Raw genomic sequence first — 56427 nt, 5'->3', positions numbered from 1 at the left:
GCGCCCAGGACGGCCAAGGCCGACACCGGCCGCGGGCTGCGGCGGGCCCCCGCGCTCGACGCGGGCGAGCGCGGGCGGCTGCTGGTCGGGGAGCACCACGACCCGCACGCGCTGCTCGGGGCGCGCCCGGTGCGCGGCGGGGTGCTGTTCCGGGTGCTGCGGCCGTTCGCGCGGCAGGTGACGCTGGTGACCAAGGGTCGCCGGATCGAGCTGTACGACGAGGGCGACGGCCTGTTCGCGGGCGTGCTGCCGCTGCTGCGGAAGGTGCCCGCGTACGAGCTCCGGGTCCGCTACGACGGCGAGGAGGTCGCGTTCGACGACCCGTACCGCTTCCTGCCGGCGCTCGGCGAGTTCGATCTGCATCTGATCGGCGAGGGCCGGCACGAGCAGCTGTGGACGGCGCTCGGCGCGCGCACGATGACGCACGAGGGGGTGACCGGCACCCGGTTCACGGTCTGGGCTCCGAACGCCCGGGGCGTGCGGCTCGCCACCGACTTCACCTACTGGGACGGCACCGGGTTCCCGATGCGCTCGCTGGGCTCGACCGGCGTGTGGGAGCTGTTCGTGCCCGGCGTCGGCGAGGGCACGCTGTACAAGTTCGACATCACCCGCCCCGACGGCAGCCACACCCTGCGCGCCGACCCGATGGCCCGGCGCACCGAGTGCCCGCCGAACACGGCCTCCGTGGTGACCGACTCGCACCATGTGTGGAGCGACGAGGCGTGGATGGCCCGGCGCGGGGCGCGCCCGCACCACGAGGCCCCGCTGTCCGTGTACGAGATCCATCTGGCCTCCTGGCGGCCCGGGTTGACCTACCGTCAGCTGGCGGAGGAACTGCCCGCCTACGTGGCCGACCTCGGCTTCACGCACGTCGAGTTCATGCCCGTCTCCGAGCACCCCTTCGGCGGCTCCTGGGGCTACCAGGTCACCGGCTTCTACGCGCCGACCGCGCGCATGGGCACCCCCGACGACTTCAAGTACCTGGTCGACGCGCTGCACCGGGCCGGGATCGGTGTCCTCATGGACTGGGTGCCGGCGCACTTCCCGCGCGACGACTGGGCGCTGGCCGAGTTCGACGGCCGCCCGCTGTACGAGCACGAGGACCCGCGCCGTTCGGCCCATCCGGACTGGGGCACCCTGGAGTTCGACTACGGCCGGACCGAGGTGCGGAACTTCCTCGTCGCCAACGCGGTGTACTGGTGCGAGGAGTTCCACATCGACGGACTGCGCGTGGACGCGGTCGCCTCGATGCTGTACCTCGACTACTCCCGCGAGTACGGCGAGTGGGTGCCCAACGAGCACGGCGGCCGGGAGAACCCGGACGCGGTGCGGTTCCTGCAGGAGATGAACGCCACCGTCTACCGCCGTTGCCCCGGCATCGTCACCTTCGCCGAGGAGTCCACCGCCTGGGACGGCGTGACCCGGGCGACCGACCACGTCGGGCCGGGCGGATTCGGCGGGCTCGGCTTCGGCATGAAGTGGAACATGGGCTGGATGCACGACTCCCTCGGCTACATGTCCAAGGAGCCGGTGCACCGCAAGTACCACCACAACGAGATGACGTTCTCGATGGTGTACGCGTACAGCGAGAACTACATCCTGCCGATCTCGCACGACGAGGTCGTGCACGGCAAGCAGGCCCTGGTGTCGAAGATGCCCGGCGACTGGTGGCAGCAGCGCGCCAACCACCGCGCCTACCTGGGCTTCATGTGGGCCCACCCTGGCAAGCAACTCCTCTACATGGGACAGGAGTTCGCACAGGGCTCGGAGTGGTCGGCGGAGACCGGCCCGGACTGGTGGCTGCTCGACCCGGCGTACGGGGCGGAGCCCGATCACCGGGGCGTGCGGGACCTGGTCCGCGACCTGAACACGGTGTACGCGGCGACGCCGGCGCTGTGGGAGCGGGACACCGTCCCGGAGGGCTTCTCCTGGGTGGCGGGCGACGCGGCCGAGGACAACGTCCTCGCGTTCCTGCGGTACGACGCGGAGGGCTCGCCGCTGCTCGCGGTCTGCAACTTCTCGCCGGTCGTCCGGCACGACTACCGGCTCGGGGTCCCGGACCAGGTCGCGGCCTGGGCGGAGGTCCTGAACACGGACGCGGCGCGGTACGGCGGCGGGGACGTGGTGGGCACGGACCCGGTGAAGACCGAGTCCGTGCCGTGGCACGGCCGCCCGGCGAGCGTCCGGATGACGCTGCCGCCGCTGGCGACGGTGTGGCTGAGGCCCGCGTAGGGCTCCGGGCCAGGCCTCCGGCCCGGAGTACGGCTCAGGCCCGCCTGATGACGCCGAGCCGCTGAGTGGCCCGGGTCAGCGCCACGTACAGGTCGTTGATCCCGTGCGTGGCGCCGGCCCGGATCGCGTCCGGGTCGACGACGAGGACCGTGTCGAACTCCAGGCCCTTGGCCTGGAGGGGGTCGAGCAGCACGACCGGGCACGTCAGGTCGGGCGCCGGCCCGTGGGCGGCGTCCGGGAGCGCGGCGATCAGCTCCGGGTGCAGGGCGAGCGGCGCGATCACGGCGAGCCGGCCCTCGGCGGGCAGCTCGGCGGCCACCGCGTCGGCGGCCTCCTTCACCGGGTCCTCCACCGTCCGGTCCCACGGCTCCACCCCGGTCGAGCGCACCGAGTGCGGCGGCTCGAACCCCGGGTCGGCGGCGCGCCGCACCTCCGCGGCGACGGCCATGATCTCCGCCGGGGTGCGGTAGTTGACGCCCAGCCGGACGTGCTCCCAGCGGTCCTCGACGTACGGGCCGAGGATGTCCTGCCAGGACCCGACGCCCGCCGGATCGCCGGTCTGGGCGGGGTCGCCGACGAGGGTCATCGAGCGGGTGGGGCTGCGGCGCATCAGCAGCCGCCACATCATCGCGGACAGCTCCTGTGCCTCGTCGACGATGATGTGCCCGAACGCCCAGGTGCGGTCGGCGGCGGCACGTTCGGCGGCGCTGCGGTGGTCGGCCTCCTCGTGGCGCTCCGCGAAGCGTTCGGCGTCGATGATGTCGTGGGCGGAGAGCACCTCGGAGGCGTCCTTGTCGAGCTCCTCCTTGTCCTCGAACTCGTAGGTCCGGGAGGCGTACGAGACGTCGAGGACGCCCTGCGCGTACTGGATCGCCCGCAGCCGCTCCGCCTGCTCGGCGCGGCGGGCTGCGGAGTCGTCCTCGCCGAGCAGCTCGGCGGCCTCGTCGAGGAGCGGGACGTCGGCGGGGGTCCAGGGGGCGCCGGGCGGCCGCCGGATCGCGTCGAGGTCGGCCTCGTCGTCGAGATGGACCGGCTCGGCGAGGTACGCGTCCAGGAAGCCCTGCGGGGTGAGCGGCGGCCAGAGGGTGTCGATGGCCGTGTGCACGTCGGGGTTGGCGGCGATGCCCTTGGCGAGCAGGGCGAGGTCGTCGGGGCCGAGGAAGTTGGGGCCGCCGTAGGGGTCGGCGCCGATCCGGTCGGCGAGCTGCTCGGCGAGCGCGTCGAGGATCCGGAACACGAAGTACGGGCGGGCGAGGTTGTGCGGCAGCAGCGTCTCGCGGGCCTTGTGACGGGCCTCCAGGGCCATGTCCCAGTCGATGACCAGGTCACCGTCCTCGTGCGGCACGATCAGCGGCTCACCGCGCTCGGGGACCTGCTGGCGGTCACGCAGCGCGAGGGCCAGGGCGTCGGCCATGGCGGCGGAGCCCTTCACGGCGGCGGCGCGGGGGGTGTCCGTACCGGTGGCCCGGACGCCGGGGAACAGCTCGCCGGGGGTGGCGAGGAGCACGCCGGTCTCACCGAGGGAGGGGAGCACGTTGCCGATGTAGCCGAGGAAGGCGGGGTTGGGGCCGACGATGAGCACGGCGCGCTTGGCGAGCTGCTCGCGGTGGGCGTAGAGCAGGTACGCGGCGCGGTGCAGGGCGACGGCGGTCTTGCCGGTGCCGGGGCCGCCCTCGACGACGAGGACGCCGCGGTGCGGGGAGCGGATGATGTGGTCCTGCTCGGCCTGGATCGTCTGCACGATGTCGTGCATCCGGCCGGTGCGGGCGGCGTCGAGCGCGGCGAGCAGCACCTCGTCGGCGTCGCGGCTCTCGTGACCGGTGCGGGTGCGGTCGGCGAGGTCCAGCACCTCGTCGTGCAGGGAGACAACCTCGCGGCCCTGGGTGGTGAGGTGCCGGCGGCGGCTGAGGCCCATCGGCTCGTAGCCGGTGGCCAGGTAGAACGGCCGCGCCACGTCGGCGCGCCAGTCGACGACGAGCGGGGTGCGCTGCGGGTCGTCGGCGCGCAGGCCGAGGCGGCCGATGTGGTGGTCGCGGCCGTCGCGGAAGACGAGCCGGCCGAAACAGAGCCCGGTCTCCCCGGCGTTGTACGCGGCCAGCAGCCCGGACTGCTCGGCGACCAGCACGTCCCGCTCCCGGCGCGCCTGCATGGTGCCGCCGGGCGCCGACCTGAGGGCGTCGGAGACGGCGCGTTCGGCCCGGTCACGCAGGTCGTCGAGGCGTGCGTAGAGACCGGTGATGAATTGCTGCTCGTTCCGGAATTCCTCGGTTGACAATTCGACTCCCGCCGCGATACAGTGCGTTTATTGAATGGCGCTTGCGCTTTCTGCTGCACAAGCATCAAGCCGGTCAATATACCCGCCGAATTACCTCGACTGTCAATTCTAGGTCGGGGTATTTTTGTGCGCCATGGGGAGACATTCAGCAGCGCGCGAGCTGCTCCGGTCCTGCGGCGCGGAGACGATCGACCACCCGGGCGGCACGCTCCTGGCCCACCTCGAACGCGTCGAGTCCCGTTTGGCGTCCTGGGACGCCCGCGAAGACCTCCGCCTCGCCGGCCTCTGCCACGCCTTCTACGGCACGGACGGCTTCGCGGAGTCCCTGCTCCCGCAGGAGCGCCGCTCGGTCCTGCGGGAGGCGATCGGCGCGGAGGCGGAGGAGCTGGTCCACTTCTACGCGAGCTGCGACCGGGAGTTCTCGTACGACGGTCTCGCGGACCCGGCCGGCCTCTTCCGCGACCGCTTCACGGGCGAGGAGTACGCGCCGACGGCCCGGCAGCGCGAGGATTTCGCCGAACTGACGGCGGCGAACGAGCTGGACCTGGCGGCGGTCAACGCGGAATTCCACGCGCAGTGGGGCGGCCCTCTGATGCGTCTCTTCACCCGCTGGCGGACCCACCTGACCGAGCCGGCGTTCAAGGCGGCGCGGGACCTGCTGACCCTGGACGGCCCGGAACGCAGGGCGTTCCTGCGCGGCCTGGAGCGCGGCGAGGTCCGGACCGGCGTCGTCTCGTCCATCGAGAACTTCGGCGTCTTCGTCGACCTCGGCGGCGTCGACGGCATGATCAACGTCGCGGAGCTGTCCTGGTACCACATCGACGCCCTGACGGACGTGGTGCGGGTCGGCGAGGAACTCCGGGTCGAGGTCCTCGACATCGACCTGGACCGCGAGCGCATCGCCCTCTCCCGCAAGGCCCTGCTGCCCGACCCGTACCTCGAACTCGCCCGCACGATCGAGGGCCGCGTGGTGACCGGGCCGGTCACCAAGGTCGTCCCCTTCGGCGTCTTCGTACGCGTCGCCGACGCCGGCATCGCGGGGCTCCTGCACCACGACCACCTCGACGGCCGCCGGCCCTCCGAAGGGGAGGAACTGCGGGTCGAGGTGGTCGAGGTGGACCTCGTGCGACGGCGGATCTCGCTGGGGCCGGCCTAGGTCCGGGTCAGTCCCACTGGACGTCCGCGAGGGACTCGACGGGCTGCGGCTTGCCGATGAGAGCGAGGGCGGAGAAGAAGCCGATCTGGCCGATCGCGACCGTCAGGGTCGCCAGGGCCTTCTCGTCGTAGTGCTTCGCCGCCTCCGCGTAGATCTCGTCCGTGACCCGCTCCCGCCCGTGCGGCGCCGGCTGGAAGGTCGCCTCGACCAGGGCCAGCGCCGCGCGCTCCGCGTCGGTGTAGTACGGGGCGTCCTGCCAGGAGGCGACCGCGGTGATGCGCGCCTCCGACTCGCCGGCCTTCCGCAGGAACGCCGTGTTGAGCATCGTCAGGTACGTGTTGTGGACGATCTGGCCGGCGCGCAGATGGATCAGGTTGATCGTGGTGCGCGGCACGGACTGGTTGCCCGTGGCCCGGAAGAGTGCCGCGCTGACGTCTTTCAGCTCGGGGATGTACCGGCCGGGGTCGGACATCCGGGAGATCGAGGGCGTGGTGGTCATGACGGGCTCCTTCGTTGCGTCCTGTTCGGCGTCTTCACTGCACCGACGGATGCGGGGAGCCGGATGTGACCGGTTCGCCGAAGTTTTTTCCGGCGGCCTCCGGTCAGCCGTCCAGGACGTCCCGGAGCTCCTCCAGGAGCTTGCGCTTCGGGCGGGCGCCGACCATCGAGCGGACCGGCTCACCGTCCCGGAAGACCATCAGGGTCGGGGTGGCCATCACCCCGTACGTCACGGACACGTCCGGGCTCCGGTCCACGTCGAGCTCGACGACCTTCAGGCGGTCCGCCTCCTCCTGCGCGACGGCCGCGAGGACCGGGGTGAGCTGGCGGCACGGGCCGCACCAGTCCGCGGTGAACTTCACCAGGACCGGCCGGTCCGCGCCCAGCACCTCCGCCGCGAAGTCCGCGCTCGTCACCTCGGTCACGCCGTACGTCCGTGTCGTCATCCCTCAGCCTCCTCGTTCGGTCCCAGTTCGCATGCCGGCTCCGGGCCGCCCGGCAACTCCGCCTCGGCCCGCAGCAGTTGTGCCGCCACCTGCTCCCGCACCGCCTGAAGCCGGTCGATCATCCCGTCGAGCTCGGCGAGCTTGCGCCGGTACACCTCGATCGAGGCCGGGCAGGAGTCCCCCGCCGGATGCCCCGCCTGCAGGCACTCCACGAACGGCCGGGTCTCCTCCAGCTCGAACCCGACGTCCTGCAGGGCCCGGATCTCCCGGAGCAGCCGCAGGTCGTCCTCGTCGTACTCGCGGTACCCGTTCTCCGTCCGCCGGGCGGGCAGCAGCCCCCGGGACTCGTAGTACCGCAAGGCCCGCGTGGTGGTTCCGGCCCGTTCGGCCAGCTCGCCGATGCGCATGCGTACGAACGTATGCCTTGACCCCGACGTCAAGGCAAGCGCTCCCCGGCGGCCGGGCCGCAGCGTGGTAGGCAGGGCCCATGAAGCACGCCGAACTGCTGGAGTTCCTCCGCAGCCACAAGCTCGCCGTCGAGGCGTCCGTCACCACGGACGGCACTCCGCAGGCGGCGGTCGTGGGCTACGCGGTCACCGACGACCTGGAGCTCGTCTTCGACACGCTCGAGTCGACGCGCAAGTTCCACAACCTGAGCACCGACCCCCGGATCGCCCTGGTCGTCGGCTGGGGCGACGTGACCGTGCAGATCGAGGGACTCGCGGACTTCCCGCTCGGCCCGGAGCTGGACCGGCTGCAGGGGGTGTACTTCGCCGCCTACCCGGACGGCCGCGAGCGCCTCGCCTGGCCGGGCCTCACGTACGCGCGCGTCCGGCCGCGCTGGGTGCGGTACAGCGACTACGGGCAGGAGCCGCCGGTGATCGAGGAAATGACGTTGTAGAGCCGCCCGGACGGGTCGCAGACTCGTCCGTATGACGGACACGGAGCTCACGACGGGCATGGACGCGTTCCGGGAGGCGGTCGCCGCATGGGCGGCCGGCGGGTCGGGCGAGGCGGCGCGGGATCTGGCCGGGCGGCTGGGCGTACGGACGGTGGTCCTGCTGGAAGGGCTCAGCGATGCCGCCGCGGTGGACGCGCTGGCCGCGGGCCGGGGCCGGGACCTGGCGGCCGAGGGGGTGTGCGTGCTCGCCATGGGCGGGGCGATGAGCGTGGGGCGGTTCGCGCCGCTGGTCGGGCCGGCCGGTCTGGGGCTCCGCCTCGCCGGACTGTGCGACGAGGCGGAGCGCGGGTACTACGCCCGCGGCTGGGAGCGGGCCGGTGCGGCGGAGCAGGGGTACTTCGTCTGCTCCGCCGACCTGGAGGACGAGCTGATCCGCGCGCTGGGCGCCCCCGCCGTGGCGGAGCTGGTCCGACGGGAGGGCGATCTGCGGGCGCTGCAGACGTTCCGGCGGCAGCCGGCCCAGCAGGGCCGGGCTCCGGAGCGGCAGTTGCGGCGCTTCCTCGGGACGAAGAAGGGCCGCAAGATCCGGTACGGCACGGTGCTGGTCGAGGCCGCCCTGGCGGAGGGCCGCGTCCCCGCCCCGCTGGACGAGCTGCTGGCCGCCCTCTGAGGGCTACGCCGGCGCGAGCCCCCGCAGCAGCGGGACGACCTGCTCCTCCTCGTACGCGAAGTGGGCGTCCAGCTCCGCCCGCAGCGCGTCGAACTCGGCGTGCAACGAACCGGGTTCGGCGTCGTCGAGGCGGGCGAGCAGGACCTGGAGCGCGTCGAGGATGCGGGAGACGGTGCCGTGCTCCGCCTGGAGCCGCCCGAAGACCTCCGCCTTCTCGGGGAACTCCCTCGCCAGGTAAGGGAAGAGGCCCGCGTCCTCGCCTCCGTGGTGCACGGCCATGGCCGAGCAGAAGGTGAGGCAGTGCCGGCGCAGCTCGACGGTGAGCCCGGGGACGGTGCGCGCCCCGAGTCCTTCGCCGATCGCGGTCAGTTCGGACCGCAGCCAGTCGTGGATCCGGACCAGTTCGTCGGCGAGGGCGTCGAGCCGGTTCGGCGGCGTGTAGTCGTCCTCGGGGATCCGGTAGAGCGCGACGACCGGCAGGATCCGGTCGGTCTTCTTCTGGTACTCGGCGTAGCCGGGCTCGGCGGCGACGACCTTCGCGAACAGTTCGTCGCGCTCGTCCCCGGTCGCGGCCACGGCCGTGGCCTGCCAGGTCTCGGTGCCGGTCTCGACCGTCACGGTGGGATTGACCAGCAGGTTCCGGTACCAGTCGGGGTGCCGGTCCGAGCCGCCCGCCGAGCCGACGACGAGCAGTCGCCCGCCGTCCTCGACGAAGCCGAGCGGGGCGGTGTGGGGTGTGCCGGACCTGGCGCCGGTGGTGGTGAGGAGAAGGAGCACCCAGCCTTCGAAGGGGCCGGAGAGCCGGCCGTCACGGGTGCGGAATTCGTCGATGATCCGGGAGTTGAAGTGGAGAGGCAAAGCCGTCCCTACTGTCCTCTTGCCTCCATGCCTCCGCTTTCCAGCGCGGACCGACACGCGACGCGAGTTCCTCCATCTGAACCGCCCCGCCGCGTCGTTGTCAAGGGCGATCCGAAGCGGCGGCCGGGTCCGCGGGAGGCAGGAGGGGCTTCCGGTCGACCGGGGTGGAGAGAACGATCGACGTCGTGGTGCGGCCGAGGGCCGAGGTCTGTTCCAGGATCTCCTCGAGGTGGATCGTGTCGGTGACGGCGACCTTGAGGATCCAGCAGTCCTCGCCCACGACGTGGTGGGCCTCCAGGATCTCCGGGCGATCGGTGAGGTCCTGGGTGCGGGGGTGCCTCAGCGTGTAGCCGCCGTGCGGGTCGACCCGGATGAACGCCTGGATGCCGTAGCCGAGGCGGGCGGGGGCGACGTGGGCGCCGTAGCCGGTGATCGCGCCGCTCGCCTCCAGACGGCGGACGCGTTCGGTGACCGCGGCCGGGCTGAGGCGGACCCGGCGGCCGAGCTCGCTGAGTTTGATGCGGCCGTCGGTCTGGAGGAGTTCCAGGATCTGCCGGTCCACGGGGTCGAAACCGGACTTTCCGGGACTCGCCGAGGTTTCGACGGTGGCGGCGCGCAGATGCCGTGGTTCCTTCGGTGCGGTGGCCTCGACTCCCATGTTTCCCCCTTCAGTCGGCGCCGGCACAACGTAACACTGGAGCCATGGACATTCTGATCATCGGGGGAAACCGCTATGTGGGGCGGCGGTTGACCGAGCGGTTGATCCGCGGCGGGCATTCCGTGAGCGTGCTCAATCGGGGTTCCTCACCCACGGCCGAGGGCGCCGTTCGGATCGTGGCCGACCGGAACGACGAGCGCGCGCTGGAGAAGGCCCTCGGGGAGCGGACGTTCGACGTGGTCGTGGACCAGGTCTGCTACACGCCGCGGCAGGCCCTGATCGCGCGGCGCGTTCTCGGGCCGCGCACGCGGCGGTACGTGATGACGTCGACGGTCGAGGTGTACGCGTACGAGGACTCCCCCGTGCCGCTGACGGAGGACGTGCTCGACCTCGGCTCGGTGCACGTCGACGCCGGACTCCCCTGGCACGACCCCGCGTACCTCGACGCGCACTACGGCGAGGGCAAGCGGCAGGCCGAGGCGGTGTTCGCGGACGCGCCGGAGTTCGCGTACACGGCGGTGCGGGTGGCTCATGTCCTGGGCGGGGCCGACGACTTCACCGGGCGGGTCGCGCATTACGCCGAGCGGATCCGGGCCGGTGCGCCGATCGCCGTTCCGGTGGTGAATCGTCCGGCGACGTACGTGTACGTGGAGGAGATCGCGGACTTCCTGGAGTGGGCGGCGTTCCGGGAATTCACCGGGCCCGTCAACGCGCATTCCCACGGCCCGCTCACCACCGCGGACATCTGCGCGGAGATCGAGCGGCGGGTGGGCGGACGGACGGTGTTCCGGGAGGTGGAGGTCGGCGAGGTGTCGCCGTTCTCGTTCACCCGCTCGTACGGCATGGACAACGCGCGGGCGAGCGCGCTGGGTTACCGCTTCTCGCACACGGCGGAGTGGCTGGGCAGGGCGATCGGGGAGACGCTGGGATGAGGTACAGGACGGTCGGGGACGTGCGGGTGAGCGCGATCGGGCTCGGCGCGATGCCACTGTCGATCGAGGGCGCCCCGGACGAGCGGCGCGCGCTGGCGACGGTGCACGCCTCGCTGGACGCGGGCGTGACGCTGCTGGACACCGCGGACTCGTACCACCCGCCGGGCGGCGAGCCGGGCGCGGGGGAACTGCTCGTGGCGCGGGCGCTGAAGGCGTACGGCGCCGGGGCGGACGGCGTCCTGGTGGCGACAAAGGGCGGCCGCGGCCGCACCGCCGACGGCGGCTGGACGGTCGACGGGCGGCCCGCGCATCTGCGGCGGGCGGCGGAGGGCTCGCTGCGGCGGCTCGGCACGGAGGCGATCGGACTGTACCAGCTGCACAAGCCCGATCCGGAGGTGCCGTACGCCGAATCGCTCGGCGCGGTGCGGGAGTTGCTGGACGCGGGGGTCGTCCGGCTGGCCGGGATCTCCAATGTGGACACGGCGCAGATCCGGCTCGCCCGGGAGATCCTCGGCGACCGGCTGGTGTCGGTGCAGAACCGGTACTCGCCGGAGGTGCGGGACTCCGAGGCGGAGCTGGGTCTCTGCGCGGAGCTGGGTCTCGCGTTCCTGCCGTGGAGCCCGCTGGGCGGGATCTCGCGCAGCTCGCTGGACGGCGCCTCGGAACGGGAGGAGGACCCCCGCTTCGGCGCGTTCCACCGCATCGCCCGCCGGCGCGGCGCGAGCCCGCAGCAGGTGGCCCTGGCCTGGCTCCTCAGCCGCTCCGGGACCGTGATCCCGATCCCCGGCGCCAGCCGCCCGGAGACGGCCCGCGCCTCGGCCGAGGCGGCGGAACTCGTGCTGGATGAGGCGGAGTCGGCCGAGCTGAACGCCCGGTAACGGCCGTCCCCCTCGCACGGAACGGCCCCGGTCGCTCGGTGCGACCGGGGCGTCCCTGCCCGGGGCCCGGACCCGGCTCAAGGCCCGGGACCCGGGAGCTGTCAGACGGCGGCCGGGGTCTTCTCGCCGCCGTCGTCGGCCCGCTGGTCCGGCAGTTCGCCGGCCGCCGGGGCGGGGGCGTGGTCGTCGACGAGCGTCGTCTCGTCGAAGGGGACCTTGCCCGCCAGGACCTCCGTCACCCGTGCCCGGTCGATTTCCTTCGTCCAGGTACCGACGAGAACCGTCGCGACCGCGTTGCCGGCGAAGTTCGTCAGCGCGCGGGCCTCGCTCATGAAGCGGTCGATGCCGACGATCAGGCCGACGCCGTCGACCAGCTCCGGGCGGTGCGACTGCAGGCCGCCGGCGAGCGTGGCCAGGCCCGCGCCGGTGACACCGGCCGCCCCCTTCGAGGCGATGATCATGAAGACCAGCAGGGAGATCTGCTCGCCGAGCGACAGCGGGTCGCCCATCGCCTCGGCGACGAAGAGGGAGGCCATCGTCAGGTAGATCGCGGTGCCGTCGAGGTTGAAGGAGTAGCCGGTCGGCACGGTGATGCCGACGACCGGCTTCGAGACGCCCAGGTGTTCCATCTTCGCGATCAGCCGCGGCAGCGCCGACTCGGACGACGAGGTGGACAGGATCAGCAGGAACTCCCGGCCCAGGTACTTCAGCAGGCTCAGGATGTTCACCCCGGCAACCAGCCGCAGCAGCGCTCCCAGGACGAGGAAGACGAAGACCGCGCAGGTGAGGTAGAAGCCGATCATGATGACGGCGAGCGACTTGAGCGCGTCGAGACCGGTCGCGCCGACCACCGCGGCGATCGCGCCGAACGCGCCGACCGGGGCGGCCCACATGATCATGGCGAGAATCCGGAAGACCAGGCGCTGGATGTGGCCGATCCCCCGCAGAATCGGTTCGCCGGCGCTGCCCATGGCCTGCAGCGCGAAGCCCGCGAGCAGCGCGACCAGGAGGGTCTGCAGGACCTCGCCCTCGGTGAAGGCGGAGACGATCGTCGTCGGGATGATCCCGAGCAGGAAGTCCACGGTGGACGTGGCTGCACCGGCCGCCTGCTGCGAGCCGGCATCCGCGACCTCCTTGGTGAGGTGCAGCCCGGAGCCCGGCTCCAGGAGGTTGCCGACGACCAGGCCGATCGCCAGGGCCACGGTCGACATGACCAGGAAGTAGCCGAGGGCCAGCCCGCCGACCGCGCCGACCTTCGCGGCCTTGCGGACGGAGCCGACGCCCAGCACGATCGTGCAGAAGATGATCGGCGAGATCATCATCTTGATCAGGTTCACGAAGCCGGTCCCCAGCGGCTTCAGCTCGACGGCGACCCCCGGCGCCACGAAGCCGACGACGATGCCGAGCAGTACGGCGCCGATGACGGCGAGATAGAGATAGTGGGTACGGTCCCGTCGTGCGGCCACGGGGTCCTCCTCTGCTGAAACGGGCGTCCACGTCCCGGTGGATCCAGGCGACTATCCATCACCCTGTGACCCAGGTCACCGTTGCGTTCCTTTCGTTCACGCATTCCGTTCGCGCATTTCCCGCGCGGTTTCCGGCCAGGCACACTGAAGCGCATGCGCATACCCGTCCCCCGGCCCCGGAGCCTCGCCGGCCAGCTCTTCGCGATGCAGGTCGTGCTGGTCGCCGCGGTCGTCGCGGGCTGCGCGGTGTTCGCGTACCTGACCGACCGGGCGCAGGCCGAGGAGACGGCGCGACGGCAGGCGACGGCCACGGCGTCCGCGGTCGCGAAGTCGCCGTCGGTGGTCGCGGCGGCGCGGTCCGCCGACCCGACGGGGCGGCTCCAGCCGTACACGGAGGCGCTGCGGAAGGACGCCGGGATCGACTTCCTGGTGGTCATGACGCCGCGGGGCACCCGCTGGACCCACCCCGAGCCGGCCGAGATCGGCCGCCGGTACCTCGGCCACATCGAGCCCGCCGTGCAGGGCCGGATGTTCTCCGAGACGTACCGGGGCACGCTCGGGCCCTCCGTGCGCACGGTCGCGCCGGTGAAGGACGCCGACGGCCGGGTCGTCGCGCTGGTCAGCGCGGGCATCACCATCGAGAAGATCACCGCGCAGGTGCAGGAGCAGGTGACGGCGCTGCTGGTGACGGCCGGCGCGGCGCTGGTGCTCGGCGGGGCCGGCACGTACGTGATCAACGCACGGCTGCGGCGGCACACGCACGGGATGAACGCGACCGAGCTGAGCCGGATGCACGACTACCACGAGGCCGCGCTGCACGCGGTGAGCGAGGGCCTGGTGATGCTGGACGGGCAGCGCAGGATCGCCCTGATCAACGACGGCGCCCGGGAGCTCCTGGGCCTGACGGACATCGACGTGGTCGGCCGCTCGGCCGCCGAGCTGGGCCTGCCCGCCTCCCTGACCGGGGCGCTGCTGTCGTCCGGGCCGCGGGTGGACGAGCTGCATCTGACGGCGGACCGGGCGCTGGTGGTCAACACCCGGCCGGTGGTGGGCGGTGAGCGCCGCGGCACGATGGCGACCCTCCGGGACCGTACGGAACTCCAGTCGCTGGCGGGCGAGTTGGACTCGGAGCGGGGCTTCACGCAGGCGCTGCGCTCCCAGGCGCACGAGGCGGCGAACCGGCTGCACACGGTGGTCTCGCTGATCGAACTGGGCCGGGCGGACGAGGCGGTGGAGTTCGCGACGGCGGAGCTGGAACTGGCGCAGGCGCTGACGGACCGGGTGGTCGACGCGGTCGCCGAGCCGGTCCTGGCAGCGCTGCTCCTCGGCAAGGCGGCGCAGGCGAACGAGTCCGGCGTGGAGCTGGTCCTCACCGCGGACAGCCGGATCGACGACGGCCTGCTGCCGGGCACGCTCCCGGCGCGGGACCTGGTGACGATCCTGGGCAACCTGATCGACAACGCGGTGGAGGCGGCGAGCGCGGAGGCCCTGGAGACCCGGGCCCGCGTCACGGTCACCGCGGCGGCCCGCGCCGGCGAGCTCCTGGTCCGGGTCGCCGACTCGGGCCCCGGCGTCCCGCCCGACCTCCACGAGGCGGTCTTCGACCGCGGCTGGTCCACCCACGGCTCGGGCCGCGGCCTCGGCCTGGCCCTGGTCCGCCAGACGGCCCACCGCCACCGCGGCACCGTCGACCTCGCCCGCGGCGAGGACGGCGGCGCGGCATTCACGGTCCGCATCCCCCTGCCGGGCACCCCGAGCACCCCGAGCACCCCGAGCACCCCGAGCACCCCGAGCACCCCGAGCACCCCGACGGAAACGGCACCCCGGCCGCCGGGGATGCGTGCGGCAGCGTTCGGGACGGCTGCGGGCCTGGCCGGGGCGCCCGCGGACCCGACGGCGGGACCGGTGCGGCGTGGCGAGGCCCCGCCGGCCCCGGCCCGGAACGCGTCCGCCGAGGGCGAGGGCGATCGGCCGGAAGGCGAGCCGCGCACCGGGGCCGGCGCCCAGGCCCGGAACGCGTCCGCCGAGGGCGCAGGCGCTCGGCCTGCGGCCGACGCTCTCGGCCGTGCCGGCGTGGCGGTCGCGCCGGGGGCGGCCCCTGCCGGGGACGTTCCCTCCTCGCGGACGGAGGGCTCGGCGTGAGTACGGCTCAGAACCGGATTCGGGTGCTGGTCGTCGAGGACGACCCCGTGGCCGCCGACGCGCATGCGCTGTATGCCGGGCGCGTGCCCGGGTTCACCGTCGTCGGGGTGGCGCATTCGCGGGCCGCGGCCGTGCGGGCGCTGGAGCGGACCGCGGTCGATCTGATCCTGCTCGACCTCTACCTGCCCGACGGGCACGGGCTGCAGCTGCTGCGGGCGCTGCGGGCCGCGGGGCACTCCGCGGACGTCATCGCCGTGACCTCCGCGCGCGACCTCGCCATCGTCCGCGAGGGCGTCTCGCTCGGCGTCGTCCAGTACGTGCTGAAGCCCTTCACCTTCGCCACCCTGCGCGACCGCCTCGCCCGGTACGCCGAGTTCCGCGCCGCCGCCGGCGAGGCGTCCGGGCAGGACGAGGTCGACCGGGCCCTCGCCACCCTCCGCACCCCGCAGCCCGCCGCCCTCCCCAAGGGCCTGAGCGCGCCGACCCTCGAAGCCGTCACCCGCAGTCTGCGCGACGCGCCCGACGGGCTGACCGCGGCCGAGGCCGGCGCCGCCGTCGGGATCTCCCGGATCACCGCCCGGCGCTACCTGGAGCACCTGGTCACCGAGGGCCGGGCCGACCGCGCCCCGCAGTACGGGCAGATCGGCCGCCCCGAGCTCCAGTACCGCTGGCTCACCGGCCGCCGCCCCTGACCGCCCGCGTCCACGCGGTTACCCGCCGGTTCCCACGTTCCTACAGCGCATGACGTTGGGTGAACACACGGTAGCCACAGGTCACCCCCCGCACCTACGGTGGCGGCGTGCAACCCCCTGTACCGTCCTCCCCGCCGTTCAACGCCCCCGCCGCCCGCCGGCTGCGCGAGGGCCTGGGCATGGCGCCGGGCCACGTCGCGTACGGCCTGCGGGCGCAGTACGGCATGGCCGTCACCCCCGAGATCGTCGTCGCCTGGGAGCGCGGGCAGCTCGCCCCCACCTCCCGCGAGCTGTCCGCGCTCGCCGGCGTGCTCTGGTGCGCCCCCGCCGACCTGCTCGCCACCGCGACCACGCTGCGCGAGCACCGGATGACGCGCGCCCTCCCGCTGGAGGACCTGGCGCGCCGGGTCGGCATGGAGCCGCACGTGTACCGGCGGATGGAGGAGTCCGGCCGCTGGCGCGGCAACGACCGCCAGACCGCGGCCCTCGCCGAGACCCTGCAGCTCGACCCGCGCGCCCTGCTCACCGCCACCGGCCGCGACGAGGAGCTGGGCCGGATGCTGCGGGACGCGGCGACGACGCGCTGGCAGGCGTACGTGAAGCCCGCCGCCAAGCTGCTGCCGCTGCCCCGCCCCGCGCTGGAGGGCGCGCTGCAGCGGCTGCACAGCGAGTACCACGCCCGGATGGCCACGACCAGCAGCTGGGGCGCGTCCGCGGGCAGCGGCGACGAGGGCCGGGCGTACCTGGAGGAGATCGTCGACCACTTCTGGGACGCGGTCGGCTGACGGGCGGCCGCCGCTACGGCCTGCGGTCGAAGCTGAACAGCTGACCCCGCCGGCCCCGCGCGTCCTCCGCGCAGGCGGCCGTCTCCAGGCGGGACCACGGCGCGCGCAGGTCCCCGGCGACCGTGACGCACAGCGCGGAGTCCCCGGGCCGGATCCGGTACCCCTGGACCGGGCTGCCGTACGGCTCCAGGCGGAAGGTCTCGGTACGGCCCGCCTCGCCGCACTCCGAGTCGTGCAGCGGGGCGGCGGCCCTGACCGTGCTCCCGGGCACCCCGGAGCAGCCGGGGCCGAACTCGGGGTGGTCGGTGACCAGCCGCCAGCGTCCGCTGTCCGCGCCGGAGAGCGGCAGCAGCTCGTACCGGGGGACGTCCGCGCCGGCGCACTCGCGCTGGTGCACCTGGCCGCTGCGCTCGCCCGTCTTCTCGCCGAGGCAGAGCCCGGACTCCATGGATCGGATCAGGACCGGCCCGGCGGCGGGCGCCACCGGCTGCTCCACCATCCGGTGCACACCGTCCCGGACGAGGGTGACCACACTGACGACGGCCAGCACGAGCCCCGCCACGGCGACGCCCCCGACGAGCAGCCGGGGTATGCGCGAGCGGTCGGGTGCGAGGGCGGGGGACGTGGGCCGGTCCGGGAGCGGGGGTTCGCCGGAAGCCGGGAGGTCGGCCCGATCGGAGGCCGAAGGCTCGGCAGAGGCCGGCAGTCCGCCGCCCGGGCGCGCGACGTCCGGACCGTCGCCATCCGGGCCCGCGCCGACCAGACCGTCGCCCACCGCCCCGTCCGCGTCCGGCGCGTCCGCATCCGCCCCGTCCGCGTCCGGCGCGTCCGCATCCGGGCCGCCCACGCGCCGCGCGCCGGCGTCGGCCGGCCCGTGCGGGCGGCCCTCGCCCGGCGCCCCGCTCGCCCGGACCTCCCGCACACCCCCCGCCGCCAGCTCCTTCCGTACCCGCAGCCACGCGTCGCGCTCGCCCGGCGGCACGCCGCAGGCGCGGACGAAGGCCGTCAGGAGTTCCTCGCGGGGCAGGCCCGCGACCCGGGCGAGCATGTTGGCGACCGTCGATCGCGGCAGGACCTCGCCGACCGCCGCCGCGCGGGCCGACAGTTCGCGGTACGTCAGGCCGGACCGGTCCTTGAGCTCGCCGAGCAGCGCCAGGAACTCGCCCGGGGTCCGCGCCCCCTGCGGATCGGGCCCCCTCACCCCCGCGGTCATCCGCCCCTCCCCTTTCCTCGTGCCTGTCCGGGACATGTCCCGGACAGGCGTAAGCCTTGTTGATGGAGCTGTTCGGCTCAAGAGTGGAAATCCGACGCAGCGGCCCCGCTCTCCACGGGGGTGACGAGCGGGGCCGCGGCGCCTGGACCGGCCGGCGTCAGAAGACGGACTCCGCCTCCTCCATCCGGTCCTCCGGCACCGTCTTCAGCTGCGTGACCGCCTCTGCGAGCGGCACCATCCGCACGTCCGTGCCGCGCAGCGCCGTCATCCGCCCGAAGTCACCGCGGTGCACCGCCTCCACCGCGTGCCAGCCGAACCGGGTGGCGAGCACCCGGTCGTACGCGGTGGGCGTGCCGCCGCGTTGGACGTGGCCGAGAATGACCGGCCGGGCCTCCTTGCCGAGGCGCTTCTCCAGTTCGACCGCGAGCCGGTTGCCGATGCCCTGGAAGCGCTCGTGCCCGTACTGGTCGATCTCCCCCTTCTTGTAGTCCATGGTGCCGTCGGCCGGGTGCGCGCCCTCGGCGACGCAGATCACCGCGAACTTCTTGCCGCGTGAGAAGCGCTCCTCGACCATCTTGACCAGGTCCGCCGGGTCGAACGGCCGCTCGGGCAGGCAGATGCCGTGCGCGCCGCCCGCCATGCCGGACTCCAGGGCGATCCATCCGGCGTGGCGGCCCATCACCTCGACGACCATCACCCGCTGGTGGGACTCGGCGGTGGTCTTGAGCCGGTCCATCGCCTCGGTGGCGACGGTGACGGCGGTGTCGAAGCCGAAGGTGCGGTCGGTGGACGAGATGTCGTTGTCGATGGTCTTGGGCACGCCGACGACCGGCATTCCCGCGTCGGAGAGCATCCGGGCCGCGGTCAGCGTGCCCTCGCCGCCGATCGGGACGAGCGCGTCGAGCCCGTACTCGCGCTGCAGCGCGACACAGTTCTCGGCGGCCTCGCTGAGCCGGGCGCGCTCCATGCGGGCGGAGCCGAGGATGGTGCCGCCGCGGGCGAGGATGCCGCTGACCGCGTTGAGGTCGAGCGGGCGGTAGTGGCCGTCGAGGAGGCCCTTGAACCCGTCCTCGAAGCCGATGACTTCGTCGTCGTATCCGGTGGTCGCCCGGTGCACGACCGAGCGGATCACGGCGTTCAGCCCGGGGCAGTCGCCGCCTGCGGTGAGAACTCCGATGCGCATCGTGCGTCGTCTCCTGCTCCGTTCGGGGCCTGACGGACCCGCGTTCTGTCCGATTGATCCGCTTCCGATTCTCACATGGTCGGACCGCGCGTCGCGTCTCCTGCTACTCCGCGCCTCTATCCACGGCCGGGGGTATTGTCAAGAGGGCATTGCCACTCTTACGTGTGTTTCTGGACCGTACGAGGACGAGGACGAGGAGACGACGGCGTGACGCGCAGCGTGTACGTGACCGGAATCGACCGGGGGGACGGCCGGCAGGTCGTCGAGCTGGGCGTCATGGAGCTGCTGACCCGGCAGGTGGACCGGGTGGGGGTGTTCCGTCCGCTGGTGCACCACCGTCCCGACCGGCTCTTCGACCTGCTGCGCGCCCGCTACCGGCTGACCCAGGACCCGGGGTCGGTGTACGGCATGGACTACCACGAGGCGTCGGCGCTGCAGGCCGAGCGGGGCACCGACGAACTGGTGTCGACGCTCGTGGACAAGTACCTCGCGGTGGCCCGGGAGTACGAGGTCGTGCTCGTCCTCGGCACCGACTTCGCCGACACCCAACTCCCGGACGAGCTGGCCCTGAACGCCCGGCTCGCCAACGAGTTCGGCGCGTCGGTGATCCCGGTGGTCGGCGGCAAGGGGCAGCCCGCCGAGTCGGTGCGGGCCGAGGCGCGCAACGCCTTCCGCGCGTACGACGGACTGGGCTGCGACGTGCTGGCGATGGTGGTCAACCGGGTCGCCGCGGAGGACCGCGAGCCGATCGCCGAGCGGCTGGCCGCCCGGCTGCCCGTCCCCTGCTACGTGCTGCCCGACGAGCCCGCCCTGTCCGCGCCGACGGTGGCGCAGATCCGGCAGGCGCTCGGCGCGGAGACGGTGCTCGGCGACGAGGCGGGCATGGCCCGCGACGCCCTGGACTTCGTGTTCGGCGGCGCGATGCTGCCGAAGTTCCTGCCCGCCCTGAAGCCCGGCTCACTGGTCGTCACCCCCGGCGACCGGGCCGACCTGGTGGTCGGCGCGCTGGCCGCGCACTCGGCCGGCACCCCGCCGATCGCGGGCGTGCTGCTGACCCTGGGCGAGCGCCCCAGCGACGAGGTACTGACGCTCGCCGCCCGGCTGGCGCCCGGCACCCCGGTCCTCTCGGTGGCCCACACCAGCTTCCCCACCGCGGCCGAACTCTTCGCCCTCGAAGGCAAGTTGAGCGCCGCGACGCCCCGCAAGGCGGAGACCGCGCTCGGCCTGTTCGAGCGGCACGTGGCCACCGCCGATCTGCTGAAGCGGCTCTCGGTGGCCCGCAGCGGCCGGGTCACGCCGATGATGTTCGAGCACGATCTGCTCGAACAGGCGCGCGCCGACCGCCGCCGGGTCGTCCTGCCGGAGGGCACGGAGGAGCGGGTGCTGCGCGCCGCGGACGTGCTGATCCGGCGCGACGTGTGCGATCTGACGCTGCTCGGCGACGTGGAGATCATCCGGAAGAAGGCCGCGGACCTGGGCGTCGACCTGTCCGTGCCGTCGGTGCAGCTGATCGACCCGCAGACCTCGGTGCTGCGCGACGCGTTCGCGGAGAAGTACGCGGCGCTGCGCGCCCACAAGGGCGTCACGGTGGAGCTGGCGTACGACGTGGTCTCGGACGTCAACTACTTCGGCACGCTGATGGTCGAGGAGGGGTTGGCCGACGGCATGGTGTCCGGCTCGGTGCACTCCACCGCCGCCACCATCCGCCCGGCCTTCGAGATCATCAAAACGAAGCCGGACGCCTCGATCGTCTCCTCCGTCTTCTTCATGTGCCTGTCCGACCGGGTGCTGGTGTACGGCGACTGCGCGGTCAACCCTGACCCGGACGCCGAGCAACTCGCGGACATCGCCGTGCAGTCGGCGGCCACCGCGGCCCGGTTCGGCGTCGAGCCGCGGATCGCGATGCTGTCGTACTCGACCGGCACCTCCGGCTCCGGCGCCGACGTCGACAAGGTGCGCGAGGCGACGAAGCTGGTCCGGGCGTCCCACCCGGAGCTGCGGATCGAGGGCCCGATCCAGTACGACGCGGCGGTCGAGCCGTCCGTCGCCGCCACCAAGCTGCCCGACTCGGAGGTGGCCGGCCGGGCGACCGTGCTGATCTTCCCGGACCTCAACACCGGCAACAACACGTACAAGGCCGTGCAGCGTTCGGCCGGGGCCGTGGCCGTCGGCCCGGTCCTGCAGGGTCTGCGCAAGCCGGTCAACGACCTGTCGCGCGGCGCGCTCGTCAGCGACATCGTCAACACCGTCGCCATCACCGCCATCCAGTCCCAGGCTCAGGAGCTCCCCGCATGACGTCCCCCACGCCGACGCGTGTCCTCGTCCTCAACTCCGGCTCGTCGTCGGTGAAGTACCAGCTGCTCGACATGGGCGACGGCGCGCGGCTCGCCGTCGGCCTGGTGGAGCGGATCGGCGAGGAGACCTCGCGGCTCGTGCACACGCCCCTGCAGGGCGGCGGCGGGGAGAAGCGCGAGCGGAACGGCCCGATCGCCGATCACGCGGCGGCGCTGAAGGCGGTCGCCGGGGAGCTGGCCGCGGACGGACTGGGCCTGGACTCCCCCGAACTGGCCGCGATCGGCCACCGGGTGGTGCACGGCGGGCTGCGGTTCACCGCGCCCACGGTGATCGACGACGAGGTGCTCGCCGAGATCGAACGGCTCGTCCCCGTGGCGCCGCTGCACAACCCGGCGAACCTGCTGGGCATCCGTACGGCGATGGCACTGCGCCCGGACCTGCCGCAGGTGGCGGTCTTCGACACGGCGTTCCACACGACGATGCCGGAGTACGCGGCGCGGTACGCGATCGACGTGGAGACGGCGGACGCGTACCGGATCCGCCGGTACGGCTTCCACGGCACCTCGCACGCGTACGTCTCGCGGACGGCGGCCGAACTGCTCGGCAGGGCGCCGGAGGAGGTCAACGTCATCGTGCTGCACCTGGGCAACGGGGCGTCGGCCTCGGCGGTGGCGGGCGGACGCTGCGTGGACACCTCGATGGGGCTGACGCCGCTGGAGGGCCTGGTGATGGGGACCAGGTCCGGTGACGTGGACCCGGCGGTGACGTTCCATCTGGAGCGGGTGGCGGGGATGTCGACGGACGAGATCGACACGCTGCTGAACAAGAAGAGCGGTCTGGTCGGGCTGTGCGGCGACAACGACATGCGGGAGATCCGGCGGCGGATCGAGGAGGGCGACGAGCGGGCGCGGCTGGCCTTCGAGATCTATGTGCACCGGCTGAAGAAGTACATCGGGGCGTACTACGCGGTACTCGGCCGGGTGGACGCGGTCGTGTTCACGGCCGGAGTGGGTGAGAACGCGGCCCCGGTGCGGGAAGCTGCGATCGCGGGTCTGGAGGAGCTGGGCCTCGCGGTGGACGACGGACTGAACGCGGTGCGGTCGGACGAGCCGCGGCTGATCTCGCCGGACTACGCGCGGGTGGCGGTGGCCGTGGTGCCGACGGACGAGGAGCTGGAGATCGCGCGACAGACCTACGCACTGGTAGTCGACTGAGCGGACCCCCGCCCATTTGTACATTCCACCAGACGGAATATTCCGCGATGAAACAAACCGATAGGATCCGCTCATGCGCCGTTCCAAAATCGTCTGTACGCTGGGCCCCGCCGTCGACTCCTACGAGCAGCTGAAAGCGCTGATCGAGGCCGGCATGAACGTGGCCCGTTTCAACATGAGCCACGGGACCCAGGCAGAGCACCAGGAGCGGTACGACCGTCTCCGCAGGGCGGCCGCGGACACCGGCCGCGCCGTGGGTGTGCTCGCCGACCTCCAGGGCCCCAAGATCCGTCTGGAGACCTTCGCCGAGGGACCGGTCGAACTGGTCCGCGGTGACGAGTTCACCATCACCACCGAGGACGTCCCCGGCGACAAGTCCATCTGCGGCACCACGTACAAGGGGCTGCCGGGCGACGTCTCCAAGGGCGACCAGGTCCTGATCAACGACGGCAACGTCGAACTGCGGGTCGTCGAGGTCGACGGGCCCCGGGTGAAGACCGTCGTCATCGAGGGCGGGGTCATCTCCGACCACAAGGGCATCAACCTGCCCGGCGCGGCGGTCAACGTCCCGGCCCTGTCCGAGAAGGACGTCGAGGACCTCCGCTTCGCGCTCCGCATGGGCTGCGACATGGTCGCGCTCTCCTTCGTCCGGGACGCCGAGGACGTCAAGGACGTCCACAAGGTGATGGACGACGAGGGCCGCCGGGTCCCGGTCATCGCCAAGGTGGAGAAGCCGCAGGCCGTCGAGAACATGGCGGACGTCGTCGCCGCCTTCGACGCGGTCATGGTCGCCCGCGGCGACCTGGCGGTGGAGTACCCGCTGGAGAAGGTCCCGATGGTGCAGAAGCGCCTCGTCGAGATGTGCCGCCGCAACGCCAAGCCGGTCATCGTCGCCACCCAGATGATGGAGTCGATGATCACCAACTCCCGTCCGACCCGCGCCGAGGCGAGCGACGTCGCCAACGCGATCCTGGACGGGGCGGACGCGGTCATGCTGTCCGCCGAGTCCTCGGTGGGCGCCTACCCGATCGAGACCGTGAAGACGATGTCGAAGATCGTCGCCGCGGCCGAGGAGGAGCTGCTCTCCAAGGGCCTGCAGCCGCTCGTGCCGGGCAAGAAGCCGCGTACCCAGGGCGGCTCCGTCGCCCGCGCGGCCTGCGAGATCGCCGACTTCCTCGACGGCAAGGCCCTGATCGCCTTCACCAAGTCCGGCGACACCGCCCGCCGGCTGTCCCGCTATCGCACCGTCCAGCCGATCCTGGCCTTCACCACGGACGAGTCCACCCGCAACCAGCTCACCCTGAGCTGGGGCGTGGAGTCCTTCCTCGCGCCGTTCGTGGAGACCACCGACGCCATGGTCGAGCTCGTCGACGCCGCGCTGCTGAAGCTGCAGCGGTACAACGAGGGCGACACCATGGTCATCACCGCCGGCTCGCCCCCCGGCGTCCCCGGCACCACCAACATGGTCCGGGTGCACCACCTGGGCGGCGGTCAGCGCGACTGACGCCGTTCGAGGAGATGACGAAGGCCCCGTCCGGATCGGACGGGGCCTTCGTTGAATTGGAGGTGCCGGCGCGAAGCGCCGTCGTTGAGGGGCGGTGGTCGGGTGGCGGGCGGGATCCCGGATGGGTCTGTGCGGCCGCCTGTCGGGTCAGCTCGGCTCGATGGTGTTGCGCAGGCCGGGCACGGTGAGCGTGCCGCCGAACTGGCCCGCCTGGATGACCTCCACGTTCGTGAACATCGCGAACGGGACGTCCAGCGGCGGCGGGGTCTGCGGGTTGAACGTGATCGGGATCAGACCGAAGAGGTTGCCCTTCAGCTGCTCCGTGTACATCGTCACGGTGCCGTTCCGCATGGTCGACGTCGAGCCCTTGTCGGAGCGGACGTGACCGGTCAGGCCGTCGGAGTGGACGGTCTTCTGGTGCAGGTCCTTGATGTCCACGCCGTCGCTGGCGGTGAACTTCAGCACCTTCTTGATCTTGCCGCTGCCGGTCTTCACCTCGACGATGCCGTGGTACTTCAGGCCCTTGAGCGTGAGCATCGAGCTGTTGAGGATCCACGGCTCGTCCGGCAGGAGCGCCATGCCCTCCTCCAGGTCCGCCGCCGCGAGCGCCTCGGGATCGGGCGTCGGGCAGGGGAACCGGGGCTTGGCATCGTCCGGTATGTCCGTGTCCTTCGTGGCGTCCAGGCCCTTGGCGTCGTCGCCGAGCTCCTTGACGGTGGCGCCGGCCTTGTCGGCGGCGTCCCTGATGGCGTCCTTGGTGCGGTCGCTCGGGTCGTCCGGGGTCGGCTCGGCGGTCGGCTTCGCCGTGGGCTCCGCGGTCGGCTCCTTGGTCGGCTCCGCGGTGGGCTTCGTGGTCGGCTCCGTGGACGCGGTCGGCGTCGGGGTGGCCGTGGGCTCGTCCGGCCCGTCGAAGAGGTCCTTGATCGCATCGCCGACACCCAGCGGGTCCAGCGGGTTGACCGTCTTCGTCGGGGTCGGCGTCGGGGTCGGCGTGGGCGTGGCGGACGGCTTCGCGGCGTCCGTGGTGGCCTTCTGCGCGGTGTCGGCGCTCGCGGACGGGCTGGCGCCCGGTGCGGGCTCCTCGGCCTCGCCGCCGCCGGTCCCGCCGTCCTTGTCGGGCGAGGTACTCGCGCCCGGCTCCGGCGACTTCGTGGCCTCGGGGCTCTTGGACTCCTCCTCGACCGGCTCGTCCGAGCGGGTCACGCACGGGCCGGGAGCGAAGGGGATGTCCTTCTCGTCGGCCAGCGCCAGCTTGGGCGTCAGGCCCATGCCCACGAGGACCGCGGTCGGCATGGCGGCCAGGGCCATCGCCTTGCCGGCGGGCACCTGGAGCTTGGTCAGCAGCGACTTCCGCGGAGCCGCGTGACGCGGCCCCTTTCTTGCCAGAGTGGCGTCGCCTCCAGCCGTCGCCGACTGTGATTCGTCACCCCGCACTGTTCCTCCCGCCGTTGGCGTCGATCGTGGTCTCGGTCGCGTGCTCGTTCGGGGCCTGCTCCTGGCCTGCGCGCTGCTCGGGCACTCCGAGCGGCTTGATCATGGTGACCTCGGCCACCGGGGCCGGCTCGGCCGCCGGCACGGGGTCGGCGTCCTTGCCCGCCTCGTCCGCCGGGGCGCCGGGGGCCCAGGCGGCGGACAGGCCGCCGCCGACCAGAGCGCAGATCAGTCCGATACCGAAGCCGCCGAGGTTGGCGACCGGGATGGACACGAGCGCCAGCACGATGGCGGCGATGCCCGCGAACACCCGGACGGCGGACTGGAACCACATCGTCAGGCCGAGGGTGATCAGCAGGACGCCGATGATCAGCGAGCCGGCGCCGGCCGTGGTGGCCATGGCGATCGTCATGTTGCCGAGTCGCATGTCCGCGTACGGCAGGTAGGCGATCGGCAGACCGCCGATCATGGTGAACAGACCGCCCCAGAAAGGCCGGTTGCCTCGCCACGCCCGGAAGCGCAGCCGCCAGTAGGTGAATCCGCGGGAACCAATGGACTCGGCGCTCATGGAAAACAGCTCCCTGGAAGCGGTGTTGCTGAGAAGAGTGGAGACGTGCCGCGCGAGGGCGGCGGATCCGGCAGCGGGCGGGGTCGTCTGCACAACCCCGCCCGCGCCGGCCGAGTACTACTCGGTGAAGCACTCCTTGGTGCCCTTGTGCAGCTTCAGGCTGAGGTCCGGGAGCTTGAAGGTGCCGGCGGTGGTCGCCCACGCCTTCTGCTCCACGTTCGACAGCTTGGCCGTCTTGGCGCGCTGCGAGAAGCCGTACGGGTTGGCCTGGGTGCCCGGCTGAATGCCCGGGTCCTTCAGCTGGCCCGCGGCCACGCCGATGTCGATGTTGCCGAACTCGGCGTCCGCCTTCAGCGAGGAGACATCGAGGTAGATGTCCTTCGCGTAGACCGGCTTGTCCTTGTTCGTACCGGCGCGCAGCTCCAGCGAGACGTTGCCGATGAACGGAACGTTCGGGGTCACCACGGACTGGCACATGTTGGAGATATACGCCTCGGAGAAGCCCGAGACGCCGACCGGCTCCGCGAAGGCCTTGCCCTCGAGGTCCTTGCCGCTGGCGACGCTGCCGTACTGGACGAAGTCCTTACCGACAAGGCTGTCGGCCTTAACCTTGAACTCCTGGCCGGAGATGCTGAAGGACGCGGCGAGCGCGCCCTGGGCCAGGCCGACACCGATCGCGGCCGTCGCAGCCACACTCGGCACCATGACAACGGCGAACCGCTTCCATCTGGTCCCGCCACGAACCTGGGACTTCATGAGAATTCCTCCTTCTCGGACGTACATCTCCGGATGGGCCCCGGGCCCGTCCTGGGATGGGAGAAGTGCTACGTCCTCGGGAAGGAGAGCGCCGTAACTTCAGGCGCGACGCGCGTCCGAATCACCGGCGATCACCCCCGAGCGACAACCACTGGCCACGCCTTGCGCGCAACCTGCTGGACAGGCCCTGCCGGCAAGAGCAGGAACCCCCCTGTCCAGGACCGGCGGCACGGCCGTCGGCCCGCTCGGTGGGGACCCTCGCCGCGCTCCCGGTTGGGTGCCGGGCTGTGTGGAGAGGACCGAGCGTGGCCGATCGTGGTCCATTACGGCGCGGGGCACAAGGGGGTTCGTTACTCGCTAGTAACGGCTGGATAACCACGCCACGACAGGACGCCGTCGAGCGGGTACACAGGGTGCAGTCAAGTCACCCGACAAAGGAGGGGAACTGCGGAACAATCCGGACAGAAATCGGGGTTCGATTTACTACGAGTAACAGCGGCCGCGATTACCAAGTTTTGGTAAAGCGCGGCCGCATCAGGTCACTCTGTCGCCAAATCGACGGGGCCCGAAGGCCCCGATCGACGGTGCACTTCGGCTCAGAACAGCACCCGGGCGAGCGCCTGCCGGGCCGCCGTCACCCGCGGATCCTCGGCGCCGATGACCTCGAAGAGTTCGAGCAGGCGCAGCCGGGCCGCCTCCCGGTCCTCGCCGGCGGTGACGCGCACGGCGTCCACCAGACGCCCGAAGGCGTCCTGCACATGACCGCCCACCAGATCGAGGTCGGCGGCGGCGATCTGCGCGGTCACGTCCTGGGGGTTGTCCGCGGCGTTCTTGCGGACCTGCTGAGGGTCCATCCCCTGCACCCGGGCGAGCAGTTCGGCCTGCGCGAGGCCCAGCTTGGCCTCCGGGTTGCCCGGGTCGTCGGCCAGCACGTTCTTGTACGCCTGGATCGCCCCGCCCAGGTCGCCGGAGTCCAGCGCGGAGACGGCGGCCGAGAGCAGCGCGTCGTACGGACCGGCCGGAACCGCGGCGAAGTCGCCCTCGTCGTCACCGGCCTCCGCGCCCACGACGAGCCCGGTCAGACCGAAGCGCTCCTCGCCGACCTGGATCAACTGGTCGAGGGTGGCGCGGATCTGCGCCTCGGGGGCGGCGCCCTGGAAGAGCGGCAGCGCCTGACCGGCGACCACCGCGAAAACGGCCGGAATTCCCTGGATGCCGAACTGCTGCATCAGCATCTGGTTGGCGTCGACGTCCACCTTGGCGAGGACGAAGCGCCCGTTGTATTCGATCGCGAGGCGCTCGAGCAGAGGGCCGAGCTGCTTGCAGGGCTCGCACCACTCGGCCCAGAAGTCGATGACGACCGGGACCTCGGCGGAGCGCTGCAGGACGTCACGCTCGAAGCCCGCCTCGTCGACGTCGATCACCAGCGCGGAGGGGGCGACGGCTCCACCGCCGCCGCTGCGGGCCGCCTCGGCCCGCGCCTGCTCCGCCTTGGCCTTGGCCTCCCCGGCCGCCTTCACCGCGGCGAGGTCGACGACGCCGTTCATGGACATGTTCCTAGGCTGCATGGGTACATCCTCCCCCTTCCGCGCGCGTAACCGGAAAGCCATGGCCGAACCGTGCCGCCCGCAAGCCCCCCGCCGGTTGCGGGGCGTACGGACGTGCCCGGTTCGGTATGCCGTTCAGTTGTGCCGTTCCATCGTGCTCACCGGGTCCCCACCCGGTGTCGTGGTTGTCGCGGAGGCCGCTCAGACCTTTCGCTACGGGTCGTAGCGTAACTGCATCGGGAGGCTCGTGGACAGGAGTTCCGCGTGAACTGCCTCACGTGCGTCCACGTGAACCGGCTCACGTGGCACGACAGGCGCCGGTGAACCTACTGGCGGGTATGGTCGCCTCCATGTGTCGCCGCACCACCCCACGCAGCCGTACCGGACGCCCCCGCTCCGCCGAGGCCGATCTCGCGATCCTCGACGCCACCCGGGCGGCGCTGGTCGAGCTGGGCTGGTCCAAGCTCACCATGGGCGACGTGGCGACCCGGGCCGGCGTCGCCAAGACCACCCTGTACCGGCGCTGGGCCAACAAGAACGAACTCGTCGTCGACGCCGTCGCCGTCCTCTTCGATGAACTCGAACTGCCCGACCTGGGTTCCCTGCAGGCCGATATCGAGAACGTGGTGTTCCAGTTCGCCGCCCTCCTGGAGCGGCCGGAGACCAAGACCGCGCTGATGGCGGTGGTCGCCGAGTCCACCCGCGACGAGCCGCTGCGCGAGCGCATCCGCACCTCGATCGTGGACCGCCAGAAGCGGCTGGTCCTGGAGGGCCGCCAGCGCGCCCAGCAGCGCGGCGAGCTGCCCGCCGACCGCGAGCCGGCCGCGGTCGAGGCCACCGACGCGCTGATCTTCGACGTGGTGGCGGGCGCGGTGGTGCACCGGGCGCTGGTGAGTGCGGAGCCGGTGGACGGGGACTGGGTGAAGCGGCTCTCGGCCCTGCTGCTCGGCGGACTGAGCGCGGCGGCGGAGCGGTGACTCCGGCACGGACGAAGACGGAAGGGGCGGTACGGGCCGGTGGCCCGTACCGCCCCTTCGCGCATTCCCGGTTCTAGAAGCCCGGGGGCTCGGTGTAGACGCCCCACTCGTCTCGCAGCACGCCGCAGATCTCGCCGAGCGTGGCCTCGGCGCGGACCGCGTCCAGCATCGGGGCGATCATGTTGGAGCCGTCGCGCGCGGCCGCCAGCATCGCGTCGAGCGCGGCGCGCACCTTGGCGTCGTCACGGCGCTCCTTGCGCTCGCCGAGGACGCGGACCTGCTCCCACTCGACCTCGTGGCTGACCCGCAGGATCTCCAGGTCGCCGGTGACCGAGCCGTGATGCACGTTGACGCCGACGACGCGCTTGTCGCCCTTCTCCAGGGACTGCTGGTACTGGAAGGCGGACTCGGCGATCTCGCCGGTGAACCAGCCGTCCTCGATGCCGCGCAGGATGCCGGAGGTGATCGGACCGATCGGGTGCCGGCCGTCCGGGTGCGCCCGGCGGCCTCGCTCCTTGATCTGGTCGAAGATCTTCTCGGCGTCGGCCTCGATGCGGTCGGTGAGCTGCTCCACGTACCAGGAACCGCCCAGCGGGTCCGCGACGTTGGCGACGCCGGTCTCCTCCATCAGCACCTGCTGGGTGCGCAGGGCGATCTCGGCGGCCTGCTCGCTGGGCAGCGCCAGGGTCTCGTCGAGGGCGTTGGTGTGGAGGGAGTTGGTCCCGCCGAGGACGGCGGACAGGGCCTCCACGGCCGTGCGCACGACGTTGTTGTACGGCTGCTGGGCGGTGAGCGAGACACCGGCGGTCTGGGTGTGGAAGCGCAGCCACTGGGCCTTGTCGGTCTTCGCCCCGTACACGTCGCGCATCCAGCGCGCCCAGATGCGGCGGGCGGCGCGGAACTTGGCGATCTCCTCGAAGAAGTCGAGGTGCGCGTCGAAGAAGAACGACAGACCCGGCGCGAACACGTCGACGTCGAGCCCGCGGGACAGGCCCAGCTCCACGTACCCGAAGCCGTCGGCGAGGGTGTACGCGAGCTCCTGCGCGGCCGTGGCTCCGGCCTCGCGGATGTGGTACCCGGACACGGAGAGCGGCTTGTAGGCGGGGATGCCGGCGGCGCAGTGCTCCATCAGGTCGCCGATGAGGCGCAGGTGCGGCTCGGGCTGGAAGAGCCACTCCTTCTGCGCGATGTACTCCTTGAAGATGTCCGTCTGCAGGGTGCCGTTGAGCACGGCGGGATCGACGCCCTGCCGCTCGGCGGCGACGAGGTACATGCAGAAGGCGGGGACGGCGGGCCCGGAGATCGTCATGGAGGTGGTGACGTCCCCGAGCGGGATGTCCTTGAAGAGCACCTCCATGTCGGCCGCGGAGTCGATGGCGACACCGCAGTGGCCGACCTCGCCGAGGGAGCGCGGGTCGTCGGAGTCGCGGCCCATGAGGGTGGGCATGTCGAAGGCGACCGAGAGCCCGCCGCCGCCGGCGGCCAGGATCATCTTGTACCGCTCGTTGGTCTGCTCGGCGTTGCCGAAGCCGGCGAACTGGCGGATGGTCCAGGTGCGGCCGCGGTAGCCGGTGGGGTGCAGACCGCGGGTGAACGGGTACTCGCCCGGCCAGCCGATCCGCTCGAACCCCTCGTACGTGTCGCCGGGCCGGGGCCCGTAGACCGGCTCGACCGGGTCCCCGGAGAGCGTGGTGAAGTCCGCGTCTCGCTTGCGGGCCTTGTCATAACGGGCCTGCCAGCGTCGGCGGCCTTCCTCGATGGCGTCAGCGTCCATGCTTCGAATTTACTAGGACGTCCTAGTAAATGTCGATGGCAAACCCCCGCGCGGATCCGCACGGGGGTTCGAGCCGAGGGGTCTCAGGCCTTGGCGGGAGCCGGCTCCACGCCGCTGACCAGCGGAAGCGTGTCCCGGACGACCTTGCGCTCGACGAAGAAGGCGGCGAACGGAATGGTTCCGGACAGCAGCACCCACAGGAGCCGGCCGAAGGACCACTTGGCCTTGGACCCCAGATCGAACGCGAAGATCAGGTAGATGATGTACAGCACACCGTGGGCCTGGGAGACCATGAAGGTCACGTCCTCGCCCGTGTCGAAGCCGTACTTGAAAATCATGCAGGTGCACAGCACAAGCAGCATGACCGCGGTCACATACGCCATGACGCGGTAGCGGGTCAGCACGCTGGATTTCATGGTCCGAGGGTAACGGCACGTACCGGACGATCTTCGCGCGGGTCAGCTTTCGTCGAAGTCGTGCGCCGCGACGCGCAGCGGCCGGAGCAGGGCGAAGATCTCCCCGCACTCCTCGGAGTCGTAGGCGCCGAGCCCGAAGTCCATCGCCATGAGGTCCCGCGTCGCCGCCTCCACGACCTCGCGCCCCTTCTCGGTGATGGAGGCGAGGGTCCCGCGCCCGTCGTTGGGATTGGGCCGCTTGGCGACGAGCCCGGACCTCACCAGCCGGTCGACGGTGTTGGTCACGGAGGTCGGATGCACCATGAGCCGCTCCCCGATCTTCGACATCGGCAGCTCACCGGCCTTCGAGAACGTGAGCAGCACCAGCGCCTCGTACCGCGCGAAGGTCAGCCCGTACGGCTTCACCACGGCGTCGACCTCGGCGAGCAGGATCTGGTGGGCACGCATGATCGACGTGATCGCGGCCATCGAGGGAACCGGCCCCCAGCGCTTCTGCCAGAGCTCGTCGGCACGGGCGATGGGGTCGAAGGGGAGACTGAGCGGCTTCGGCACGGGGATGACCTTACCGACTGGTCATATGGCGGTCAGTACCGTCTCGGCCCTCGGTACGAAGCTGGTACGTCACGATCTCCGGACACGAGGACCGGCGTGGCGGCGCGGAGGAGTCCGTGTGGTGGAGATGCGCGAGGCGCTGGAAGTGGGTGTCCTTCCCCGGCCTCATCGGGTACCACGAGACCGCCACGCTCAAGGGCGAGCGCGGGTTCCACCTGGCACGCGTGACCAGAGCCGATGACTACCCCGCCCGGCTCTGACCTGACCAGGCCCTCGGTCCACACGGACCGGGGGCTTTTTCGTGCCCGGCGTCGCGCCCGGTGTCGCAGCCGGGTGCCGGGTGGGGGGTATGTGACGATAGCCCGGTTCGACCCGATCTTGACTCGACCCGTCTCTGGGGGCCGGATGCCCAGACGTACCGCCGTCACCGCCCTGACCCTGGCCGCCGTGCTGTTGCTCGGGGGTGCCGGTTGTGGTGAGCCCGAGGAAACGGAGGGGCGGGGGCCGGTCGGGCCGCCGCGGGCCAAGACCGGTTCGGCCGCGCAGCCGGCCGCCGGCTCGCCGTTCTGGGTGGACCCGGACAGCGAGGCGGCGCGGCAGGTCAAGCGGTACGAGTCCCAGGGGCGTACCGCGGACGCCGACGTGCTGCGGCGGATCTCGGAGCGGCCGGTCGCCGACTGGCCGGCCCACGACGACCCCGTACCCGACGTCGGCAAGGTCGTGAAGGGCGCGAAGGCCGCCGGGCGGACCGCCGTGCTCGTCGCGTACAACATCCCGCACCGCGACTGCGGGATGTACTCGGCGGGCGGGGCGCCCGACGCCGCCGCCTACCGGGAGTGGATCGACGCCTTCGCCGGGGCGCTCGGCGACGCCCGCGCCGTCGTGGTGCTCGAGCCGGACGCCGTGCCGCATCTCGTGGACGGGTGCACCCCCGCCCAGTACCAGGACGAGCGCTACGAGCTGCTCGCCGGCGCCGTCGAGCGGCTGAAGCGGCAGCCGAACACCCGGGTGTACCTCGACGCGGGAAACCCCGCCTGGATCGCCGACGCCGGCAAGCTCGTCGAGCCGCTGCGCCGGGCCGGCGTGGCCCGCGCCGACGGCTTCGCGCTCAACGTCTCCAACTTCCAGACCAACGCCGCGGTCAAGGGCTTCGGGGCCCGGCTGTCGGGGCTGCTCGGCAGCGCGCACTACACCGTCGACACCAGCCGCAACGGCCAGGGCCCGCTGCCCGGGGACCGCGACCAGGCGTGGTGCAACCCGCCGGGCCGGGCCCTCGGCACCCCGCCGACCGACCGGACCGGCGACCCGCTGGTGGACGCGTACCTGTGGATCAAGCGGCCCGGGGAGTCCGACGGCACCTGCCGGGGCGGCCCGGCCGCCGGTACGTGGTGGCCGGACTACGCCCTGGGGCTCGCGCGGCGCGCCGAGGGCTGACCGGGCGGCCGGGCCCTCCGGCCGCTCCTCAGTCCACTGGACCCGCTTCAGTCCACCTGGACCCACTTCGCCTCCGACGGCGTCCCCTTCGCGTCCGTGACGAAGAGCATGTACCAGCCGGGCGGCACCAGCGTCCGGTCCAGCGGGGCCGCCACCGTGACCGAGTCCTTCGTCCGCGTCAGGCCGAGGGCCACCGACCGCTGCTCGACGTCCGTCGTGTGCGTGACCGCGCTGGGCCGCATCAGTCGGGCCGCGGTGATCCGGTCCGCGTCGGCGGTGCGGAACGTGGCCCGGCCGTTCTGGTCGAGCTCCTGGGGACCGTCGCCGAGCACCGGGCGCTTCCCGCCGCTGTGCAGGTACGGCGGGGTGAAGATCTCCACCCGCTGCTCGAAGGTGCCCAGCTTGGTGTTGTCGGCGTCGTCGAAGAGCGGGTCGGAGCCGAAGGTGGCGACCCGGCCGTCCGGCAGCAGCAGCGCCTCGGAGTGGTAGTTGCGGCCCACGGTGGGGTCGGCGGCGGCCCGCATCACGTTGTCCTTCGGCAGATAGAACTGGGCCTTGAGGATGTCGCTGCCGCTGCGGCCCCGGTACTGCTCCGAGCCGCCGGTGGTGAAGACGGTGTCGTCGGGCAGCAGGACACTGCTGAGGTAGCGGGTGCCCTGCGGCAGCGCGGGGCCGTCGGCGAAGCGGGCGCCCGGCTTCGACAGGTCGATGATCGACGTGCGGGCGGTGGACAGCGCGGACTCGCCGACCCCGCCGCCGCCGAGGACCATGAACCGCTGCGCCTGCACGGGCGGCAGCGCCAGGGAGGCGGAGGTCTCCAACTGGTTCGCGTCGGTGAGTCCCCGGAGCTTGGTGAAGGTGTTGGTCCTCAGGTCCCACAGCCCCGGCTCGCGGCCCTTGGTCGCCGGTCCGTAGCCCGCGTTGGAGCCGGTGTAGAAGAGCCTGCCGCCCTGGGTGAGGAAGAGCGCCGGGTAGGTGGGGAAGTAGCGGAAGGGGCCCTTGGCCCACTTCTTCGTCTTCGGGTCGTAGATCTCGTTGTCGCCGGGGACCACGTCGCCGACGTCGTTGAGCCCGGAGACGGCGAGCACCCGGCCGTCCTGGAGGGTGACCAGCGTCGGGTACCAGCGGGCGTCCTTCATCGGGGCGACGGGGATGTACCGCTCGGCCTTCGGGTCGAACTCGTAGGCCGCCTTGATGCCCTGGAAGTCCTGCTTCTCGGTGGTCAGCTTCTGGGCGAGGCCGTAGACGTTGTCGGCGTCCTTGCCCTTGAGGCCGAGGACCTCGTACTGCGCGGCCTCGGTCGTCAGGGCCTGCGCACCGGCCTTGCGCGCCTCCACGAAGACCCGGGCCTCGGCGGCGGTGACCTTGGTCTTCCAGGGCTTCATCTGACCGCTCTTGAAGTACGTGACCTCGAACTTCCGCTTGGCCTTGGGCACGGTGACGTCGAACTTGGAGACGTACTCGACGCCCGACGGCGAGCGGAAGACGGTGCCCTTCTTCAGGGTGACCGCCTTGTCGGGGCTCTCGTTCTTGACCCGCATGCCCCCGCCGGCCTTCTTCACCTCGCCGTCGAGGACCTCGTAGCGGGCGGTGCCGCCGGCGACCAGGAGCCGGCCGTCGGGGAGCTGGGAGTGGCCCGCGCAGAAGAAGTCCTCGGGGGTGGGGATCTTCTTGAAGGTGTTCTTCGCCGGGTCCCACAGGATGGTCTCGAAGGTGCCGGAGTCGAACTTCTTCTGGTCGTTGCCGGAGCCGGCGATCAGCAGCACCTTGCCGGTGTGCAGCAGGGCGGCGTGGATGGCGTTGACCTTGAAGCCCGGAGGCACGTCCAGCCCCTGCCAGGAGCCGAACTTCGCCTTGTACCCGGGCTGGGCGATCTTGTACGCGTGGTACTCGGCGGTGGCGAAGGAGACCGCGGCGGGAGCGTTCAGCCCGGCGAGGAGCAGGATCGCCCCACCGCCGAGCAGTTGTTTCCGGAATTTGTTCGACGGCCGGTAGGCCATGGCTCAGTTCCCTCCGGTGGTCGTGGGCGCGGTGGCGGGAGCCGTCGGCGCGGCGGCGGCACCGGCGGCCGGCAGGCCGAGGCCCTCGCGGGCGTCGGCACGGGCGCGGGCGCGGGTCCGGGCGCGGGCCTCGGCGCGCAGCCGCAGGACGCGGCGCCCGCGGACGCCGGTCCACAGCCAGACGGCGACCGGCGCGAGCGCGATGACCAGGGCGAGGACGGCCCAGGTGCGCATCGCCGCGTGCGTGTGGTCGAAGTGGACCGAGGCGAGCAGCGAGACGACGAGGATCGCCGCCCAGTACAGGTGGATGCGGAAGGTGGACAGCCGGTCGGGGCTCGCCTCGCCGCCCTTGGGGGTGACGACGAAACGCCCCCGGGTCCGCAGCATCGCCGAGCCGAGCGACTTGAGGTAGATCGGTGCGGACAGCGCGGACATGATCATCCCGGCGAGGCCGCCGGAGCCCTCGGGCTCGTGCGGGGACACGTTGTGCCGCCGGTTCCACAGGTACAGGCCGATCTGCAGGGCGACGGCGTCGCTGTAGATCATCAGCCAGACCGCGGAGGAGACCTGGGTCCCGGACGCGCCCAGCCAGAGGAAGAGGACGCAGCTGAGGATGCCCAGGAACCAGTTGACGGCCGTCATCGGGTAGTAGACGAGCATCAGGGAGTAGTTGAGCAGCCGGCCCGGCGGGACCCGGAAAGGCGCCTTCCAGTACTGCTTGAAGAGGGTCTCGTAGGTGCCCCGGGACCAGCGGAGCTGCTGGGTGAAGAAGTCGGTCCAGGACGCCGGGCCCTCGCCGACGGCGAGCACGTCGGGGGTGTAGACGGAGCGCCAGTACCGGCCGGTGCGGGGGTTCTTGCGGCGGTGCAGCTCGAAGCCGGTGGCCATGTCCTCGGTGATGGAGTCGTACAGTCCGCCGATCTGCCTCAGGGCGGCGATCCGGACGACGTTGTTGGTGCCGACGAACATGGGCGCGCGGTACCGGTTCCCGGCCCGCTGGATCAGCGCGTGGAAGAGGAACTGCTGGGACTCGGCGGCCTTGGTGACGGGCGAGGTGTAGTTGCCGTACACCTGCGGGCCGACGACGAAGGCGATGTCCGGGTCGCGGAAGAAGCCGAGCATCCGCTCCAGGAAGTTCGGCAGCGGGACGTGGTCGGTGTCGACGGAGGCGAAGTACTCGTACGCGTCGCCGTGCATCGCGAGCCAGGCGTTGTAGTTGCCGTGCTTGGTGCGGGCCTTGTGGACGCCCTTCTCGCGGTTCCACTCGGGGACGCCGGCGCGGGTGAAGTGCCGGACGCCGAGCTCGGCGCAGAGCGCCTTGGCCCGGGCGTCGTCGCCCTCGTCGAGCAGCCAGACGTCCAGGGGGCCGTCGTGCCGGAGCCGGACGGCGCCGGTCAGGGTGGCCCGGACCATGCCGAGGGGTTCCTTGCCGGGCACGTACGTCGTCAGGAAGGCGACCCGCGTCCCCTTCTCCGGCCGTACCGGCACGGGGTCGCGGGCGACCATCGTGGCGTGGGCGATCGAGGTGACGTTGACCAGCATGAAGAGGCAGATCAGACCGATCGACACGAGCATCACCGTGTCGAAGGCGACGAGCCAGCGGGCGCCGCCCTCGCGGACCGTCCAGTGACTGGGCCAGACGAGGTACACCAGCAGGAGAGCGGAGAGGACCGGCGCGAGGCTCATCAGGAGGACGGCTCGTATTCGGTGCGACTCCTTCGACAGCAAGCTCCGGTACTGCACCTGGTAGGCCGTGCCGGGGGGCTCGGTCAGCGGCCCGGCGAGCCGGCTGTAGGTGTCGTAGTCGTAGCCTTGCGGCCGCACGGTGCCTCCAGCTGTCGAGTTGGCCGATCGATATCCCCACGAAAGGGGAGATTTCGTGACGTGTCGACTGGAGGCGGCCGAGCGAGGGGTTTTCCGGCGCGGGCGTTTGCGGCGTGGGGGTCTTGGGTGAGGGATCCTCAGTTGTTCCCGGGCTGGGGGGCGCCGCTGTTCCCGGCCTGCGGGGCGCCGCGCCGCCGCAGCGTGTACCGCACCGCCTTCTGGGCGACGGGCCCGAGTTCCTCGAGCGCGGACATCAGCGTGCCGAGCTGTTCGAGCGCGCCGAGGGCCGCCTCGGCGCCGGCCTTGTCCACGCCCTCGTACAGCTCCAGACCGACGAAGGAGGCGGCGACCGCGCGGGCGAGCCCGGCGGGGTCGGTGTAGGGCCCGATCGGGCTGTCGCCGAGGACCCGGACGAGTACCCGCTCGATCTCGGCGATCCAGAGCTCCAGGCCCGCCGCGGTGGCCGGGGCGAGCCGGGGGTGCGTCTGGGCGCCGGCGAGCAGCTGGCCGAGGACGGCGACATGGCCGGCGGCCTGCTCCTCGGCGTGGATCTGCCGGCCGACGGCGAGCAGCTCGGTGAGGCTGCCGACCTCCTGGAGCCGGTCGCGGTAGCGGGCGACCCGCTGCTCGGAGCCGTACCGGCAGGCGGCGGCGAGGAGTTCGTCGACGGAGCCGAAGTGGTAGAAGACCAGGGCCTGGTTGACCCCGGCGGCCGCGGCGACGGACCGTGCCGACGTCTTGGCGATGCCCTGCTCGGTCAGCGTCCTGAGCGCCCCTTCGAGCAGCTTCTCCTTGGTCTCGCGGCTCACACCCGCACCTCCTCGCGCACGGGGCGCAACCCGGCGCGCACCCCGTGGGAGCGTACGTCGTGGTACGCGGCGGTGAACGAGCCCTCGTAGCCGAACAGCGGCCCGACGTACCGGTTCACGACCCGGACGCGGATCCGGAACCGGCCGGCGGCCTCGTCGTACGACTCCCTCACCTCGGCCTCGCCGCCGATGAGTTCGGGTACGCGGACGTCGACCGGGCCTTCGCGGAAGCGGTGTTCGCCGGAGCGGATCAGCAGCGAGCCGTCCGGTTCGGCGGACAGGTGCAGATCGCTGGCGAGGTGCTGGTGGGTGCCGAGGTAGTCGAGCACGCAGCCGCGTTCGGGGCTGTGGACCATCGTGGCGTCGAAGCGGCGGGGCCCGCCGGGCAGCGCGAAGGTGCGCACGAAGGTGACGGTCTCACGGCCGTACGAGTCGGCGTACGGCACGTTCTCGATGGTGAAGGGGACGCGGCGGCCGGTGCGCGGGACGAGGATGTTGCGCAGCCCGCCGAGCGCGAGGAACGGTTTGACGTAGGCGGGGCCGTGCCAGATCCGGTCCATGACGCCGCGCCCGGTGCAGGCCTCCCCGCTGTCCAGCCCGACGGAGAACCTCCGCTGGAGCTGCGGGTGCAGCCGGCCGAACTCGGCGTCGCCCATGGCGGTCCGGAAGATCGAGGTCATGTGCGCTCCAGAGTGTCGAGCAGCCGTGGCGTCCCGGCTGTCTTGGGCGGCGGGGTCCGCAGACACCGCCGGGCGGCGGGCGTGCGGGAGGAGGGCGGTACGAGGACGGCGGCGGCGAGCGCGACGATCAGCGCGGCCGGGGTCCAGGCGGCCGCGCCCGCCACGAGCAGGGCGCGGAGCGCGAGTTCGAGCTGCCAGTGGGTCCGCGACCGCTCGGGCGTGATCCCGTACTCGCACCACAGCCGCAGCCGGTCGAAGGACCAGGCGGTGGCCCACCCCATGAGCGGCCGGAAGACGACCCGGTCGGCGACCCGCCCGAGCCGCCCCCACCGGGGCCGGTAGTCGTACCCGGTCAGAAACCGGACCTCGTCGCCCTCGTCCCCGGGCACGTACCGCCAGTACCCGCTCCCCTCCGCGAGCAGCGAGAGCGGATGCGGCGAGGCGAACCGCAGCGCGGACACCCGGTCGCCGCCGGCCCGGTGGCGCTCCCCCGCGGAGACACCGGTGCCGGCGACGACCAGGAAGGGCAGGACGCGGGTGGCGTACCGGAACCGCTGCGGCTCGTCCGCGACGCGCGGCAGGTAGTCGATCTCCGTGAACCGCAGATCCCACCGCTGATGCTCCGCCGGCTCCTGGGTCCGCTCCCAGAGCGTCTCCATGCCGGTGCGGATGCGCGTCTCGATGTAGAGCCCCATGGCCCGCTCCCCCTGTCCTGCCTGGTACGGGCGGTCTTGAGCGACTGCTCAAAGCGACCGCTCAAACGGGAAGGTAGCCGACTTTGAGCACTCGCTCAACCGCCGGGCACGAAAAAGCCCCCGGTCCGTATGGACCGGGGGCTCGTATCCGCTGCGGTGCCGGGGGCTCAGCCCTCGGCGAGGTGGCGTTCGACCGTGTCGACCTTGGAGGTCAGGCCGTCGGTGACGCCGGGGCGGATGTCGGCCTTGAGGACGACGGAGACGCGGGGGGCGCGGGCCTCGACGGCGGCGACGGCGCGCTTGACCACGTCCATGACCTCGTCCCACTCCCCCTCGATCGACGTGAACATCGCGTCGGTGCGGTTCGGCAGGCCCGACTCGCGGACCACGCGGACGGCGTCGGCAACGTATTCGCCGACGTCCTCGCCGACGCCGAGCGGGGTGACGGAGAAGGCGACGATCATGCCTCGACCACGCTCTCCTTGCGGGCGCGGGAGGCGATCACGGCGTCGTCGGCCTCGCGCTTGAGCCTGCGGTCTGCGAAGAAGCCGCCGAAGGGCACGACGGAGAGGAGGAAGTAGACCGCGGCGGTCTTGAAGCTCCACTTGGTGCGGTTCCAGGCGTCCAGCCAGAACAGCACGTACAGGACGAAGAGAATGCCGTGGATCGCTCCCATCACCGGCACCGCGTTGAACTCGGTGGTGCGCTTGAGCACCGAGCAGACCAGCAGCAGCAGGAACGAGACGGCCTCGGGCGCGGAGACGAGCCGGAGACGGTGGAGGGAGGAGGCGGTCTTGATGTCCACGGGGGCACCTTCGTTTGATCTTGTGAATGGATGCACAAGGGCTCGCCCATTGTGACAGCCGACTTTGCCCTTCCTTTAGGCGGGGGGCTCGTACCCGGGGTGTTCTCAGGGTTCGGATCGTTCCGGGGGCCCTGTTCGGATGTCCGAGTCGCCCAGTACCGTCCTCCCGTGGCTACGTTCCGACTCCAAGGCAGCAAAGTGCTCGCCATTGACATGACAGGCGACGCCGTCAAGGCGAAGAACGGCTCGATGGTCGCCTACGACGGCCAGATGGCGTTCAAGAAGATGTCCGGCGGCGGTGAGGGCCTGCGCGGCATGGTGACCCGCCGGCTGACCGGCGAGCAGATGGAGGTCATGGAGGTGCGGGGCCAGGGCACGTGCTGGTTCGCGGACCGGGCCTCCGAGATCAACCTGGTGAACCTGCACGGCGACAAGCTGTGGGTCGAGGCCAGCAATCTGCTCTGCACCGACGCCGGCTTGCGCACCGGGACGTCGTTCACCGGGCTGCGCGGCGGCGCGACCGGGAACGGGCTGTTCACCACGACCGTGGAGGGGACGGGGCAGGCGGCGATCATGTCCGACGGGCCCGCCGTGGTGCTGCGCGTGTCGCGCGACTACCCGCTGTCCGTGGACCCGGGCGCGTACGTGGCGCACCAGGGCAACCTCCAGCAGAGCTTCCAGTCGGGCGTGACCTTCCGCACCCTCCTCGGCGAGGGCGGCGGCGAGGCGTTCCAGATCCGGTTCGAGGGCGACGGGCTCGTCTATGTCCAGCCGAGCGAGCGGAACACGATCGGGGGCGACGTCTGATGCCGTTCCGTGAGGTCAACTCGAAGATGGTCGAGGCCACCGTCGTTCCCGGACAGCGCATGTTCAGCCAGCGCGGGGCGATGCTGGCCTATCGGGGCGAGGTCTCTTTCACGCCGAACATCACCGGCGGCCAGGGCGGTGTGATGTCGATGATCGGCCGCCGGGTGGCCGGCGAGTCGACGCCGCTGATGACCGTGGAGGGCAGCGGCACCGTGATGTTCGGGCACGGCGGCCACCACATCCAGGTGGTCCGGCTCACCGGCGACACCCTGTACGTGGAGGCCGACCGGCTGCTCGCCTTCGACGGCGCCCTGCAGCAGGGCACCATGTTCATGGGCTCGCAGGGCGGCGTGATGGGCATGGTGCGCGGCCAGGTCACCGGTCAGGGCCTGTTCACCACGACCCTCAAGGGCCACGGCGAGGTCGCCGTGATGGCCCACGGCGGCGTGATCGAGCTGCCGATCACCCCGGCCCGTCCGGTCCACGTGGACCCCCAGGCGTACGTCGCCCACTCCGGCGACGTACGGAACAAGCTCTCCACCGCGCTCGGCTGGCGCGACATGGTGGGCCGCGGCTCCGGCGAGGCGTTCCAGCTGGAGCTGAGCGGCAGCGGCACGGTGTACGTCCAGGCCTCGGAGGAGAAGCTGTGAGCGCCCCCGTCATCTTCGACCCGCACACCCTGCCCGTCGACGACAACGTCAACCCGTACACCTTCTGTGTGGAGCTCAAGGGCTCCCAGTGGTTCCTGCAGAAGGGCAAGATGATCGCCTACTACGGGCGGATCGACTTCAACGGCATCGGGCACGGCCGGCTCGACCGGCTGGTGCGGACCTCGTTCCACTCGCCGCTGCACGCCGCCGACTGGGTGGTGGCCGAGGGCCAGGGCAAGATGCTGCTCGCGGACCGCGCCTTCGACGTGAACTCGTACGACCTGGACAACGGCAATCTGACGATCCGGTCGGGGAACCTGCTGGCCTTCCAGCCGTCCCTCGCGCTGAAGCAGTCGATCGTGCCGGGGTTCGTGACGCTCATCGGCACCGGCAAGTTCGTCGCCGCCTCGAACGGGCCGGTGGTGTTCATGGAGCCGCCGCTGCGGGTGGACCCGCAGGCGCTGGTCGGCTGGGCGGACTGCCCGTCGCCGTGCCACCACTACGACCACGGCTACATGACCGGCGTGATGGGCGGCGTCCGGGCGCTGACCGGGCTCGGCGGGGTCTCCGGCGAGGAGCACCAGTTCGAGTTCGTGGGCGCGGGTACGGTACTGCTGCAGTCGACTGAGACACTGATGCCGGAGCTGGCGACGGGTCACACGCCGAACCAGCCGGGGGTTCCCGGACAGCACGGTTCCGGCCATTCTCCGCAGGGCGCCGCGGGGGGCGTACCGCGCCTTCCCGGCCAGCTGGGAGACCTCCAGCGTCGCTTCGGTCTGTGAGCGGTAGTCTGCGGAGTGTGACGCCCCCTCGAACGTTCGAACGTGTGCACAAGGAGCGGGGGGCTCCGGTGCCCGGCGTCACACTCCGATACTTCGTCCAGTATTCAACTTCTTAGGTAGAATCCATACATGGAGACCGAGACGGCCACCAGCTGGCTCAGCGACGCCGAACAGTGCGCCTGGCGCACGTACCTGGACGTCAACAGGATGCTGACGTACCAGATGGAGAAGGATCTGCAGCCCTTCGGGCTCACCAACAACGACTACGAGATCCTCGTCAATCTCTCCGAGGCGCCCGACCAGCGCCTGCGCATGAGCGACCTCGCCGCCGCCACCCTGCAGTCGAAGAGCCGGCTCTCGCACCAGATCACCCGCATGGAGAACGCGGGACTGGTCCGCCGGGAGAACTGCGAGTCGGACCGGCGCGGACTGTACGCGGTGCTCACCGACCACGGCATGGACACCATGCGCAAGGTCGCCCCGCACCACGTGGAGTCGGTGCGCAAGCACTTCATCGACCTGCTGACCTCCGAGGCGCTGACGGACCTCCACGAGTCCCTCAAGCCCGTCGCCGAGCAGCTGCGCGGTGTCCGCGGCAAGCCGTAGCGGAAGAACGCCGAGGGCCCCTGTGCGGCTGCGCAGGGGCCCTCGGCGTACCTGCCGTCAGTTGCCCGTCAGGCCCGCGACCAGCTCGTCCGCCGCCGCGTACGGGTCCAGCTCGCCGGCCACGATCCGCTGCGCCAGCGCGTCGAGACGGCGGTCGCCGTGCAGGTCGCCGATCCGCTCCCGCAGCGCGGTGACCGCGATCGTCTCGACCTCGGTGGCCGCCCGGCGGGCCCGGCGCTCGGCGAGCACACCGTGCTCCTCCATCCAGGCGCGGTGCTTCTCCAGCGCCTCGACCAGCTCGTCCACGCCCTCGGCGCGGGCCGCGACCGTCTTGACGATCGGCGGCCGCCAGTCGCCCGGACCCCGCGCCTCGCCGAGGCCCAGCATGTGGTTGAGCTCGCGGGCCGTCGCGTCCGCGCCGTCCCGGTCCGCCTTGTTGACCACGTACACGTCGCCGATCTCCAGGATGCCCGCCTTCGCGGCCTGGATGCCGTCGCCCATGCCCGGGGCCAGGAGGACCACCGACGTGTCGGCCTGGGAGGCGATCTCCACCTCCGACTGGCCGACGCCGACGGTCTCCACCAGGATCACGTCGCAGCCCGCCGCGTCCAGGACGCGGATGGCCTGCGGGGCCGACCAGGCGAGCCCGCCGAGGTGGCCGCGGGTCGCCATGGAGCGGATGTAGACGCCGGGGTCGGAGGCGTGCTCCGACATCCGGACCCGGTCGCCGAGCAGCGCGCCGCCGCTGAACGGCGAGGACGGGTCGACGGCGAGGACGCCGACCCGCCTGCCCGCCTTGCGGTACGCGGTGACCAGCGCCGACGTCGACGTGGACTTGCCGACGCCGGGCGAGCCGGTCAGGCCGACCACGTACGCGCCGCCGGTGAGCGGCGCCAGCGTGGCCATCACCTCCCGCAGCTGCGGGGACGCCCCCTCCACGAGCGAGATCAGCCGGGCCACGGCGCGCGGCCGGCCCTCCCGTGCCTGGGCGACCAGTGCGGGGACGTCCACCATGTGCTCGCTGCTCCTTACTGAGGGGCGTGACGGTAACTCGCCGGGACTTACTTGCCGGGGACCTTGACGATCAGCGCGTCGCCCTGGCCGCCGCCGCCGCACAGCGCGGCCGCGCCGACACCGCCGCCGCGGCGCTTGAGCTCCAGCGCCAGGTGCAGCACCACACGGGCGCCGGACATGCCGATCGGGTGACCCAGCGCGATGGCGCCACCGTTGACGTTCACCTTTTCCGGGGTGACGCCGAGGTCCTTCATGGACTGGACGGCGACGGCGGCGAAGGCCTCGTTGATCTCGATGAGGTCGAGGTCCTCGACGCCCAGGCCCTCCTTCTTGAGGGCGTGCTGGATCGCGTTGGACGGCTGCGACTGCAGCGAGTTGTCCGGGCCCGCGACGTTGCCGTGGGCGCCGATCTCGGCGATCCACTCGAGGCCCAGCTCCTCGGCCTTCGCCTTGCTCATCACGACGACGGCGGCGGCGCCGTCGGAGATCTGCGAGGAGGTGCCGGCGGTGATGGTGCCGTCCTTGGCGAACGCCGGGCGCAGCTTGCCGAGCGACTCGACGGTGGTCTCGGCGCGGACGCCCTCGTCCTTGGCGAAGACGACCGGCTCGCCCTTGCGCTGCGGGATCTCGACCGGGGTGATCTCGGCCTCGAAGATGCCGTTCTTCTGCGCGGCGGCGGCGCGCTGGTGCGACAGCGCGGCGATCTCGTCCTGCTCCGGGCGGAGGATGCCGAGGCGGGTGTTGTGCTTCTCGGTCGACTCGCCCATGGCGATGTTCTCGAAGGCGTCGGTCAGACCGTCGTGGGCCATCACGTCGAGCATCTCGATGGCGCCGTACTTGAAGCCCTCGCGGGACTTCGGCAGCACGTGCGGGGCGTTGGTCATGGACTCCTGGCCGCCGGCGACGATGATGTCGAACTCGCCGGCACGGATCAGCTGGTCCGCGAGCGCGATGGCGTCGAGGCCGGAGAGACACACCTTGTTGATGGTGAGCGCCGGGACGTTCATCGGGATGCCGCCCTTGACCGCGGCCTGGCGGGCGGGGATCTGGCCGGCGCCGGCCTGCAGCACCTGACCCATGATCACGTACTGGACCTGGTCGCCGCCGATGCCGGCGCGGTCGAGGGCGGCCTTGATGGCGAAGCCGCCGAGGTCCGCGCCCGAGAAGGACTTCAGGGAGCCGAGCAGCCGCCCCATGGGCGTGCGGGCGCCCGCGACGATCACTGACGTGTTACCGGTCGTTCCAGACATGAGGCACAGCCCCTTGGGATGAGAGGTGAACGAGGGTTTACCGCCAATGTACTGAGCAGTGCAGCACGGGGTCACCGGCGAGCCGGTGTGACGGCGCGCACGTTGCGTAACCAGGGTGCAGGCGCTGCACTGGAGAAATGCTGACGCGTATCGACCACATCGGGATCGCCTGCTTCGACCTGGACAAGACCGTCGAGTTCTACCGTGCCACGTACGGCTTCGAGGTCTTCCACTCCGAGGTCAACGAGGAGCAGGGCGTCCGCGAGGCCATGCTCAAGATCAACGACACCTCCGACGGCGGGGCCTCGTACCTCCAGCTCCTGGAACCCACCCGCGAGGACTCCGCGGTCGGCAAGTGGCTGGCCAAGAACGGCGAGGGTGTGCACCACATCGCCTTCGGGACGGCGGACGTCGACGGCGACGCGGCGGCCATCCGTGACAAGGGCGTACGCGTCCTCTACGACGAGCCGCGCATCGGCTCGATGGGGTCCCGGATCACCTTCCTGCACCCCAAGGACTGCCACGGCGTCCTCACCGAACTGGTCACCTCGGCCGAGCCCGGCTCAGCGGAGCACTGACCTCCGGATTCCTGGCCCGGTAGAGTGGGCGGCTCCGGGCCGGGGCCGGTCGGGGCCGCGCGCTGCGCGGCCGTCGAGTCGGGGTTTCCGATCTGCCACCATTTCCGGGGGGCGGCCGTTCGCCGGCGAACGGAGCTCGTGAGACATCGCGACCAGGGGACGGATGGGACCGGGCAGTGCGGGGCTACGAACGCCAGGAGAGCCACCGGGCTGAAGACGACCATCTCTCGCGGTTCGAGGCCGAGATGGAGCGGCTGAAGACCGAGCGGGAGAAGGCCGTCCAGCATGCCGAGGACCTCGGCTACCAGGTCGAGGTTTTGCGCGCCAAGCTGCACGAGGCGCGCCGCACGATCGCGACCCGGCCCTCCTCGTACGACAGCGGCGACCTCGGCTACCAGGCCGAGCAGATGCTGCGGACCGCCCAGATGCAGGCCGACCAGCTGCGTTCGGACGCCGAGCGGGAGCTGCGCGAGGCCCGCGCCCAGACCCAGCGCATCCTGCAGGAGCACGCCGAGCACCAGGCCCGGCTCCAGGCCGAACTGCACGCCGAGGCCGTGCAGCGCCGGCAGCGGCTCGACCAGGAGCTGAACGAGCGCCGGCAGACCGTCGAGGCGCACGTCAACGAGAACGTCGCCTGGGCCGAGCAGCTGCGGGCCCGTACCGAGGCCCAGGCCCGCCGGCTGATGGAGGAGTCCCGCGCCGAGGCCGAGCAGTCGCTCGCCGCCGCCCGCGCGGAGGCCGCCCGGCTCGCCGAGGAGGCCCGCCAGCGGCTGGCCACCGACGCGGAGTCCGCCCGCTCCGAGGCCGAGGCGCTGCTGCTGCGCGCCCGCAAGGACGCCGAGCGGCTGCTGAACGCCGCGTCCACGCAGGCCCAGGAGGCCACCAGCCACGCCGAGCAGCTGCGCTCGTCCACGACGGCGGAGGCCGACGCGGCCCGCCAGCAGGCCACCGAACTGTCCCGTACGGCGGAGACCCGGCTGCAGGAGGCCGAGGTACGGCTCCGCGAGGCGCGCGTCGAGGCCGAGCGCACGGTCACCGAGGCGAAGGACGCGGCGGCCAGGCAGCTGGCGTCCGCCGAGTCCACCAACGAGCAGCGCACCCGTACGGCCAAGGCGGAGATCGCCCGGCTGGTCGGCGAGGCCACCAAGGAGGCGGAGGCCCTCAAGGCCGAGGCCGAGGAGAAGCTCCGCGAGGCCTCCGCCGAGGCCGACAAGGTGAAGGCGGAGGCGACCGAGCAGGCCCGTACGGCCGCCGCCGAGGACTCCGCCGCCCAGCTCGCGAAGGCCGCCCGCAACGCGGAGGAGGTCCTGACCAAGGCGTCCGAGGACGCCCGGGAGACCACCCGCAAGGCGTCCGAGGAGGCGGAGCGGATCCGCCGCGAGGCCGAGGCCGAGGCGGACCGGCTGCGTGCGCGGGCCGAGGAGCAGGCCGACGAGCTGCTCGGTTCGGCGAAGGACGACACCAAGGAGTACCGCGCCAAGACGGTCGAGCTGCAGGAGGAGGCGCGCCGGCTGCGCGGCGAGGCCGAGCAGCTGCGGGCCGAGGCGATCGCCGAGGGCGAGAAGATCCGCGGCGAGGCGCGGCGCGAGGGCGTGCAGCAGATCGAGGAGTCGGCGAAGGCCGCCGAGGAGCTGCTGACCAAGGCGAAGGCGGACGCCGACGAGCTGCGCACCGGCGCGGCGGCGGAGAGCGAGCGGGTCAAGGCCGAGGCGGTGGAGCGCGCCCAGACGCTGCGCACCCAGGCCGAGGAGACCCTGGAGCGCACCCGTACCGAGGCGGACCGGCTGCGCGCCGAGGCCGAGGAGCAGGCCGACTCGGTGAAGGCGGCGGCCGAGCGGGACGCGGCCGGGACGCGCGAGGAGGCGGCGCGGGCCGCCGCGGCGCGGCGGGCCGAGGCGGCGGACGAGCTGACCCGGCTGCACGCCGAGGCCGAGACCCGGCTGGAGAACTCCGAGCGGGAGCTGAGCGAGGCCCGGACGGAGAGCGAGCGGATCCGCCGCGAGGCGGCCGAGGAGACCGAGCGGCAGCGCAGCGAGGCGGCGGAGCGGATCCGCACCCTGCAGACGCAGGCCGAGCAGGAGGCCGAGCGGCTGCGCGGCGAGGCCGCGTCGGACGCCTCGGCCTCGCGCGCCGAGGCCGAGAACGCGGCGGTGCGGCTGCGGACGGAGGCGTCCGCGGAGGCGGAGCGGCTGAAGTCCGAGGCGCAGGAGACCGCGGACCGGGTGCGCGCCGAGGCGGCGGCCGCGGCCGAGCGGGTCGCGGCGGAGGCCGCGGAGGCGTTGTCGGCGGCGCAGGAGGAGGCCAACCGGCGGCGCCGGGAGGCCGAGGAGACGCTGTCCTCCGCCCGTACCGAGGCCGACGGCGAGCGGTCGCAGGCCCGGGAGCAGAGCGAGGAGCTGCTGGCCTCCGCCCGCAAGCGGGTGGAGGAGGCCCAGACCGAGGCGCAGCGCCTCGTCGAGGAGGCCGACGCCCGGGCGACCGACATGGTCGCCACCGCCGAGCAGACCGCGCAGGAGGTGCGGGACTCGGTCACCGGACTGCGCGAGCAGGCCGAGGAGGAGATCACCGGGCTGCGCAGCGCCGCCGAGCACGCGGCGGAGCGGACCAGGAGCGAGGCGCAGGAGGAGGCGGACCGGGTCCGCGCCGACGCGTACGCGGAGCGGGAGCGGGCCACCGAGGACGCGAACCGGGTCCGGGAACGCGCCTCGCAGGAGGCGGAGGCCGCCACGTCGCTGGCCGAGCGGACGGTCGCGGACGCGATCGCCGAGTCGGAGAAGCTGAAGGCGGACACCGCGGAGTACGCCCAGCGGGTCCGTACCGAGGCGTCGGAGTCGCTGTCGCAGGCCGAGCAGGACGCGACGCGGACCCGGGCGGAGGCCCGGGAGGACGCCAACCGGATCCGGTCGGAGGCGGGCGAGCTGCTGTCGGCGGCGCGGGCCGAGGGCGAGCAGATCACCGACGAGGCGCGGCAGGCCGCGGACAAGCGGCGCGCGGACGCGGCGGAGCAGGCGGACCGGCTGGTCGGCGAGGCGACCGCGGAGGCCGAGCGGATCACCGCGGAGGCGGCGGAGCTGCAGTCCGTCACGGAGCAGGACGCGCAGCGGCTGCGTGCGGAGGCCGAGCAGGTCAAGCGGGACGGCGAGGCGCACGCGGAGGCGCTGCGGGTGGCCGCGCTCGCGGACGCGGAGCAGATCCTCGACGAGGCGCGGCAGACCGCGGACAAGCGGCGCGCGGACGCGGCCGAGCAGGCCGACCAGCTCATCGCGGAGGCGACGGGCGAGGCCGAGCGGATCGCCACGGAGGCCGCGGACGAGGCGGAGCGGCTGCGGGCCGAGGCCGCCGAGACGGTGGGTCAGGCGCAGCAGGCGGCGGAGCGGATCCGGGTCGAGGCGGAGCGGGTGAAGGCGGACGCGGAGGCGGCCGCCGAGCAGATGCGTGCCGAGGCGCGGGCGGAGGCGGACCGTACGCTCGACGAGGCCCGGGAGGCCGGCGCCAAGAAGCGTTCGGACGCGGCCGAGCAGGCGGACCAGCTCATGGCGAAGGCCCAGGAGGAGGCGCTGCGCGCCACCACCGAGGCGGAGACGCAGGCGGACACGATGGTCGGCGCGGCCCGCAAGGAGGCCGAGCGGATCGTCGCGGAGGCGACCGTCGAGGGCAACTCGCTGGTGGAGAAGGCCCGGGCGGACGCGGACGAACTGCTGGTCGGGGCGCGACGCGACGCGACGGCCATAAGGGAGCGCGGCGAGGAGCTGCGGGCCCGGGTCGAGGGCGAGATCGAGGAGCTGCACGAACGGGCGCGGCGCGAGACGGCCGAGCAGATGAAGACGGCCGGCGAGCGCGTCGACAAGCTGGTCACGGCGGCGACGGAGCAGCGCGAGGACGCCGAGAAGAAGGCCAAGGAGCTGCTGTCCGACGCGTCTTCGGAGGCGAGCAAGGTCCGGATCGCGGCGGTCAGGAAGGCCGAGGCGCTGCTCAAGGAGGCCGAGCAGAAGAAGGCCACGCTGGTGGCCGAGGCGGAGCGGATCAAGGCGGACGCGGAGCGCGAGTCCGAGGGGATGATCTCCGAGGGCCGGCGCGAGCTGGACGTGCTGGTGCGCCGGCGCGAGGACATCCAGGCCGAGATCTCCCGTGTCCAGGACGTGTTGGAGGCGTTGGAGTCTTTCGAGGCTCCGTCCACGGGTTCGAAGGACGGTGTGAAGGCGGGCGCCTCCGCAGGAGTCACACGTTCGAGTGGCAAGCCCTCGGAGGGGTAGCCACTCAAAAGGCTGGACATTCTCCAGATCAAACGGGCATACGCTCGATGACACGCCGCTTCGACCCCTAGGATTCCCCCTAACACCTCACCGGTCTCATTCGACAGGAACCCCATGAGCGACACTTCCTCCCCCTTCGGCTTCGAGCTCGTGCGGCGTGGTTACGACCGCGGTCAGGTGGACGACCGCATTACCAAACTCGTCGCCGACCGTGACAGTGCTCTGGCCCGGATCACCTCTCTCGAGAAGCGCATCGAGGAACTGCACCTCGAGACGCAGAACGCCCAGGCGCAGGTGACGGACGCCGAGCCGTCGTACGCCGGTCTCGGCGCCCGCGTCGAGAAGATCCTCCGTCTCGCCGAGGAGGAGGCGAAGGACCTGCGCGAGGAGGCCCGTCGCGCCGCCGAGCAGCACCGCGAGCTCGCCGAGTCGGCCGCCCAGCAGGTGCGCAACGACGCCGAGTCGTTCGCCGCCGAGCGGAAGGCGAAGGCCGAGGACGAGGGCGTCCGGATCGTCGAGAAGGCGCAGGGCGAGGCCAACAACCTGCGTGCCGAGGCGCAGAAGGACGCGCAGTCCAAGCGCGAGGAGGCGGACGCCCTCTTCGAGGAGACCCGCGCCAAGGCCGCCCAGGCCGCCGCGGACTTCGAGACCAACCTGGCCAAGCGCCGCGAGCAGTCCGAGCGCGACCTGGCCTCCCGTCAGGCCAAGGCCGAGAAGCGTCTCGCGGAGATCGAGCACCGCGCCGAGCAGCTGCGCCTGGAGGCGGAGAAGCTGCGTACGGACGCGGAGCGCCGGGCCCGCCAGACGGTGGAGACCGCGCAGCGCCAGGCCGAGGACATCGTGGCCGACGCCAACGCGAAGGCGGACCGGATCCGCAGCGAATCGGAGCGCGAGCTCGCCGCGCTGACGAACCGCCGCGACTCCATCAACGCCCAGCTGACCAACGTCCGCGAGATGCTGGCCACGCTGACCGGTGCCGCGGTGGCCGCGGCCGGTTCCCCGGCGGACGACGAGCCGGTGACCCGCGGCGTCCCGGCGCAGCAGTCCCGGTAGTCCCTCGGTAGTCCCCCGGGAGACCTGCGACCGATCGGCGAGAAACCCTCCTCCACTGCGGTGGCGGAGGGTTTTTCACGCCCTTAGGTTGGTACGCATGATCGAGCTCGAGGGTCTGACGAAACGGTTCGGGACGAAGACGGCGGTCGACCGGCTCTCGTTCCAGGTGCGGCCCGGCATGATCACCGGGTTCCTGGGGCCGAACGGGGCCGGCAAGTCGACGACGATGCGGATGGTGCTCGATCTGGACAACCCGACGAGCGGGACGGTCCGGATCGACGGGCGGCACTACCGGGAGCTCGAGGAGCCGCTGAAGTACATCGGGGCGCTGCTCGACGCGAAGGCGATGCACGGGGGCCGGAGCGCGTACAACAACCTGCTCTGCCTCGCGCAGGCGAACCGGATTCCGCCGAGCCGGGTGGCCGAGGTGCTCGATCTGGTGGGTCTGACGGCGGTGGCACGGAAGAAGGTCAAGGGCTTCTCACTGGGCATGGGGCAGCGGCTGGGAATCGCTTCGGCGCTGCTCGGTGATCCCGAGATCCTGATGTTCGACGAACCGGTCAATGGTCTGGACCCCGAGGGAATTCACTGGATCCGCAATCTGATGAAGGCGCTGGCCGCGGAAGGTCGGACGATCTTCGTTTCCAGCCATCTGATGAGTGAAATGGCGCTCACCGCGGATCACTTGATCGTGATCGGGCAGGGGCGGCTGCTCGCGGACACCTCGATGGCGGAATTCATTCGACAGAATTCCCGGAGTTACGTGCGGTTGCGCTCTCCGCAGCACGAGCGCCTGGTCGAGGTGCTGCGGGAGAACGGCTTCCACCCGGTCACGGCTGGCGGCGGCACCCTCGAGGTGGACGGGACGACCACGGAGGAGCTCGGCGAACTGGCGGCGCGGCACCGGCTGGTGCTGCACGAGCTGAGCGCCCAGCAGGCCTCCCTGGAGGAGGCGTTCATGCAGATGACGGCGGCGGCGGTGGAGTACCACGCGCACGGCACGATCGCACACGGCGGCGGCGAGATGCCTCCGCCGCCACCGGCCGACGGGCCGGGTCCGCACTGGGGCGAGAGCTACAAGGGGGCCTGAACGATGGCATCGGTACCCGCGGTCCTGCAGTCCGAGTGGACCAAGATCCGTACGGTCTCCTCGACGGTCTGGACCCTGGCGAGCGCGCTCGTGGTGACGGTGGCGATGAGCGCGGCGCTGTCCGCGCTGCTGAACTCGACCTTCGACGACCTATCGGTCGCCGAGCAGGCGACCTTCGACCCGACGTTCGTGAGCTTCTCCGGGATGGTCCTCGGGCAGCTGGCGATGGTGGTGTTCGGGGTGCTCGTGGTGGGCACGGAGTACTCCTCCGGCATGATCCGGACCTCGCTGGCCGCGGTGCCGCAGCGGGCCACGTTCATGTTCAGCAAGGTCGCCGTGGCGGGACTGCTCGCCCTGGCGGTGGGCATGGCGACGAGCTTCCTGACCTTCTTCCTGGGCCAGGCCCTGCTCGGCGAGCACCGCACCACGATCGGCGCGGACAACGTGCTGCGGGCGGTGATCGGCGGCGGCCTGTACATGGGGCTGATCGCGACGTTCTCGATGGGCGTGGCGATGATGCTCCGCTCGTCGATGCTGTCGCTGGGCATCCTGGTGCCGTTCTTCTTCCTGGTCTCCCAGATCCTGTCCGCGGTGCCGAAGGCCAAGGAGGTGGCCCGCTACTTCCCGGACCAGGCCGGCTCCAAGATCATGCAGGTGTTGCCGGACGCGATGAACCAGGAGGAGGCCCCGTACGGCCCCTGGGGCGGTCTCGGCATCATGGTCCTGTGGGTGGCGGCGGCCCTGGTCGGCGGCTGGTTGGTGCTGCGGAAGCGGGACGCGTAGGTCTGCGGACGTGTAGATCTGCGGACGTGTAGATCTGCGGACGCGTAGGTCTCAGGCCCCGGTGGTGGATCCGGGGCGGACGATCATGAGGACGGTGACGGCCGCCCACAGCAGGTTGAAGATCCCGGTGGTCATGGCGAGCCGCTTCGCGAGCGCGGAGCGGCTCGTGTCGTCGGCGTCCGTGTCGTCGAGGAGCTTCTCCTGCCCGGGCAGGATCAGGGCCAGGAGCAGGACGGCGGCGGCGGTCGTGAGGACGATCGAGGCGAGCAGCCAGGCGTCGGTGAGTACGCCCATCCGAGCGGCCGTGGCGATGCCGAGGACGGGCACGGCGACGCCGACGTACGTGTAGCCGCGGCAGATCCGGTGCAGGATGCCGGCCGTCCCGTCGCCGCTGCCGGCCGGGACGGCGCGGGCGAGGCGCGGGAACATCGAGGCCGCGACGGCGACCGGGCCGACGGCGAGGATCGCGGCGAGGACGTGGAGCGAGAGCAGCAGCTTGGTCACGGGGGTTCCCTGCGTACGGATGGATTGGCTGTCAATCCATGTGAGCCGTCCCGAGGTCTATCACGCCACTCCGCCGTTTGGGTAGGCTGCCTGACTATGAAGACCGACGCGGTACGCGGGCATCTGGACGGACTGCTGCTGTCCGTCCTCGAGTCCGGCCCCCTGCACGGCTACGCGATCATCACCGCGGTGCACGAGCGCAGCGGCGGCGCGCTGGAGCTGCGCAAGGGCACGATCTACCCGGCGCTCAACCGCCTGGAGCGGCTCGGACTGCTGCGCAGCACCTGGCAGTCGGAGGGCGAGCGGCGGCGGCGCTGCTACGAGCTCACCGACGAGGGCCGCCGCGGTCTGGACGAGGAGCGCAGCACCTGGCGGGAGTTCACCGCGGCGATCGGTGCCGTGCTCGAACCGCGGCGCGCCCCCGGACACGCGACGTGACACCGGGCCGGAACGTCACGCCGGACCGGTACGCCCTCCTGGACGCCCATCTGACGGAGCTGGCGTCCGTCCTGCACGGCCCGGCGAAGGCCAGGGCCCGGCTGCTCGGCGAGCTCCGCGAGGGCCTGGAGGACGCGACGGACGACCTGTCCGCGCACCTGGACCGCGACGAGGCGGCCCGCCGGGCGATCCGGGACTTCGGTACGCCGGAGGAGCTCGCCCCGGGCTTCCAGCGCGAGCTGACCATCGCCCAGGCGCGCCAGACCGCCCGCGCGGTGCTGCTGCTGGTCCCGCTGCTGTTCCTGTGCGGGTACGCGGCCGAGTTCACGGCGGGCCCGGCGGCGCAGCTGGCGTTCGTCCCGCTGGCGGGGGTGGCGGCGCTCGCGGGGCTGGCCGCGGCGGTGCTGCTCGCGGCCACCGGCCGGCTCTCCCGGCGCCTGCCCGCGCCCGACCGGCTGCCGCTGTTCGCCGCCTGGACCGGCACCACGGCCGCCACCGCCCTGGCGCTGAGCTCCCTGACCCTCGCCGTGGCCGCGGCCGTGACGTCGAACTGGCCGCTGGCCGCGGCGGGCGCGGCCCTGATGGCCGCCTCGCACGCCCATCTGGCCTCCGTCGCCCGGACCTGCCGGCGCTGCGCCCGGCTCGCCACGGGTGCCTGACCCGCGTCCCGCGCGGTCGAGGGACCGCTTCCGTTTTCTGAGGGACCGCTTCCGTTCTTCGGCCTCCGTGGAACCGTCCGCACGACGATAGGCTCCTCACTCGTACGGGGCCTTGGGCCCAGGGGCCATCGCCCCGACACCGACCGACCTGTCGATGGGGCTGGAGAATGATCGAGGCAGTCGGCCTGACCAAGCGCTACGGCGCCAAGACGGCCGTGGACGACCTTTCGTTCCAGGTGCGGCCCGGCGCCGTCACCGGATTCCTGGGGCCCAACGGCTCCGGGAAGTCGACGACCATGCGCATGATCCTCGGGCTCGACGCGCCCACCGCCGGCCACGTCACCATCGGCGGCCACCCCTACCGGGAGCTGCCCAACGCGCCCCGGCAGGTCGGGGCGCTGCTGGACGCCAAGGCCGTGCACGGCGGGCGGAGCGCTCGGAACCATCTGCTGTCGCTGGCCCAGCTGGCCGGGATCCCGCCGCAGCGGGTCGACGAGGTGCTCGGGGTCGTCGGCCTGCAGGACGTGGCCCGACAGCGGTCCAAGGGCTACTCGCTGGGCATGGGGCAGCGACTCGGCATCGCGGCCGCGCTGCTCGGCGACCCGCAGGTGCTGCTCTTCGACGAGCCGGTCAACGGGCTGGACCCGGAGGGCATCCTCTGGGTGCGGAACCTGATGAAGAAGCTGGCCGCCGAGGGGCGGACGGTGTTCGTCTCCAGCCACCTGATGAGCGAGATGGCGCTGACCGCCGACCATCTGATCGTGATCGGCCGCGGCCGGCTGCTCGCCGACATGAGCGTCCCGGACTTCATCGCCGCCAACTCCGCCGACTTCGCCCGCGTCCGCACCCCGCAGGACGCCCCCGAGCAGCGCGAGAAGCTGGCCGCCGCGCTCACCGGGGCGGGCGGCCGGGTGCTCTCCGAGCGGGACGGCGCGCTGCGGGTGACCGGGCTGCCGCTGCCCCGCATCAGCGACCTCGCGCACGGGGCGGACGTACGGCTCTGGGAGCTGTCGCCGCACCAGGCCTCCCTGGAGGAGGCGTACATGCGGCTGACGCAGAGCGCCGTCGACTACCGCTCCACGGAGGACCAGCTCGCCGGGCTGCGGCCTCCGGAGCCCGAGGACGGCTGGACGTCCCCGCCCGAGCCGGTGGTCCCGGAGGTGCCGCAGGAGGGCTTCTACGCCCCGCCGCCGCCCGGACAGAACCCCTACGCGACCCAGGACGAGCCCGAGGACGCCCGATGACCACTCCCCCGGCGCAGCAGGCCGGCGCGCCCGCCCCCGGCGTGTACGCCCCCGTCTACGTCTCCCCCATCCCGGTGCGCCGGGCCCATCTCGGCGACGCGCTCGCCTCCGAGTGGACCAAGATCCGCTCGGTGCGCTCCACGATGTGGACGCTCGGCGTGCTGGTGCTGCTGATGGTCTCCATCGGCATCGGCGTCGCCGCGCTGGTCGCCGCCAGCGGTGTGGGCACCGAGAGCGACCCGGCCCTCGGGCTCGGCTTCTTCGGTCTGCTGCCGGGCTCGATCTGCGTGATCACCCTCGGCGTGCTGACCATCGCCTCCGAGTACGGCACCGGCATGATCCGCACCACGCTGACCGCCTGCCCCAGCCGCGGCCGGGTGTTGGCCGCCAAGGCGATCGTCTTCTTCCTGCTGGTCTTCGCCATCACCACCGTCACCGCGACGCTGGTCG

Annotated in this window: 52 protein-coding genes and 1 pseudogene (2 of these 53 only partly in view); 27 read left to right on the top strand and 26 right to left on the bottom strand. The window is 72.0% G+C overall.

The genetic code is table 11. From position 1 onward, the window contains the following. Positions 1–2232, top strand: the 3' portion of a protein-coding gene (gene glgB / locus ABZO31_RS23375) for a 1,4-alpha-glucan branching enzyme (protein WP_406863224.1). 105 nt of this gene lie to the left of the window's left edge; the window shows 2232 of its 2337 coding nt (coding positions 106–2337); its start codon lies off the left edge, out of view; the stop codon is at positions 2230–2232. A 34-nt stretch (positions 2233–2266) separates the two neighbouring features. On the opposite strand, the gene ABZO31_RS23370 is transcribed toward glgB, so the two are convergent. Then, positions 2267–4507 carry a HelD family protein gene (locus tag ABZO31_RS23370; RefSeq protein WP_406863223.1) on the bottom strand — a complete coding sequence of 747 codons (2241 nt, stop codon included), beginning with the start codon at positions 4505–4507 and terminating at the stop codon, positions 2267–2269. A 133-nt stretch (positions 4508–4640) separates the two neighbouring features. On the opposite strand from ABZO31_RS23370, the gene ABZO31_RS23365 reads away from it, so the two are divergent. Next, a complete protein-coding gene (locus ABZO31_RS23365) occupies positions 4641–5663 on the top strand; it encodes a DUF6817 domain-containing protein (protein ID WP_406863222.1) in 1023 nt (340 codons plus the stop codon). A 7-nt stretch (positions 5664–5670) separates the two neighbouring features. Here the strand turns inward: ABZO31_RS23365 and ABZO31_RS23360 are convergent, their stop codons facing one another. The 3 genes from ABZO31_RS23360 to ABZO31_RS23350 all read right to left on the bottom strand — a co-directional run bounded on the left by ABZO31_RS23360 (position 5671) and on the right by ABZO31_RS23350 (position 7014). Next, entirely contained in the window at positions 5671–6162 is a 492-nt protein-coding gene (locus tag ABZO31_RS23360; protein WP_406863221.1) for a carboxymuconolactone decarboxylase family protein, read from the bottom strand. Between the two features lie 103 nt (positions 6163–6265). After that, positions 6266–6607 (bottom strand): thioredoxin, encoded by a 342-nt coding sequence (gene trxA, locus ABZO31_RS23355; protein WP_406863219.1) that lies wholly within the window; start codon positions 6605–6607, stop codon positions 6266–6268. After that, a complete protein-coding gene (locus ABZO31_RS23350) occupies positions 6604–7014 on the bottom strand; it encodes a MerR family transcriptional regulator (RefSeq protein ID WP_406863218.1) in 411 nt (136 codons plus the stop codon). The genes trxA and ABZO31_RS23350 overlap by 4 nt, the downstream gene beginning before the upstream one ends. An 80-nt stretch (positions 7015–7094) precedes the next feature. On the opposite strand from ABZO31_RS23350, the gene ABZO31_RS23345 reads away from it, so the two are divergent. Both ABZO31_RS23345 and ABZO31_RS23340 read left to right on the top strand, forming a co-directional pair. Continuing rightward, positions 7095–7508 (top strand): pyridoxamine 5'-phosphate oxidase family protein, encoded by a 414-nt coding sequence (locus ABZO31_RS23345; RefSeq protein ID WP_406863216.1) that lies wholly within the window; start codon positions 7095–7097, stop codon positions 7506–7508. Positions 7509–7566: 58 nt separating this feature from the next. Then, a complete protein-coding gene (locus ABZO31_RS23340) occupies positions 7567–8178 on the top strand; it encodes a TOPRIM nucleotidyl transferase/hydrolase domain-containing protein (protein ID WP_406865446.1) in 612 nt (203 codons plus the stop codon). Positions 8179–8181: 3 nt separating this feature from the next. On the opposite strand, the gene ABZO31_RS23335 is transcribed toward ABZO31_RS23340, so the two are convergent. Next, complete coding sequence (locus ABZO31_RS23335) at positions 8182–9036, bottom strand: nitroreductase/quinone reductase family protein (protein WP_406863215.1); 855 nt, start codon at positions 9034–9036, stop codon at positions 8182–8184. Positions 9037–9136: 100 nt separating this feature from the next. After that, positions 9137–9694 carry an Lrp/AsnC family transcriptional regulator gene (locus tag ABZO31_RS23330; RefSeq protein ID WP_406863214.1) on the bottom strand — a complete coding sequence of 186 codons (558 nt, stop codon included), beginning with the start codon at positions 9692–9694 and terminating at the stop codon, positions 9137–9139. Between the two features lie 44 nt (positions 9695–9738). Between ABZO31_RS23330 and ABZO31_RS23325 the strand changes: the two genes are divergently transcribed. Beyond that, positions 9739–10626, top strand: a complete 888-nt coding sequence (locus ABZO31_RS23325) for an NAD-dependent epimerase/dehydratase family protein (protein ID WP_406863213.1) — start codon at positions 9739–9741, stop codon at positions 10624–10626. After that, on the top strand, positions 10623–11504 hold the full coding sequence (locus ABZO31_RS23320) for an aldo/keto reductase (RefSeq protein ID WP_406863212.1): 882 nt from the start codon (positions 10623–10625) through the stop codon (positions 11502–11504). Before ABZO31_RS23325 ends, ABZO31_RS23320 begins: the two co-directional genes overlap by 4 nt. 101 nt (positions 11505–11605) lie before the next feature. Here the strand turns inward: ABZO31_RS23320 and ABZO31_RS23315 are convergent, their stop codons facing one another. After that, positions 11606–12970 carry a cation:dicarboxylate symporter family transporter gene (locus ABZO31_RS23315; protein WP_406863211.1) on the bottom strand — a complete coding sequence of 455 codons (1365 nt, stop codon included), beginning with the start codon at positions 12968–12970 and terminating at the stop codon, positions 11606–11608. 153 nt (positions 12971–13123) lie between these two features. Between ABZO31_RS23315 and ABZO31_RS23310 the strand changes: the two are divergent. From ABZO31_RS23310 to ABZO31_RS23300, 3 genes and pseudogenes are all read left to right on the top strand, one after another. Next, positions 13124–14713: pseudogene (locus tag ABZO31_RS23310) on the top strand (ATP-binding protein); the annotation flags it as partial. A gap of 395 nt (positions 14714–15108) precedes the next feature. Further along, on the top strand, positions 15109–15804 hold the full coding sequence (locus ABZO31_RS23305) for a response regulator (protein ID WP_406863209.1): 696 nt from the start codon (positions 15109–15111) through the stop codon (positions 15802–15804). Positions 15805–15983: 179 nt separating this feature from the next. Continuing rightward, a complete protein-coding gene (locus ABZO31_RS23300; protein WP_406865445.1) occupies positions 15984–16589 on the top strand; it encodes a helix-turn-helix domain-containing protein in 606 nt (201 codons plus the stop codon). 13 nt (positions 16590–16602) lie between these two features. On the opposite strand, the gene ABZO31_RS23295 is transcribed toward ABZO31_RS23300, so the two are convergent. Next, entirely contained in the window at positions 16603–17802 is a 1200-nt protein-coding gene (locus ABZO31_RS23295; RefSeq protein ID WP_406863208.1) for a helix-turn-helix domain-containing protein, read from the bottom strand. Positions 17803–17959: 157 nt separating this feature from the next. After that, on the bottom strand, positions 17960–18985 hold the full coding sequence (locus ABZO31_RS23290; RefSeq protein ID WP_406863207.1) for an ATP-dependent 6-phosphofructokinase: 1026 nt from the start codon (positions 18983–18985) through the stop codon (positions 17960–17962). A gap of 207 nt (positions 18986–19192) precedes the next feature. On the opposite strand from ABZO31_RS23290, the gene pta reads away from it, so the two are divergent. The 3 genes from pta to pyk all read left to right on the top strand — a co-directional run bounded on the left by pta (position 19193) and on the right by pyk (position 23998). Beyond that, complete coding sequence (pta, locus tag ABZO31_RS23285; RefSeq protein ID WP_406863206.1) at positions 19193–21280, top strand: phosphate acetyltransferase; 2088 nt, start codon at positions 19193–19195, stop codon at positions 21278–21280. Beyond that, the gene (locus tag ABZO31_RS23280) at positions 21277–22494 is read left to right on the top strand and encodes an acetate kinase (protein WP_406863204.1); all 1218 of its coding nucleotides are present in this window, start codon (positions 21277–21279) and stop codon (positions 22492–22494) included. The genes pta and ABZO31_RS23280 overlap by 4 nt, the downstream gene beginning before the upstream one ends. A gap of 73 nt (positions 22495–22567) precedes the next feature. After that, positions 22568–23998: a pyruvate kinase gene (pyk, locus tag ABZO31_RS23275; protein WP_406863203.1), complete on the top strand. Its 1431-nt coding sequence runs from the start codon at positions 22568–22570 to the stop codon at positions 23996–23998. Between the two features lie 147 nt (positions 23999–24145). Here the strand turns inward: pyk and ABZO31_RS23270 are convergent, their stop codons facing one another. The 4 genes from ABZO31_RS23270 to ABZO31_RS23255 form a co-directional block, all read right to left on the bottom strand. Further along, positions 24146–25432 (bottom strand): hypothetical protein, encoded by a 1287-nt coding sequence (locus ABZO31_RS23270; RefSeq protein ID WP_406863202.1) that lies wholly within the window; start codon positions 25430–25432, stop codon positions 24146–24148. Continuing rightward, a complete protein-coding gene (locus ABZO31_RS23265; protein WP_406863201.1) occupies positions 25422–25997 on the bottom strand; it encodes a DUF6114 domain-containing protein in 576 nt (191 codons plus the stop codon). Before ABZO31_RS23265 ends, ABZO31_RS23270 begins: the two co-directional genes overlap by 11 nt. Positions 25998–26114: 117 nt before the next feature. Continuing rightward, a complete protein-coding gene (locus tag ABZO31_RS23260; protein ID WP_406863200.1) occupies positions 26115–26753 on the bottom strand; it encodes a DUF6230 family protein in 639 nt (212 codons plus the stop codon). A 596-nt stretch (positions 26754–27349) separates the two neighbouring features. Next, positions 27350–28321: a tetratricopeptide repeat protein gene (locus ABZO31_RS23255; RefSeq protein ID WP_406863199.1), complete on the bottom strand. Its 972-nt coding sequence runs from the start codon at positions 28319–28321 to the stop codon at positions 27350–27352. Positions 28322–28650: 329 nt separating this feature from the next. Here ABZO31_RS23255 and ABZO31_RS23250 point away from each other — a divergent pair, with 329 nt between their 5' ends. After that, positions 28651–29277 carry a TetR/AcrR family transcriptional regulator gene (locus tag ABZO31_RS23250; protein ID WP_406863197.1) on the top strand — a complete coding sequence of 209 codons (627 nt, stop codon included), beginning with the start codon at positions 28651–28653 and terminating at the stop codon, positions 29275–29277. A 73-nt stretch (positions 29278–29350) separates the two neighbouring features. Here the strand turns inward: ABZO31_RS23250 and ABZO31_RS23245 are convergent, their stop codons facing one another. The 3 genes from ABZO31_RS23245 to ABZO31_RS23235 all read right to left on the bottom strand — a co-directional run bounded on the left by ABZO31_RS23245 (position 29351) and on the right by ABZO31_RS23235 (position 32019). After that, positions 29351–31051 carry an acyl-CoA mutase large subunit family protein gene (locus ABZO31_RS23245; RefSeq protein WP_406863196.1) on the bottom strand — a complete coding sequence of 567 codons (1701 nt, stop codon included), beginning with the start codon at positions 31049–31051 and terminating at the stop codon, positions 29351–29353. Positions 31052–31134: 83 nt separating this feature from the next. Then, positions 31135–31467, bottom strand: coding sequence for a DUF3817 domain-containing protein (locus ABZO31_RS23240; RefSeq protein ID WP_406863195.1), 333 nt, complete (start codon positions 31465–31467; stop codon positions 31135–31137). 42 nt (positions 31468–31509) lie between these two features. Then, positions 31510–32019: a MarR family winged helix-turn-helix transcriptional regulator gene (locus ABZO31_RS23235; protein WP_406863194.1), complete on the bottom strand. Its 510-nt coding sequence runs from the start codon at positions 32017–32019 to the stop codon at positions 31510–31512. A gap of 405 nt (positions 32020–32424) precedes the next feature. Here ABZO31_RS23235 and ABZO31_RS23230 point away from each other — a divergent pair, with 405 nt between their 5' ends. Beyond that, on the top strand, positions 32425–33453 hold the full coding sequence (locus ABZO31_RS23230; RefSeq protein ID WP_406863193.1) for a glycoside hydrolase family 6 protein: 1029 nt from the start codon (positions 32425–32427) through the stop codon (positions 33451–33453). 47 nt (positions 33454–33500) lie between these two features. On the opposite strand, the gene ABZO31_RS23225 is transcribed toward ABZO31_RS23230, so the two are convergent. From ABZO31_RS23225 to ABZO31_RS23195, 7 genes are all read right to left on the bottom strand, one after another. Further along, complete coding sequence (locus ABZO31_RS23225; protein ID WP_406863192.1) at positions 33501–35453, bottom strand: galactose oxidase-like domain-containing protein; 1953 nt, start codon at positions 35451–35453, stop codon at positions 33501–33503. Between the two features lie 3 nt (positions 35454–35456). After that, positions 35457–37277, bottom strand: a complete 1821-nt coding sequence (locus ABZO31_RS23220) for a glycosyltransferase family 2 protein (RefSeq protein WP_406863191.1) — start codon at positions 37275–37277, stop codon at positions 35457–35459. Positions 37278–37414: 137 nt separating this feature from the next. Beyond that, the gene (locus ABZO31_RS23215) at positions 37415–38086 is read right to left on the bottom strand and encodes a TetR/AcrR family transcriptional regulator (protein ID WP_406863190.1); all 672 of its coding nucleotides are present in this window, start codon (positions 38084–38086) and stop codon (positions 37415–37417) included. Continuing rightward, the gene (locus tag ABZO31_RS23210) at positions 38083–38766 is read right to left on the bottom strand and encodes a DUF4166 domain-containing protein (RefSeq protein ID WP_406863189.1); all 684 of its coding nucleotides are present in this window, start codon (positions 38764–38766) and stop codon (positions 38083–38085) included. Before ABZO31_RS23210 ends, ABZO31_RS23215 begins: the two co-directional genes overlap by 4 nt. Next, positions 38763–39461: a hypothetical protein gene (locus tag ABZO31_RS23205; protein WP_406863188.1), complete on the bottom strand. Its 699-nt coding sequence runs from the start codon at positions 39459–39461 to the stop codon at positions 38763–38765. The genes ABZO31_RS23210 and ABZO31_RS23205 overlap by 4 nt, the downstream gene beginning before the upstream one ends. A 167-nt stretch (positions 39462–39628) precedes the next feature. Further along, positions 39629–39925, bottom strand: coding sequence for an MTH1187 family thiamine-binding protein (locus ABZO31_RS23200; RefSeq protein WP_406863187.1), 297 nt, complete (start codon positions 39923–39925; stop codon positions 39629–39631). Then, the gene (locus ABZO31_RS23195; protein WP_406863186.1) at positions 39922–40266 is read right to left on the bottom strand and encodes a DUF3817 domain-containing protein; all 345 of its coding nucleotides are present in this window, start codon (positions 40264–40266) and stop codon (positions 39922–39924) included. The genes ABZO31_RS23200 and ABZO31_RS23195 overlap by 4 nt, the downstream gene beginning before the upstream one ends. Before the next feature lie 168 nt (positions 40267–40434). Here ABZO31_RS23195 and ABZO31_RS23190 point away from each other — a divergent pair, with 168 nt between their 5' ends. From ABZO31_RS23190 to ABZO31_RS23175, 4 genes are all read left to right on the top strand, one after another. Next, positions 40435–41073: an AIM24 family protein gene (locus ABZO31_RS23190; protein ID WP_406863185.1), complete on the top strand. Its 639-nt coding sequence runs from the start codon at positions 40435–40437 to the stop codon at positions 41071–41073. Then, positions 41073–41723: an AIM24 family protein gene (locus tag ABZO31_RS23185; RefSeq protein WP_406863184.1), complete on the top strand. Its 651-nt coding sequence runs from the start codon at positions 41073–41075 to the stop codon at positions 41721–41723. Before ABZO31_RS23190 ends, ABZO31_RS23185 begins: the two co-directional genes overlap by 1 nt. Next, positions 41720–42505 carry an AIM24 family protein gene (locus ABZO31_RS23180; protein ID WP_406863183.1) on the top strand — a complete coding sequence of 262 codons (786 nt, stop codon included), beginning with the start codon at positions 41720–41722 and terminating at the stop codon, positions 42503–42505. Before ABZO31_RS23185 ends, ABZO31_RS23180 begins: the two co-directional genes overlap by 4 nt. Before the next feature lie 129 nt (positions 42506–42634). Continuing rightward, positions 42635–43111, top strand: a complete 477-nt coding sequence (locus ABZO31_RS23175) for a MarR family winged helix-turn-helix transcriptional regulator (protein WP_406863182.1) — start codon at positions 42635–42637, stop codon at positions 43109–43111. Positions 43112–43168: 57 nt separating this feature from the next. Here the strand turns inward: ABZO31_RS23175 and meaB are convergent, their stop codons facing one another. Together meaB and ABZO31_RS23165 are read right to left on the bottom strand one after the other, a co-directional pair. Further along, positions 43169–44125: a methylmalonyl Co-A mutase-associated GTPase MeaB gene (meaB, locus tag ABZO31_RS23170; protein WP_406863181.1), complete on the bottom strand. Its 957-nt coding sequence runs from the start codon at positions 44123–44125 to the stop codon at positions 43169–43171. 47 nt (positions 44126–44172) lie between these two features. Beyond that, entirely contained in the window at positions 44173–45375 is a 1203-nt protein-coding gene (locus ABZO31_RS23165) for an acetyl-CoA C-acetyltransferase (protein ID WP_406863180.1), read from the bottom strand. Between the two features lie 137 nt (positions 45376–45512). Between ABZO31_RS23165 and mce the strand changes: the two genes are divergently transcribed. From mce to ABZO31_RS23140, 5 genes are all read left to right on the top strand, one after another. Next, a complete protein-coding gene (mce, locus tag ABZO31_RS23160) occupies positions 45513–45953 on the top strand; it encodes a methylmalonyl-CoA epimerase (RefSeq protein ID WP_406863179.1) in 441 nt (146 codons plus the stop codon). 176 nt (positions 45954–46129) lie between these two features. Further along, a complete protein-coding gene (gene scy, locus ABZO31_RS23155; RefSeq protein WP_406863178.1) occupies positions 46130–50206 on the top strand; it encodes a polarized growth protein Scy in 4077 nt (1358 codons plus the stop codon). Positions 50207–50320: 114 nt separating this feature from the next. Next, positions 50321–51259 carry a cellulose-binding protein gene (locus tag ABZO31_RS23150; protein ID WP_406863177.1) on the top strand — a complete coding sequence of 313 codons (939 nt, stop codon included), beginning with the start codon at positions 50321–50323 and terminating at the stop codon, positions 51257–51259. A 97-nt stretch (positions 51260–51356) separates the two neighbouring features. Then, positions 51357–52349 (top strand): ABC transporter ATP-binding protein, encoded by a 993-nt coding sequence (locus tag ABZO31_RS23145; RefSeq protein WP_406863176.1) that lies wholly within the window; start codon positions 51357–51359, stop codon positions 52347–52349. Between the two features lie 3 nt (positions 52350–52352). After that, positions 52353–53132, top strand: coding sequence for an ABC transporter permease (locus tag ABZO31_RS23140; protein ID WP_406863175.1), 780 nt, complete (start codon positions 52353–52355; stop codon positions 53130–53132). A gap of 51 nt (positions 53133–53183) precedes the next feature. Here the strand turns inward: ABZO31_RS23140 and ABZO31_RS23135 are convergent, their stop codons facing one another. Then, the gene (locus ABZO31_RS23135) at positions 53184–53636 is read right to left on the bottom strand and encodes a hypothetical protein (RefSeq protein WP_406863174.1); all 453 of its coding nucleotides are present in this window, start codon (positions 53634–53636) and stop codon (positions 53184–53186) included. Positions 53637–53732: 96 nt separating this feature from the next. On the opposite strand from ABZO31_RS23135, the gene ABZO31_RS23130 reads away from it, so the two are divergent. From ABZO31_RS23130 to ABZO31_RS23115, 4 genes are all read left to right on the top strand, one after another. After that, positions 53733–54074 carry a helix-turn-helix transcriptional regulator gene (locus ABZO31_RS23130; RefSeq protein WP_406863173.1) on the top strand — a complete coding sequence of 114 codons (342 nt, stop codon included), beginning with the start codon at positions 53733–53735 and terminating at the stop codon, positions 54072–54074. Next, entirely contained in the window at positions 54071–54733 is a 663-nt protein-coding gene (locus tag ABZO31_RS23125; RefSeq protein ID WP_406863172.1) for a permease prefix domain 1-containing protein, read from the top strand. Before ABZO31_RS23130 ends, ABZO31_RS23125 begins: the two co-directional genes overlap by 4 nt. A gap of 167 nt (positions 54734–54900) precedes the next feature. Beyond that, positions 54901–55977, top strand: a complete 1077-nt coding sequence (locus ABZO31_RS23120) for an ABC transporter ATP-binding protein (protein WP_406863171.1) — start codon at positions 54901–54903, stop codon at positions 55975–55977. Beyond that, positions 55974–56427: the 5' portion of an ABC transporter permease subunit gene (locus tag ABZO31_RS23115; RefSeq protein WP_406863170.1), read on the top strand. 398 nt of this gene lie beyond the right edge of the window; only the first 454 of its 852 coding nucleotides appear in the window; it begins with the start codon at positions 55974–55976; the stop codon falls past the right edge of the window. Before ABZO31_RS23120 ends, ABZO31_RS23115 begins: the two co-directional genes overlap by 4 nt.

Origin of the sequence: Streptomyces solicamelliae (genome assembly GCF_045348655.1) — a bacterium.
Classification (GTDB): Bacteria; Actinomycetota; Actinomycetes; order Streptomycetales; family Streptomycetaceae; genus Streptomyces; species Streptomyces solicamelliae.
Note: the sequence above shows the minus strand (reverse complement) of the source record. Positions and strands in the feature narration are given on the sequence as shown.

Coding starts and splice junctions, on each gene's coding strand:
- ABZO31_RS23185 (WP_406863184.1), top strand. CDS start 41,073: ATGCCGTTCCGTGAGGTCAACTCGAAGATGGTCGAGGCCACCGTCGTT.
- ABZO31_RS23230 (WP_406863193.1), top strand. CDS start 32,425: ATGCCCAGACGTACCGCCGTCACCGCCCTGACCCTGGCCGCCGTGCTG.
- ABZO31_RS23145 (WP_406863176.1), top strand. CDS start 51,357: ATGATCGAGCTCGAGGGTCTGACGAAACGGTTCGGGACGAAGACGGCG.
- ABZO31_RS23205 (WP_406863188.1), bottom strand. CDS start 39,461: ATGGGGCTCTACATCGAGACGCGCATCCGCACCGGCATGGAGACGCTC.
- ABZO31_RS23175 (WP_406863182.1), top strand. CDS start 42,635: ATGGAGACCGAGACGGCCACCAGCTGGCTCAGCGACGCCGAACAGTGC.
- ABZO31_RS23245 (WP_406863196.1), bottom strand. CDS start 31,051: ATGGACGCTGACGCCATCGAGGAAGGCCGCCGACGCTGGCAGGCCCGT.
- ABZO31_RS23320 (WP_406863212.1), top strand. CDS start 10,623: ATGAGGTACAGGACGGTCGGGGACGTGCGGGTGAGCGCGATCGGGCTC.
- ABZO31_RS23250 (WP_406863197.1), top strand. CDS start 28,651: ATGTGTCGCCGCACCACCCCACGCAGCCGTACCGGACGCCCCCGCTCC.
- ABZO31_RS23140 (WP_406863175.1), top strand. CDS start 52,353: ATGGCATCGGTACCCGCGGTCCTGCAGTCCGAGTGGACCAAGATCCGT.
- ABZO31_RS23330 (WP_406863214.1), bottom strand. CDS start 9,694: ATGGGAGTCGAGGCCACCGCACCGAAGGAACCACGGCATCTGCGCGCC.
- ABZO31_RS23290 (WP_406863207.1), bottom strand. CDS start 18,985: ATGCGCATCGGAGTTCTCACCGCAGGCGGCGACTGCCCCGGGCTGAAC.
- ABZO31_RS23240 (WP_406863195.1), bottom strand. CDS start 31,467: ATGAAATCCAGCGTGCTGACCCGCTACCGCGTCATGGCGTATGTGACC.
- ABZO31_RS23295 (WP_406863208.1), bottom strand. CDS start 17,802: ATGACCGCGGGGGTGAGGGGGCCCGATCCGCAGGGGGCGCGGACCCCG.
- ABZO31_RS23130 (WP_406863173.1), top strand. CDS start 53,733: ATGAAGACCGACGCGGTACGCGGGCATCTGGACGGACTGCTGCTGTCC.
- trxA (WP_406863219.1), bottom strand. CDS start 6,607: ATGACGACACGGACGTACGGCGTGACCGAGGTGACGAGCGCGGACTTC.
- ABZO31_RS23150 (WP_406863177.1), top strand. CDS start 50,321: ATGAGCGACACTTCCTCCCCCTTCGGCTTCGAGCTCGTGCGGCGTGGT.
- ABZO31_RS23120 (WP_406863171.1), top strand. CDS start 54,901: ATGATCGAGGCAGTCGGCCTGACCAAGCGCTACGGCGCCAAGACGGCC.
- ABZO31_RS23165 (WP_406863180.1), bottom strand. CDS start 45,375: ATGTCTGGAACGACCGGTAACACGTCAGTGATCGTCGCGGGCGCCCGC.
- ABZO31_RS23350 (WP_406863218.1), bottom strand. CDS start 7,014: ATGCGCATCGGCGAGCTGGCCGAACGGGCCGGAACCACCACGCGGGCC.
- ABZO31_RS23265 (WP_406863201.1), bottom strand. CDS start 25,997: ATGAGCGCCGAGTCCATTGGTTCCCGCGGATTCACCTACTGGCGGCTG.
- ABZO31_RS23340 (WP_406865446.1), top strand. CDS start 7,567: ATGGACGCGTTCCGGGAGGCGGTCGCCGCATGGGCGGCCGGCGGGTCG.
- ABZO31_RS23225 (WP_406863192.1), bottom strand. CDS start 35,453: ATGGCCTACCGGCCGTCGAACAAATTCCGGAAACAACTGCTCGGCGGT.
- ABZO31_RS23300 (WP_406865445.1), top strand. CDS start 15,984: ATGGCGCCGGGCCACGTCGCGTACGGCCTGCGGGCGCAGTACGGCATG.
- mce (WP_406863179.1), top strand. CDS start 45,513: ATGCTGACGCGTATCGACCACATCGGGATCGCCTGCTTCGACCTGGAC.
- ABZO31_RS23365 (WP_406863222.1), top strand. CDS start 4,641: ATGGGGAGACATTCAGCAGCGCGCGAGCTGCTCCGGTCCTGCGGCGCG.
- ABZO31_RS23325 (WP_406863213.1), top strand. CDS start 9,739: ATGGACATTCTGATCATCGGGGGAAACCGCTATGTGGGGCGGCGGTTG.
- pyk (WP_406863203.1), top strand. CDS start 22,568: ATGCGCCGTTCCAAAATCGTCTGTACGCTGGGCCCCGCCGTCGACTCC.
- ABZO31_RS23345 (WP_406863216.1), top strand. CDS start 7,095: ATGAAGCACGCCGAACTGCTGGAGTTCCTCCGCAGCCACAAGCTCGCC.
- ABZO31_RS23260 (WP_406863200.1), bottom strand. CDS start 26,753: ATGAAGTCCCAGGTTCGTGGCGGGACCAGATGGAAGCGGTTCGCCGTT.
- ABZO31_RS23200 (WP_406863187.1), bottom strand. CDS start 39,925: ATGATCGTCGCCTTCTCCGTCACCCCGCTCGGCGTCGGCGAGGACGTC.
- ABZO31_RS23210 (WP_406863189.1), bottom strand. CDS start 38,766: ATGACCTCGATCTTCCGGACCGCCATGGGCGACGCCGAGTTCGGCCGG.
- ABZO31_RS23280 (WP_406863204.1), top strand. CDS start 21,277: ATGACGTCCCCCACGCCGACGCGTGTCCTCGTCCTCAACTCCGGCTCG.
- ABZO31_RS23360 (WP_406863221.1), bottom strand. CDS start 6,162: ATGACCACCACGCCCTCGATCTCCCGGATGTCCGACCCCGGCCGGTAC.
- meaB (WP_406863181.1), bottom strand. CDS start 44,125: ATGGTGGACGTCCCCGCACTGGTCGCCCAGGCACGGGAGGGCCGGCCG.
- ABZO31_RS23255 (WP_406863199.1), bottom strand. CDS start 28,321: ATGCAGCCTAGGAACATGTCCATGAACGGCGTCGTCGACCTCGCCGCG.